The 56,189-nt window shown below is 52.1% G+C and carries 58 protein-coding genes and 4 tRNA genes (2 of these 62 only partly in view); 33 read left to right on the forward strand and 29 right to left on the reverse strand.

Going from position 1 to position 56,189, the window contains the following annotated elements; genetic code table 11:
• Window positions 1-1,360 carry the 3' end of a ribonuclease E gene (gene rne, locus ED901_RS09355; RefSeq protein WP_122095746.1) on the forward strand. The gene continues 1,997 nt to the left of window position 1, outside the view, so only the last 1,360 of its 3,357 coding nucleotides appear in the window; the start codon falls outside the window, past its left edge; its stop codon occupies window positions 1,358-1,360.
• A 109-nt stretch (window positions 1,361-1,469) separates the two neighbouring features.
• Here rne and ED901_RS09360 read toward each other — a convergent pair whose 3' ends face one another.
• On the reverse strand, window positions 1,470-1,757 hold the full coding sequence (locus tag ED901_RS09360; RefSeq protein ID WP_056778737.1) for a putative quinol monooxygenase: 288 nt from the start codon (window positions 1,755-1,757) through the stop codon (window positions 1,470-1,472).
• Window positions 1,758-1,980: 223 nt separating this feature from the next.
• Here ED901_RS09360 and pyrC point away from each other — a divergent pair, with 223 nt between their 5' ends.
• The 6 genes from pyrC (at window position 1,981) to ED901_RS09390 (ending at window position 6,772) form a co-directional block, all read left to right on the forward strand.
• Entirely contained in the window at window positions 1,981-3,030 is a 1,050-nt protein-coding gene (pyrC, locus tag ED901_RS09365; protein WP_122095747.1) for a dihydroorotase, read from the forward strand.
• A gap of 116 nt (window positions 3,031-3,146) precedes the next feature.
• Window positions 3,147-3,401 (forward strand): DNA damage-inducible protein I, encoded by a 255-nt coding sequence (dinI, locus tag ED901_RS09370; RefSeq protein ID WP_056778732.1) that lies wholly within the window; start codon window positions 3,147-3,149, stop codon window positions 3,399-3,401.
• Window positions 3,402-3,761: 360 nt separating this feature from the next.
• The gene (gene bssS / locus ED901_RS09375; protein WP_056778730.1) at window positions 3,762-4,016 is read left to right on the forward strand and encodes a biofilm formation regulator BssS; all 255 of its coding nucleotides are present in this window, start codon (window positions 3,762-3,764) and stop codon (window positions 4,014-4,016) included.
• A gap of 143 nt (window positions 4,017-4,159) precedes the next feature.
• Window positions 4,160-5,275, forward strand: a complete 1,116-nt coding sequence (gene solA, locus ED901_RS09380) for an N-methyl-L-tryptophan oxidase (protein WP_122095748.1) — start codon at window positions 4,160-4,162, stop codon at window positions 5,273-5,275.
• A gap of 203 nt (window positions 5,276-5,478) precedes the next feature.
• Entirely contained in the window at window positions 5,479-6,147 is a 669-nt protein-coding gene (locus ED901_RS09385) for a LuxR C-terminal-related transcriptional regulator (protein WP_056778725.1), read from the forward strand.
• Between the two features lie 160 nt (window positions 6,148-6,307).
• A complete protein-coding gene (locus tag ED901_RS09390) occupies window positions 6,308-6,772 on the forward strand; it encodes a MarR family winged helix-turn-helix transcriptional regulator (protein WP_240993903.1) in 465 nt (154 codons plus the stop codon).
• On the opposite strand, the gene ED901_RS09395 is transcribed toward ED901_RS09390, so the two are convergent.
• The 3 genes from ED901_RS09395 to ED901_RS09405 are packed head-to-tail and all read right to left on the reverse strand — an operon-like array spanning window position 6,769 to window position 12,044.
• Window positions 6,769-7,806, reverse strand: a complete 1,038-nt coding sequence (locus ED901_RS09395) for an AI-2E family transporter (RefSeq protein ID WP_056778719.1) — start codon at window positions 7,804-7,806, stop codon at window positions 6,769-6,771. The two genes, ED901_RS09390 and ED901_RS09395, sit on opposite strands and share 4 nt — an antisense overlap.
• Before the next feature lie 32 nt (window positions 7,807-7,838).
• Window positions 7,839-10,934, reverse strand: coding sequence for an efflux RND transporter permease subunit (locus ED901_RS09400; RefSeq protein ID WP_122095749.1), 3,096 nt, complete (start codon window positions 10,932-10,934; stop codon window positions 7,839-7,841).
• 9 nt (window positions 10,935-10,943) lie between these two features.
• A complete protein-coding gene (locus ED901_RS09405; protein ID WP_122096103.1) occupies window positions 10,944-12,044 on the reverse strand; it encodes an efflux RND transporter periplasmic adaptor subunit in 1,101 nt (366 codons plus the stop codon).
• A 627-nt stretch (window positions 12,045-12,671) separates the two neighbouring features.
• Here ED901_RS09405 and ED901_RS09410 point away from each other — a divergent pair.
• Window positions 12,672-13,217 carry a cytochrome b gene (locus ED901_RS09410; RefSeq protein ID WP_122095750.1) on the forward strand — a complete coding sequence of 182 codons (546 nt, stop codon included), beginning with the start codon at window positions 12,672-12,674 and terminating at the stop codon, window positions 13,215-13,217.
• 49 nt (window positions 13,218-13,266) lie between these two features.
• Complete coding sequence (locus tag ED901_RS09415) at window positions 13,267-13,842, forward strand: YceI family protein (protein WP_122096104.1); 576 nt, start codon at window positions 13,267-13,269, stop codon at window positions 13,840-13,842.
• Between the two features lie 69 nt (window positions 13,843-13,911).
• Here ED901_RS09415 and ED901_RS09420 read toward each other — a convergent pair whose 3' ends face one another.
• The gene (locus tag ED901_RS09420; RefSeq protein WP_056778700.1) at window positions 13,912-14,967 is read right to left on the reverse strand and encodes a rhodanese-related sulfurtransferase; all 1,056 of its coding nucleotides are present in this window, start codon (window positions 14,965-14,967) and stop codon (window positions 13,912-13,914) included.
• Between the two features lie 218 nt (window positions 14,968-15,185).
• On the opposite strand from ED901_RS09420, the gene ED901_RS09425 reads away from it, so the two are divergent.
• The 4 genes from ED901_RS09425 (at window position 15,186) to mdtG (ending at window position 19,703) form a co-directional block, all read left to right on the forward strand.
• Window positions 15,186-16,283: an NADH:flavin oxidoreductase/NADH oxidase gene (locus ED901_RS09425; RefSeq protein WP_122095751.1), complete on the forward strand. Its 1,098-nt coding sequence runs from the start codon at window positions 15,186-15,188 to the stop codon at window positions 16,281-16,283.
• 346 nt (window positions 16,284-16,629) lie between these two features.
• On the forward strand, window positions 16,630-17,565 hold the full coding sequence (locus ED901_RS09430) for a Kdo(2)-lipid IV(A) acyltransferase (RefSeq protein WP_122095752.1): 936 nt from the start codon (window positions 16,630-16,632) through the stop codon (window positions 17,563-17,565).
• 199 nt (window positions 17,566-17,764) lie between these two features.
• Window positions 17,765-18,199 (forward strand): DoxX family protein, encoded by a 435-nt coding sequence (locus ED901_RS09435; protein WP_056778690.1) that lies wholly within the window; start codon window positions 17,765-17,767, stop codon window positions 18,197-18,199.
• A 265-nt stretch (window positions 18,200-18,464) separates the two neighbouring features.
• The gene (mdtG, locus tag ED901_RS09440) at window positions 18,465-19,703 is read left to right on the forward strand and encodes a multidrug efflux MFS transporter MdtG (RefSeq protein ID WP_122095753.1); all 1,239 of its coding nucleotides are present in this window, start codon (window positions 18,465-18,467) and stop codon (window positions 19,701-19,703) included.
• A 29-nt stretch (window positions 19,704-19,732) separates the two neighbouring features.
• On the opposite strand, the gene ED901_RS09445 is transcribed toward mdtG, so the two are convergent.
• Entirely contained in the window at window positions 19,733-20,083 is a 351-nt protein-coding gene (locus ED901_RS09445) for a hypothetical protein (protein WP_122095754.1), read from the reverse strand.
• Between the two features lie 336 nt (window positions 20,084-20,419).
• On the opposite strand from ED901_RS09445, the gene ED901_RS09450 reads away from it, so the two are divergent.
• A complete protein-coding gene (locus tag ED901_RS09450) occupies window positions 20,420-20,827 on the forward strand; it encodes a MysB family protein (RefSeq protein WP_056778676.1) in 408 nt (135 codons plus the stop codon).
• A 3-nt stretch (window positions 20,828-20,830) separates the two neighbouring features.
• Here ED901_RS09450 and ED901_RS09455 read toward each other — a convergent pair whose 3' ends face one another.
• From ED901_RS09455 to ED901_RS09465, 3 genes are all read right to left on the reverse strand, one after another.
• Window positions 20,831-21,076, reverse strand: a complete 246-nt coding sequence (locus ED901_RS09455; RefSeq protein ID WP_122095755.1) for a YceK/YidQ family lipoprotein — start codon at window positions 21,074-21,076, stop codon at window positions 20,831-20,833.
• 214 nt (window positions 21,077-21,290) lie between these two features.
• Window positions 21,291-23,879: a glucans biosynthesis glucosyltransferase MdoH gene (gene mdoH / locus ED901_RS09460; protein WP_122095756.1), complete on the reverse strand. Its 2,589-nt coding sequence runs from the start codon at window positions 23,877-23,879 to the stop codon at window positions 21,291-21,293.
• Window positions 23,872-25,407, reverse strand: coding sequence for a glucan biosynthesis protein G (locus ED901_RS09465; protein WP_056779164.1), 1,536 nt, complete (start codon window positions 25,405-25,407; stop codon window positions 23,872-23,874). The genes mdoH and ED901_RS09465 overlap by 8 nt, the downstream gene beginning before the upstream one ends.
• 331 nt (window positions 25,408-25,738) lie before the next feature.
• Here ED901_RS09465 and mdoC point away from each other — a divergent pair, with 331 nt between their 5' ends.
• Window positions 25,739-26,923 (forward strand): glucans biosynthesis protein MdoC, encoded by a 1,185-nt coding sequence (gene mdoC / locus ED901_RS09470; RefSeq protein WP_056778670.1) that lies wholly within the window; start codon window positions 25,739-25,741, stop codon window positions 26,921-26,923.
• Window positions 26,924-27,017: 94 nt separating this feature from the next.
• Here mdoC and ED901_RS09475 read toward each other — a convergent pair whose 3' ends face one another.
• Together ED901_RS09475 and ED901_RS09480 are read right to left on the reverse strand one after the other, a co-directional pair.
• Entirely contained in the window at window positions 27,018-28,052 is a 1,035-nt protein-coding gene (locus ED901_RS09475; protein ID WP_122095757.1) for an HlyD family secretion protein, read from the reverse strand.
• Window positions 28,053-28,126: 74 nt separating this feature from the next.
• The gene (locus ED901_RS09480; protein ID WP_240993905.1) at window positions 28,127-29,740 is read right to left on the reverse strand and encodes an MFS transporter; all 1,614 of its coding nucleotides are present in this window, start codon (window positions 29,738-29,740) and stop codon (window positions 28,127-28,129) included.
• A 252-nt stretch (window positions 29,741-29,992) separates the two neighbouring features.
• Here ED901_RS09480 and ED901_RS09485 point away from each other — a divergent pair, with 252 nt between their 5' ends.
• Window positions 29,993-30,772 (forward strand): IclR family transcriptional regulator, encoded by a 780-nt coding sequence (locus ED901_RS09485; protein ID WP_122095758.1) that lies wholly within the window; start codon window positions 29,993-29,995, stop codon window positions 30,770-30,772.
• A 14-nt stretch (window positions 30,773-30,786) separates the two neighbouring features.
• Window positions 30,787-31,233 (forward strand): universal stress protein, encoded by a 447-nt coding sequence (locus tag ED901_RS09490; RefSeq protein WP_122095759.1) that lies wholly within the window; start codon window positions 30,787-30,789, stop codon window positions 31,231-31,233.
• A 65-nt stretch (window positions 31,234-31,298) separates the two neighbouring features.
• Here the strand turns inward: ED901_RS09490 and ED901_RS09495 are convergent, their stop codons facing one another.
• The 3 genes from ED901_RS09495 to ED901_RS25560 all read right to left on the reverse strand — a co-directional run bounded on the left by ED901_RS09495 (window position 31,299) and on the right by ED901_RS25560 (window position 32,716).
• A complete protein-coding gene (locus ED901_RS09495; RefSeq protein ID WP_056778659.1) occupies window positions 31,299-31,556 on the reverse strand; it encodes a hypothetical protein in 258 nt (85 codons plus the stop codon).
• 409 nt (window positions 31,557-31,965) lie between these two features.
• Entirely contained in the window at window positions 31,966-32,331 is a 366-nt protein-coding gene (locus ED901_RS09500) for a DUF2502 domain-containing protein (RefSeq protein WP_056778656.1), read from the reverse strand.
• A 253-nt stretch (window positions 32,332-32,584) separates the two neighbouring features.
• The gene (locus tag ED901_RS25560; protein WP_256370271.1) at window positions 32,585-32,716 is read right to left on the reverse strand and encodes a hypothetical protein; all 132 of its coding nucleotides are present in this window, start codon (window positions 32,714-32,716) and stop codon (window positions 32,585-32,587) included.
• Window positions 32,717-32,929: 213 nt separating this feature from the next.
• Here ED901_RS25560 and ED901_RS09510 point away from each other — a divergent pair, with 213 nt between their 5' ends.
• Complete coding sequence (locus ED901_RS09510) at window positions 32,930-33,142, forward strand: YccJ family protein (protein ID WP_056778653.1); 213 nt, start codon at window positions 32,930-32,932, stop codon at window positions 33,140-33,142.
• A 71-nt stretch (window positions 33,143-33,213) separates the two neighbouring features.
• On the opposite strand, the gene ED901_RS09515 is transcribed toward ED901_RS09510, so the two are convergent.
• The 3 genes from ED901_RS09515 to ED901_RS09525 all read right to left on the reverse strand — a co-directional run bounded on the left by ED901_RS09515 (window position 33,214) and on the right by ED901_RS09525 (window position 34,429).
• Entirely contained in the window at window positions 33,214-33,477 is a 264-nt protein-coding gene (locus ED901_RS09515; protein WP_235533458.1) for a hypothetical protein, read from the reverse strand.
• Between the two features lie 29 nt (window positions 33,478-33,506).
• A complete protein-coding gene (locus ED901_RS09520; protein ID WP_122095761.1) occupies window positions 33,507-33,782 on the reverse strand; it encodes a hypothetical protein in 276 nt (91 codons plus the stop codon).
• A 140-nt stretch (window positions 33,783-33,922) separates the two neighbouring features.
• A complete protein-coding gene (locus ED901_RS09525) occupies window positions 33,923-34,429 on the reverse strand; it encodes a YlaC family protein (RefSeq protein WP_056778642.1) in 507 nt (168 codons plus the stop codon).
• 184 nt (window positions 34,430-34,613) lie between these two features.
• On the opposite strand from ED901_RS09525, the gene ED901_RS09530 reads away from it, so the two are divergent.
• Window positions 34,614-35,090: a GyrI-like domain-containing protein gene (locus tag ED901_RS09530; protein ID WP_056778638.1), complete on the forward strand. Its 477-nt coding sequence runs from the start codon at window positions 34,614-34,616 to the stop codon at window positions 35,088-35,090.
• Window positions 35,091-35,095: 5 nt separating this feature from the next.
• Here the strand turns inward: ED901_RS09530 and deoR are convergent, their stop codons facing one another.
• Complete coding sequence (gene deoR, locus ED901_RS09535) at window positions 35,096-35,860, reverse strand: DNA-binding transcriptional repressor DeoR (RefSeq protein WP_122095762.1); 765 nt, start codon at window positions 35,858-35,860, stop codon at window positions 35,096-35,098.
• Window positions 35,861-36,127: 267 nt separating this feature from the next.
• On the opposite strand from deoR, the gene ED901_RS09540 reads away from it, so the two are divergent.
• Entirely contained in the window at window positions 36,128-36,394 is a 267-nt protein-coding gene (locus tag ED901_RS09540; protein WP_056778632.1) for a hypothetical protein, read from the forward strand.
• Between the two features lie 304 nt (window positions 36,395-36,698).
• Here the strand turns inward: ED901_RS09540 and ED901_RS09545 are convergent.
• The 6 genes from ED901_RS09545 to uvrY all read right to left on the reverse strand — a co-directional run bounded on the left by ED901_RS09545 (window position 36,699) and on the right by uvrY (window position 40,241).
• A tRNA-Leu gene (locus ED901_RS09545) sits at window positions 36,699-36,784 on the reverse strand.
• An 11-nt stretch (window positions 36,785-36,795) separates the two neighbouring features.
• Window positions 36,796-36,869, reverse strand: a tRNA-Cys gene (locus ED901_RS09550).
• Window positions 36,870-36,928: 59 nt separating this feature from the next.
• A tRNA-Gly gene (locus ED901_RS09555) sits at window positions 36,929-37,004 on the reverse strand.
• A 147-nt stretch (window positions 37,005-37,151) separates the two neighbouring features.
• On the reverse strand, window positions 37,152-37,700 hold the full coding sequence (gene pgsA, locus ED901_RS09560; RefSeq protein WP_056778604.1) for a CDP-diacylglycerol--glycerol-3-phosphate 3-phosphatidyltransferase: 549 nt from the start codon (window positions 37,698-37,700) through the stop codon (window positions 37,152-37,154).
• Between the two features lie 56 nt (window positions 37,701-37,756).
• Window positions 37,757-39,592, reverse strand: a complete 1,836-nt coding sequence (gene uvrC / locus ED901_RS09565; protein ID WP_072158130.1) for an excinuclease ABC subunit UvrC — start codon at window positions 39,590-39,592, stop codon at window positions 37,757-37,759.
• Complete coding sequence (gene uvrY / locus ED901_RS09570) at window positions 39,585-40,241, reverse strand: UvrY/SirA/GacA family response regulator transcription factor (RefSeq protein WP_013576296.1); 657 nt, start codon at window positions 40,239-40,241, stop codon at window positions 39,585-39,587. Before uvrY ends, uvrC begins: the two co-directional genes overlap by 8 nt.
• Before the next feature lie 791 nt (window positions 40,242-41,032).
• Here uvrY and ED901_RS09575 point away from each other — a divergent pair.
• The 3 genes from ED901_RS09575 to ED901_RS09580 all read left to right on the forward strand — a co-directional run bounded on the left by ED901_RS09575 (window position 41,033) and on the right by ED901_RS09580 (window position 42,313).
• Window positions 41,033-41,257 carry a DUF2594 family protein gene (locus ED901_RS09575; RefSeq protein WP_056778602.1) on the forward strand — a complete coding sequence of 75 codons (225 nt, stop codon included), beginning with the start codon at window positions 41,033-41,035 and terminating at the stop codon, window positions 41,255-41,257.
• A gap of 105 nt (window positions 41,258-41,362) precedes the next feature.
• Window positions 41,363-41,533 (forward strand): hypothetical protein, encoded by a 171-nt coding sequence (locus ED901_RS25090; protein ID WP_162997847.1) that lies wholly within the window; start codon window positions 41,363-41,365, stop codon window positions 41,531-41,533.
• Between the two features lie 3 nt (window positions 41,534-41,536).
• Window positions 41,537-42,313: a helix-turn-helix transcriptional regulator gene (locus ED901_RS09580; protein ID WP_122095764.1), complete on the forward strand. Its 777-nt coding sequence runs from the start codon at window positions 41,537-41,539 to the stop codon at window positions 42,311-42,313.
• On the opposite strand, the gene leuA is transcribed toward ED901_RS09580, so the two are convergent.
• A complete protein-coding gene (gene leuA / locus ED901_RS09585; protein ID WP_122095765.1) occupies window positions 42,282-43,952 on the reverse strand; it encodes a 2-isopropylmalate synthase in 1,671 nt (556 codons plus the stop codon). The genes ED901_RS09580 and leuA overlap by 32 nt on opposite strands.
• Before the next feature lie 192 nt (window positions 43,953-44,144).
• On the opposite strand from leuA, the gene ED901_RS09590 reads away from it, so the two are divergent.
• The gene (locus ED901_RS09590; RefSeq protein ID WP_122095766.1) at window positions 44,145-45,911 is read left to right on the forward strand and encodes a GGDEF domain-containing phosphodiesterase; all 1,767 of its coding nucleotides are present in this window, start codon (window positions 44,145-44,147) and stop codon (window positions 45,909-45,911) included.
• Between the two features lie 66 nt (window positions 45,912-45,977).
• Here the strand turns inward: ED901_RS09590 and ED901_RS09595 are convergent, their stop codons facing one another.
• A complete protein-coding gene (locus tag ED901_RS09595; RefSeq protein WP_056778592.1) occupies window positions 45,978-46,391 on the reverse strand; it encodes a hypothetical protein in 414 nt (137 codons plus the stop codon).
• Window positions 46,392-46,618: 227 nt separating this feature from the next.
• Between ED901_RS09595 and ED901_RS09600 the strand changes: the two genes are divergently transcribed.
• Window positions 46,619-46,867: a hypothetical protein gene (locus ED901_RS09600; protein WP_056778590.1), complete on the forward strand. Its 249-nt coding sequence runs from the start codon at window positions 46,619-46,621 to the stop codon at window positions 46,865-46,867.
• A gap of 271 nt (window positions 46,868-47,138) precedes the next feature.
• Here ED901_RS09600 and ED901_RS09605 read toward each other — a convergent pair.
• Window positions 47,139-47,214 (reverse strand) — tRNA-Lys (locus ED901_RS09605).
• A gap of 370 nt (window positions 47,215-47,584) precedes the next feature.
• On the opposite strand from ED901_RS09605, the gene cycA reads away from it, so the two are divergent.
• Window positions 47,585-48,979 (forward strand): D-serine/D-alanine/glycine transporter, encoded by a 1,395-nt coding sequence (gene cycA / locus ED901_RS09610; RefSeq protein ID WP_122095767.1) that lies wholly within the window; start codon window positions 47,585-47,587, stop codon window positions 48,977-48,979.
• A gap of 55 nt (window positions 48,980-49,034) precedes the next feature.
• On the opposite strand, the gene ED901_RS09615 is transcribed toward cycA, so the two are convergent.
• Together ED901_RS09615 and rutR are read right to left on the reverse strand one after the other, a co-directional pair.
• A complete protein-coding gene (locus ED901_RS09615) occupies window positions 49,035-50,024 on the reverse strand; it encodes a metal-dependent hydrolase (protein ID WP_122095768.1) in 990 nt (329 codons plus the stop codon).
• A 10-nt stretch (window positions 50,025-50,034) separates the two neighbouring features.
• Window positions 50,035-50,724 (reverse strand): HTH-type transcriptional regulator RutR, encoded by a 690-nt coding sequence (gene rutR / locus ED901_RS09620; RefSeq protein WP_122095769.1) that lies wholly within the window; start codon window positions 50,722-50,724, stop codon window positions 50,035-50,037.
• 411 nt (window positions 50,725-51,135) lie between these two features.
• Between rutR and rutA the strand changes: the two genes are divergently transcribed.
• The 7 genes in view from rutA to rutG are tightly spaced (at most 32 nt apart) and all read left to right on the forward strand, a layout consistent with a single transcriptional unit that may run on beyond the window.
• Window positions 51,136-52,227: a pyrimidine utilization protein A gene (rutA, locus tag ED901_RS09625; RefSeq protein ID WP_122095770.1), complete on the forward strand. Its 1,092-nt coding sequence runs from the start codon at window positions 51,136-51,138 to the stop codon at window positions 52,225-52,227.
• A complete protein-coding gene (rutB, locus tag ED901_RS09630) occupies window positions 52,224-52,976 on the forward strand; it encodes a pyrimidine utilization protein B (protein ID WP_200930309.1) in 753 nt (250 codons plus the stop codon). Before rutA ends, rutB begins: the two co-directional genes overlap by 4 nt.
• A gap of 26 nt (window positions 52,977-53,002) precedes the next feature.
• Window positions 53,003-53,389 (forward strand): pyrimidine utilization protein C, encoded by a 387-nt coding sequence (gene rutC / locus ED901_RS09635; protein WP_056778574.1) that lies wholly within the window; start codon window positions 53,003-53,005, stop codon window positions 53,387-53,389.
• A 32-nt stretch (window positions 53,390-53,421) separates the two neighbouring features.
• A complete protein-coding gene (rutD, locus tag ED901_RS09640) occupies window positions 53,422-54,261 on the forward strand; it encodes a pyrimidine utilization protein D (protein WP_122095771.1) in 840 nt (279 codons plus the stop codon).
• A complete protein-coding gene (locus ED901_RS09645) occupies window positions 54,246-54,836 on the forward strand; it encodes a malonic semialdehyde reductase (RefSeq protein WP_122095772.1) in 591 nt (196 codons plus the stop codon). The genes rutD and ED901_RS09645 overlap by 16 nt, the downstream gene beginning before the upstream one ends.
• A gap of 29 nt (window positions 54,837-54,865) precedes the next feature.
• Window positions 54,866-55,474, forward strand: a complete 609-nt coding sequence (gene rutF / locus ED901_RS09650; RefSeq protein ID WP_240993906.1) for an NADH-dependent FMN reductase RutF — start codon at window positions 54,866-54,868, stop codon at window positions 55,472-55,474.
• A gap of 25 nt (window positions 55,475-55,499) precedes the next feature.
• Window positions 55,500-56,189: the 5' portion of a pyrimidine utilization transport protein G gene (rutG, locus tag ED901_RS09655; RefSeq protein WP_122095773.1), read on the forward strand. 660 nt of this gene lie beyond the right edge of the window; 690 of the gene's 1,350 nt are visible here — the first part of the coding sequence; the start codon lies at window positions 55,500-55,502; its stop codon lies off the right edge, out of view.

Below are 56,189 nucleotides of genomic sequence, written 5' to 3' on the forward strand. Positions count from 1 at the left end.
CGAAAACACCCGTGAACCTCGCGAACCTCGTGAAGACCAGCGCCGTAACCGTCGCAATCAGGAACCTGTTGTTACTGAAACACGCAACGAAGAAGTGGAAACTGTCGCTCGTGAAGAGCAGCAACAACCTCGTCGTGAGCGCTCGCGTCGCCGTTCTGATGATAAACGCAGAACACAGCCGGAAGAGAAAGTTCAGGACGTTGTGGTTCAGGAAGTGGAAGCTCCGGTAGTTCCTGCTCCAGTGCAGGATGATGCTGAGCAGGAAGATCGCCAGCCAACGCATCGTCGTCAGCGTCGTCAGTTGACTCAGAAAGTGCGTTTCGAGTCAGAAGAAGTGGACTCCGAAGCTGAAGCTGCTGCTCAACTGCTGATTACGGGCAGCCGCCCTGCTGAACCTGCATTCACTTCACATGAAGAAGCGGGTGCAGAAACGACTCACGCGTCTGATAACGATGAAAACCTGAATGACAACGCCCGTGAAAACGGTATGCCACGTCGTTCACGTCGTTCGCCGCGCCATCTTCGCGTCAGCGGACAACGTCGTCGCCGCTACCGTGATGAGCGTTACCCGACTCAGTCACCAATGCCAATGGCGGGTGCATTCGTTTCTCCGGAAATGGCTTCAGGTAAAGTGTGGATCACCTACCCGGTGGCTCAGGCATCTGAGCAAGGTCAGCGATTTGAAGAGCACACTGCAGAAACAGAAGCGCCAGAAGTGTTAACTCAGCAAGTTGAAATCGCACAGGAAAACACCCCTGTTCTGAATGAAACCATTGACGTTACACCTCAGCAGCCAACCGTTGAAGCGACTCGCGTTGAAACGCCAGACGTTGAGCAGGTACATGTTGCTGATACTGCACAGCAAGTTACGCAATCCGAAACTGCTGCAGTAGCTGAACAGCCTGTTGCCGATGAACCTGTTCTGGTTGAGCCAGAGACAGCAGAGCCGGTAGAAGAAACACCAGTGGTCGCGATTTCGCCTCAGGCGCAAGAACCTGCTGTTGTTGAACCGGTAGCTGTCATCGCTGAACCAGAAGTTCAGATTCAGGCTCCGGTAGCTGCACCCGCGGTTGAAGTTAGCCCTGCGCCAGCTCCGGAAGTGAAACCTGTTGTTGAAGCGGCACCTGTCGCGGAAACTCCGGTAGTCAGTCAGGCTGCGGCTGTTGCACCACGCTTTAAGCATCATGCAACGTCACCGATGACTAAAGCACCGGCGCCAAGCTATGTGCCAGAGCCTTCCCGTCAAAGTGACTGGGTTCGCCCTGAGTTTAACTTTGAAGGTAAAGGTTCTGCTGGGGGTCATTCAGCAGTAAGTACGGCGACTGCCCCAGCGACTAAACCTGAAATGCCGACAAAGTAATGCTCTGACTCACTGGTAACTGGTTCACTGGTACAAAAAAACCCGCTTCGGCGGGTTTTTTTACATCTCAGACTCTGTGAGTTGTTTTCAACTCATTGGAATCAAATGTTCAGGCCAGAGTTTTCAAACGTCGAATGGTGAGTTCATCGAGTTTACCTTCCAGACTCGCGGCGAAGTGCTGGAAGTGAGAGGTGTTATTATGCTGATTCAGGGCTTCTTCTGATTTCCAGCGCTCATAAAATACGAACGTTCCTTCTTTATCCAGATCCCGATGAAGCTCATATTGCAGGCAACCCACTTCCTGGCGACTGGGCTCAATAACTTCGAGCAAAGCTTCCGTTACCTGAGCCTTAAATTCCGGTTTAGCAACAATAGTGGCAACAACTCTGATTTCCATAGTAGTTCTCCTGTTATTTTGTCCTGCTTCCGGGTGATCCCGTGAAGCCCGGCGAGTAAAATCTGTGACTACTATGACCCCTTCTCTGCATTGATTTCAATACGAAGTTTATTTAACAGATGCAAGCCAGCGGTTTTGCGCTTATTCTTGTTCCCCGCCGCTAATGCTCCCATTACCGCACCTGATCCCAACATCTTGTCTCTCAATGCCGGAGTTTTGCCTCATGACCGCAACACCGCAAGTTTTAAGAATCCGCCGCCCAGATGACTGGCACATTCACCTACGTGACGATGATATGCTCAGTACTGTGTTACCTTTCACCAGTGAAGTATTTGGCCGTGCGATTGTCATGCCAAACCTGACACCCCCTGTCACCACTGTGGAAGCTGCTCTGGCCTACCGCAGCCGCATTCTCAACGCAGTGCCCGAAGGCCATAATTTCACACCGCTGCTGACCTGTTATCTGACCGATTCAGTAGATCCTGACGAAATTGCCCGCGGATTCGAGCAAGGTGTTTTCACCGCTGCAAAACTGTATCCGGCAAATGCCACCACAAACTCCCAGCATGGTGTGTCTGATGTGAAAACCATTTATCCGGTGCTGGAGCGTATGCAGAAAATCGGCATGCCGCTGCTGATCCACGGTGAAGTGACTCACAGCCATGTCGATATTTTCGACCGGGAAGCGCATTTCATTGATGAAGTGATGGATCCGGTTCGTCGTCAGTTCCCTGAACTGAAAATTGTGTTCGAACACATCACTACCAAAGATGCTGCTCAGTATGTTCTGGAAGGCAATCAGTATCTGGGCGCAACGATTACGCCGCAGCATCTGATGTTTAACCGCAACCACATGCTGGTGGGCGGCGTTCGTCCTCACCTGTTCTGCCTGCCAATTCTCAAACGCAATATCCATCAGGAAGCACTGCGTAATGTGATAGCCAGCGGCGCCGAGCGCTTCTTCCTTGGCACTGACTCCGCGCCTCACACCAAAGGGCGCAAAGAGTCGAGCTGCGGCTGCGCGGGGTGTTTCAATGCTCCTTTGGCAATGCCCGCGTACGCCACTGTGTTCGAAGAGATGAACGCGCTGCAGCATTTGGAAGCCTTTAGCTCACTGAACGGTCCGCGCTTCTACGGCCTGCCGGTTAATGAAGAGTTTATCGAACTGACCCGTACGCCGGTGACACAGCCGGAGGAAATCGCCCTGGGTGATGAGTGCGTTGTGCCATTTCTGGCGGGGCAGACCCTGAACTGGAAAGTGACGGCCTGCTAAATACCCGTCAGACAAAATCGTAAGTAACTGCACTGTGCGATTTTCTCTTCATCTCCTTATTGCGTAACCCGCAGATTGACTGTATAAATATACAGTCAATCTATTCAGGAGGTCCTATGCGTGTTGAAATCACTATCGATAAAACCAAACCTCTGCCTGTCGGTGCGCTTGATGCGTTATCAGGCGAATTGAGTAAAAGAATCAACAAACAGTTTTCCGACCGTGAAAATAATATTCAGGTCCGTTATGCCGGCGCTAATAGCTTGTCCGTTCTCGGTGGTGCAAAAACTGACCGTGATCTGATCGAGGAAATTCTTCAGGAAACCTGGGAAAGTGCCGATGACTGGTTTTCAAATCAGAATGATGAGTAACGCGATGAAACGCCTGAAAATCAATCTTACTGACCCATCTTATTTATAATAATCAGGTTTTTTACAAACCACGCCGCAAGGCTATTTCAGTATTTTACCGGGCGTCGCAGTCCGGTTTTTTATTGCTCTTTTCTGCTTAACATTGACTCACCGCTAAAAATCGAACAAGCGTAAATCCCCAGATAATTCTTACTCCACAGTTTTTCACTCACTAACAAATACAATTTTTTTACAATTAAATTCAATCAAACACTCCTCAAAGCGATTTAACTGTTTATACTGAAATAGCTCACATGATAATGAGCCGCATTGATCCTCAGATAGTCACTCACGTTAGTCACTACAAGATAAGGGGTCTATATGGACAGAAATGATGAAGTTATTCAGACACACCCGCTTGTGGGTTGGGATATCAGTACCGTCGACTCTTATGACGCGATGATGATACGTCTACATTACCTGTCTTCTAAAGACCAGACTCCCGAAAATGCTCAGGTAGACAGAACACTTTGGTTGACTACCGACGTTGCACGGCAACTGATTCACATTCTCGAAGCCGGTATTGAAAAGATTGAATCGAATGAGTACGAATACAGTGATCACCGAAAACACTAATCTTTATCTGCCAGTCTGAGGCACCAGCGATTTCCATCCTGGTGCCTTTTTCTTTGCTGCCGCCCCGCTTGCCTTCGCTGCTGTAAACTCTCTATCATGCCCCTAACCATTTGTTAAATTTTTGTCAGAGGAGTCTGAGTAACATGGATTATGACCTCATCATTGTCGGCAGCGGCTCAGTAGGCTCTGCGGCAGGCTTCTACGCCACCCGCGCCGGATTGAAAGTCCTGATGATCGACAGCGCGATGCCACCGCATCAGACCGGCAGCCATCACGGTGAAACCCGCCTTATCCGCCATGCTTATGGCGAAGGTGCGCGTTACGTGCCGATGCTGTTAAGGGCGCAGACGTTGTGGGATGAACTGGCTGAAGTCAGTGAAGAAAAGGTCTTCCACCGCAGCGGTGTGCTGAACATCGGCCCGGAAAACTCAGATTTTATCGGAAATGTAAAAAACAGCGCCGAAACCTATGACCTGATAACACAGGATATGAGTGCAGAAGAAATCCGCACCAGATGGCCGCTCTTCACGCTGCCCGACGGCTACTGCGGCGTATTTGAGCCTGACTCCGGGTACCTGCAAAGTGAAATCGCCATCAGCGCTTACATACGACTGGCCCGTGAAGCGGGCTGTGCGCAGTTGTTTAACTGCCCGGTCGACAGCATCCGCTGGCTGGAAAATGGTGTGGAAGTATCTACGGCAGATGGTGTGTACAGTAGCGCAAAACTGGCAGTCACCGCCGGAACCTGGGTGACAAAAATTCTGCCTGAACTTCCGGTTAAACCGTTACGAAAGGTATTTGCCTGGTTCCACGCCGACGGACGTTACAGTGAAGAAAATCACTTCCCCGCGTTTACGCTCGAAACCCAGCAGGGCGATCAATATTACGGTTTTCCTTCGGTAAAAGACGCTCTCAAGCTCGGTAAGCACAACGGCGGGCAGTGGATCAATTCGCCGGAAGAACGTAAGCCTTATGGCGGATTCAGTCAGGACGGTACAGAGTCATTTAACTTTTTCCGTCACTTCCTGCCGGGTGTGGGGGTTAACCTGCGTGGTGCATCCTGCACGTATGACATGACGGAAGATGAAGATTTCATCATCGACACGCTGCCTGACCGTGATAACACGCTGGTCATCTCGGGTCTGAGCGGTCACGGTTTCAAATTTGCCAGTGTATTAGGTGAAATAGTAACGCAATTCGCTAACAATCATCCTATCCCCTTTGATTTAAAGCCTTTTTCACTTTCGCGTTTCAAATAACGGAATGAAAGAGAACCGTCATTTATATTCTGCTGACCGTTCTCTTTTATTCTTTACACTTTATCGGTGGGTTTCACTTTGAACCAGATCAATAGACTGGTATTTCCGAATTGACAGCATTATAGAAAAAAACCTATGCTAGCCCGAGAAATCACAGGAGTGGTTTCCAACGCGTAAATCATACGCTTACACAAGGATGTAATATGAAACTCTCCGTTATTGAACCCTGTGGTTTCACCCGCTTAGGTGTTTTCTCTTATCTGATCGAGAATAATGATCTCGATATTATTGATTCGGTGAATATCTCGCAGGCACTCAAATCTTTCAATGAATTCCAGCCTGATTTGATTCTCGTTAACATGACGCAATATTGTCATAGCGCAGAGTTATCTGAAGAATTGAAAGCATTTTTTGAATTCCGCCATGGTGCCCGGATTTACTGCTATATCGACGCAAACTACCCGGAATGTGACGATCCGATCCCGATTACCCGCGATGTTTTTATCCTCAATAAACAATCACTGACAACACTTTTGAAACAGATTGCTTCAGATCCTGATGCTTACGTGCAGGGGAATAATGTTGGATTACCGCGCATGTTGTTCAGCGATCAGGAAATTCTGGTGATGAACTACTGGATGTCGGAGATGCCGAACTACCGCATTGCCAGAAAATTGAATATCAGCAGCCGCACCGTTTATGTCCATAAACGTCATCTGGCGCAGAAAATAAAAGTCCGCAACCGCTTAGAGTTCTGTTTCATATACAATTTGATTAAATATTTGTTCTGGCCGATTGATGACATATCGGCCAGTCCCATCAGCCGCCAGATCAAAGACGATTTGTTAATGATCTATAAAGCTCACAGCTAAAAACAATCGCCCCGGCCCGCCGGGGCATTTTTTTGTCCTCTCCGCCAATCTCATCGCAATATTCAGACACGTTTTCCCTTCCCATCACGCGGTTGCAGTTTTAATGCATAGGCCTACAATCGGTTCAGATTACCCGCCTCATTTTGAGGAGCCTCACAAAATGGCCGAATTAAACATGGTGAACGCGACTCCCGCCGAGATCACAGAAACATTACTTTCCGTTATTCGTCTGATGCGTAAACAGGTGGATGCGGCAATGTCCGCTCAGGGGCTTTCACTTGCCCGTGGAAAACTGTTAACCGCCATTGCACATGAAGGCACCTGCCGTCCGGGCGAACTGGCGCACGCGCTTCAACAATCACCGCGAACGATCACAGACGCGATCGATGCAATGGACAGAGACGGTTTGTTAGTGAGAAAGCCGCATCCCACCGATCGCCGTTCACAGTTGCTTGAGCTCACCGACGCCGGGAAGCAGGCGCTGGAACAGGTGAAGCAGCCAAAACAGGCCGCCATTGACCGCCTGTTTGAAGGTCTCGATCCCCTTGCCCGTCAGCAGTTGCTGATTTCCCTGCGAAGTATCGAATCGCATGCGCAAGATATTGAGGAGCAAAACAAGGTCTAGCGGTTTGGTGCGCCATCGCCCAACAGGACAGCAATTTTATGTCCTGCGGCGGTGGGCTCCAGGGCGATTTTCATTACAATCGTCAACGGCACAGACAACAGCATCCCCACAGGCCCCATCAGCCAGCCCCAAAAAATCAGCGAAACGAAGACCACCAGCGTGGACAGCCCAAGCCCGCGTCCGAGGATCCTGGGATCAATAATGCTGCCAAAAATCACGTTAATCAGGATGTAACCCGCCGTCACCATCAGCCCGTCGCTCACGCCGTTGAACAGAAACGTCTGAATAATTGGCGGGATGGCCGCCAGGAAGGATCCGATATTCGGAATATAGTTCAGGGCAAAAGCCAGCATTCCCCACAGAAAGGCAAACCTGACGCCGATGAAGGCCAGTAATCCCCAGACCGCCAGACCAGTGACGACGCTAATCAGCGTTTTAATCACCAGATACCGCGTCACACTGTCCAGTGCGCGCTGGATATTTGCCCTGCCCTTGCCGGGATCGTCTGAGAGTTGTTCCAGTTTGTAGGGCAACTGCGGGACTTCGAGCAGCATAAAGGCGACGGTCATCAGCAATAAGAACAGGCCGGCCATGGCGTTCGACAGATAGCTGATGAGCTTACTCACCAGATTCAGCGTGGCAGCCGGATCAATGTAGCCTGCAAGCTGTTCCGGTGTGAACGTCAGTTCGCCCTGAGGAAAATAGGCATCGTACTGGCGCAGTTTCTCGGCAATGATCCCGCGGTATTGCGGCAAGGTGCGTGCGAAATCATTGAGCGTGACCAGCAACGTCGTTGTCAAAAACACCATCACACAAATCACCACCGTCGCCACCAGCATTACCGCGAGCGCTCGCGGCACCCGCGCTTTCTCCAGCAAAACAATCAGCGGATTGAGGACGAAAGCCAGAAACAGCGCCAGAATCAATGGGACGATAATATCTGCGGCGGATTTAATGCCGGCAAAAATCACCACCAGCATCGCCATCATCATGACAATTTTCAGCCCCTGATCCGTCACTATTGTCTTTCGCATGGCTTTCTCCTGTTCATGGCCTGTGCAGCAGATTAACGCGATTTCGTCCATTCACGGAAACGTTGAATATGGACATACAGTGCCGGGATAAACAAGATCCCCGCCGTCGTTGACAGCAACATGCCACTGAATACCGTGACACCAATAATGTGTCGGCTCATCGCGCCGGCACCGGAAGCCAGTACCAGCGGCAAGACACCGAGAATGAAGGAAATTGCCGTCATCATGACTGCACGAAAACGCTGTTTCGCCCCGTCCTGTGCCGCCTCCCGTACGGACGCCCCTTCTTCACGGCGTGCTTTCGAGAATTCCACAATAAGAATAGCATTCTTGGCCGCCAGCCCTATCAGCAGCACCATACCAATCTGCGCATACACATCATTGCTCAGCCCGGCCAGATGTAATCCCGCGATAGCGCCAAACACCGCGAAGATGACTGAAATCATCACCACCAGCGGGATACTCCAGCTTTCATACTGCGCCACCAGGAACAGGTACGCGAATAACAGTGCCGCGGCGTAAATCAGAATCGCCTGCCCGCCAGCCTGAATTTCCTGTAATGACATTCCCGTCCATTCATATCCGTAACCGGCAGGAAGCTTTTCACTGAGAATATGTTCCATTTGCGCCATGGCTTCACCGGAACTCACGCCCTGCGCCGCCGAACCGCTGATGGCCAGTGACGGGAACTGGTTGTATTGCGTGATAAATGGCGCGCCGAGTGATGGCGTCAGATCAACCAGTTTGCCCATGCTGACCAGCGAACCGTTATCGCTACGTACGCTCAGCGTGGAAATCTGGTCGGCGCGCTGGCGGTCCTCCATTTCATTTTGCATCTGCACATTGAACAGACGGTTATTGATAATGAAATCGCTGACATTCACGCCACCCAGAGAGGTTTGTAGTGTGCCGAAAATCCGGCTGACCGGCACCTGCAACTGCGCGGCACGATCACGGTCAACGCTCAGGGCGATTTCAGGTACCGAGGCGCTGAAGGTGGTGAACACGCGGCTGAGCTGCGGATCCTGATTTGCCGCCATGATCAGCGCCTGACCGGTCGCTGCCAGTTCCTGCGGCGACTGCCCCTGCAATGCCTGCAGGCGAAGATCCAGACCCGATGCGGTTCCCAGGCCGGAAATGGCAGGCGGGTTAATCGCCATGATCATCGCCGACGGGATGCCGGCCATCGCGGGTTGCAGGCGGCCTATCACCTGATCCACGCTGCTGCGTTCGCCCCAGGGTTTCAGCAAGACAATCCCGAACGCCGAATTTGGCGCACTGCCGCCGCTGAGCAGGCTGAAACCGCTGATGGCGATGACATCGTCAACGGCCGGGTCGTTTTCCAGCAGCGTCTGCATTTGTCCCAGTACCGCATCGGTTCGCCCGAGCGATGCGCCATCCGGCAACTGTACGTTGACGAAGAAATAGCCCTGATCTTCATCCGGCAGGAAGGATTTTGGCAACGTGGAATAACCCCACACGCACGCTACAAGAATCACCATCACGGTGAGGGCACTGGTCAGCACATGTTTACTGAGCCCGCCGGTCGCCGTGACATAAACATCCCGCACCATGTCCAGCCCCCGGTTGAAAGCGCCAAACAGGCGTGCCGGCTTTTCAGGGCGGGGTTTGAGCAAGGTCGCACAAAGAGCGGGTGTCAGGGTTAATGCATTGATACTTGAAAGAATCACCGCAGCCGACAGCGTTACCGCAAACTGACGATACAGCGCGCCCGTGATGCCGGGTAACACGGCGATCGGCACAAATACCGCCATTAACACCACCGTTGTGGCGATGATTGGCCCGGCGATCTGTTTCAGCGCTTTACGGGTGGCTGCCACCCGGCCCAGCGAGGGATCTTCCGTCATCAGGCGTTCGACATTCTCAACCACCACAATGGCGTCATCCACCACCACCGTCAGCGCAAGAATAATGGCAAATAAGCTCAGCGTATTGGCGGAATAGCCAAACGCGTAGAGCACGGCAAAGGTGCCCAGCAAAGAGACGGGAATGGTCAGCGCGACAATAAAAGTAGCGCGTGCACTTTGCAAAAACAGAAAGACAATCGTCAGGACGACCAGAAATGTCAGGACGAGAGAGACGGCGATTTCATCCAGCGTGGCACTGACAAACTGGGTCGAGTCGAATTTAATTTCGTAGTTGAGATCGTCCGGGAAATAACGCGCCTGTCGGGTCATCTCCTCACGCACCGCATTTGCCACGTTCAGCGCATTGGCACCGGGCGCAGGATAGACCGAAAGGAAAGCCGAAGGCATCTGATTCAGCGTCGCGTTCACCTGATAATCCTGCGCACCCAGCTCAATGCGCGCCACGTCGCGCAACCGCACCGCTCCGCCCTGTTCATTCTTACGCACGATAATATTGGCGAACTCTTCCGGTGAGCTGAGACGCCCGGCACCGCTGATCGTCAGGGTTTGCTGCTGTAACGAAGGACTCGGCGATGCGCCAATCTGACCGGCCGCAGCCTGGACGTTCTGGCTCTGGATCGCGGCGCTGATTTCTGTACTGCTGACGTTCAGCGCCTCCATCTTGCGCGGATCCAGCCAGATACGCATGCTGTAATCACGCGATCCGAAAACCTGTACGTCGCCCACACCATCGATTCGCGCCAGAGCGTCCCGCAACTGAATGCTGGCGAAGTTGCTGATAAACAACATGTCATGGGTATTGTTGGGTGAAAGCAGGCTGATACCCATTAAAATATTTGAAGCCTGTTTACGAACCGACACGCCCGTGTTCAGCACTTCGGCGGGCAATTTTGCGCTCACCTGAGAAATCCGGTTCTGCACTTCAACCGCCGCCGTATCCGGATCGGTACCGCTGGCAAAGGTGATATTCAGTGAGTAGCTGCCGTTATTGCCGCTGTTTGACGACATGTACAGCATATTGCTGACGCCGTTAACCTGCGCTTCAATAGGCGCGGCCACAGATTCAGCCACGTCCCGCGCACTCGCTCCCGGATAGATGGCGCTGACAGACACAACGGGAGGCGTGATATCCGGATATTGCTCAACCGGGATCACCTTGAGCGCCACCGCCCCAATCAGGGCGGTGACCAGCGCGATGACCATCGCAAAACGGGGTCGCTTGATAAATTGCTGAAGCATCGTCGTTCCTTAACGTTGAGTCGTCTGAGCCGTTGAAACATCCTGAGCATCCCGCGTTGAGACGTTCATCCCCGGCTGGATCCATTGCAGACCTTCGGTTACCACCTTGTCTCCGCCCTGCAAACCGTCCAGCACGAAATAGCCCTGAGGATTTTGAGCCCCAAGACGCACCGATCGCGCTTCAATTTGCTGTTGCGCATTGACCAGCAGGACAAAATGACCGGCCTGATTTTGCTGCAATGCATTGGCTGGCACGACGGGCAGACGGGCATCAGATTGCGGTTCCGCCAGCACGTTTACCGTACCGCCCGGCAGCAAACGATGCTGCGGATTCGCCACCACCAGCCTGACGGCGACGGTGCCCGTTTGCGCATCAATGCGGTTGCCCAGTGATTCAAAGGTCGGTGCGGCCATGTACGGGGAACCATCCGACAGACGCAGCGACAGTGCCATATTCTCCCCGGACATCGCCTGTTCAAGCGAACCGGTATTCTGGCTGGCGCTGAGAAAATCTCGTTCATTTACGGAAATCACCACCCGCACCGGATCAAGCTGAACGATTTCCGTCAGTGTCCCGCTGGCCGGGTTCACCAGGCTGCCGGTATGAAAATGGCTGACGCCGATACGCCCGGAAATGGGCGCAGTAATGCGCGTATAACTCAGCTGTAATTCCTGCGTTTTTAGCGCGGCCTGTGCTTGTGCAACCGCTGCCCGCGCGGTATCACGCGCCGCCACTGCAGCATCCACATCAGACTGGCTGACAGTGCGGGCATCTCCCAGACGCTGAATACGGTTAAGGTGAGTTTGCGCGTGGCGCGCGGTGGCATTGGCGCTGTCGAGCTGCGCTTTGGCCTGGGCGACGGCAGATTTATGCAATGCGGGTTCAATCTCATACAACAGATCACCCGCGTTAACGAATTGCCCTTCCTCAAAGACACGGCGGGCAATAAAACCTTCTGTACGGCTGGCAACGTTGACTGATTGCACCGCTTCCAGGCGACCAAGATAGGTGCGGTTCACGCCCTCGGTCTGAGTGGCGATGGTCACGATGCCGACAACCGGGAGTGGCTGCGCGCTCACTGCGCCGCAATGGAGCAGGAAAAAAGCCATGACCGCCGTGATAGCAGAAATACGTGTACCTGTGGTCAGGCGGCGAATTGCAGGAAATACCATAGCGTCACTCTCCATGTGATGTCTCAGGCCTGCGCTGTCAAAAATGTACCAACAAGCATCAGCAGACATCAGATATAAGGAATATAAGAAAATTCCTAAGCAAAATTTTCGGTAAGTATAATTTCGGAAATATTTCGCAACCTGATCTCGATCACTTACGTTGTCACCCTTATATTTCTTTACGTTCTATTTAAGAAATATTTAAACTTTAGGACTATGTACAAGGAATTATAGGGAAATATTCCACCCTCATATTTAGAGCTTCAGCGGAATACATCAGAAATTATTAATCACGGGAGAAATTAGGTTTTTTACTCAAATTTTTAGAAGTGGAATAATCTTTACCTTGCATGACAAAACCTGACAATCCCCCGCCAGTACGGGCTTCCCTCTAATTTACGGCATGCCTCGCTAACAAAACCGAAACCATTGAACAAGCAGTGGTCATTAGCATCAAAAATAATGAACAAATGAAATTAATCTACACTTTTGATAATTAAATATTGCCAAGATGTTTCAATATGTTTAGCTTTCGAAAATATCATATTGAACGAGAAGCTTTATATGCAGTGGAGAAATACGCCTGTCCGCTTTGGCCATATTTCCGTGTTGACTCATTGGGGCGTTGCTCTTGCCGTTTACGGATTATTTGCCCTGGGTTTATGGATGGTGGGGCTGGGTTATTACGATACCTGGTATCACCGCGCGCCCGAAATACATAAAAGCATTGGCGTATTAATTTTCGTCGCGATGGTATTCCGATTGGCGTGGCGGTTTATTTCCCCTCCGCCAAAAGCCCTGAGCACCTACAGCGCTAAAACCCGCCTCGGCGCCTGGCTGGCACATGTGCTTCTGTTTGCCGGTCTGTTTGCCATCCTGATCAGCGGTTACCTGATTTCCACGGCAGAGGGTCAGGCTGTCAGCGTGTTCGGCTGGTTTGAAATCCCCGCGACGCTTTTCGGGCTGAACCAGCAGGCAGATCTCGCCGGGACGATCCATTTATGGCTGGCGTGGGGAATTGTGATTGTTTCTGCATTCCATGCGCTCGCGGCACTTAAGCACCATTTCATTGACCGGGACAGCACCCTGACACGCATGCTCGGACGCTGACCCGTTTCACTTTCTGCTCTTCACATATGGACAATGGAGAATCACCATGTTGAAAAAGACGACCCTGGGACTGACGCTGGCATCGCTGTTACTGGCAGCCGGTTCAGCAACGGCCGCAAATTACAAAATCGACAAAGAAGGCCAGCACGCCTTTATTGAATTCCGTATCAAACACTTAGGCTACAGCTGGTTGTACGGCAGCTTTAATGATTTCGACGGCGGTTTTACTTTTGATGAAAAAGATCCGTCAGCCGATAAAGTTGACGTCACCATCAACACCACCAGCGTTTTCACCAATCACGCTGAACGCGATAAACACCTGCGCAGTGCTGAGTTCCTGAACGTCGGCAAACATCCGCAGGCAACGTTCAAATCAACGTCGGTGAAGAAAGAAGGTGAAAACCTGGCCGTAACCGGTGATTTCACGCTGAACGGCGTGACGAAACCGCTGACGTTGCAGGCTAAATTACTGGGTCAGGGTAAAGATCCGTGGGGTGGTTACCGCGCAGGCTTTGAGGCGGCTGGCACTATCGCCCTGAAAGACTACGGTATCACCACCGATCTGGGCCCGGCCTCTCAGAATGTTGAGCTGATCATCTCTGTTGAAGGCGTTCAGGAGAAATAATTCCTGCCTCATAAAAAAGGCCCTGCATGGCATTGCCAGTCAGGGCCTTTTTACGTTCGGGAAAACGTATCAGTCGTTTTCAGGCGCAGGAATGTGCATGGTGGTTTGCAACAACCCTTTGGACTTATTGAAAATCTTGATCCCGTTCTCACGTCCTGCACGCAGGGAACGCTGTTCTTCCACCGGCAGTTTCAGTTCTGTCATGCAGATTTCACTGCAACAACCGTCAAACTTCGCCGCACAGGTCGGGCACTGAATAAACAGCAAATGACAGCCGTCATTTTTGCAATTGGTGTGGTTATCGCAGGCCGTGCCGCACTGGTGACAGTGGGCGATCACGTCGTCTGAAATACGTTCACCCATGCGTTCATCAAAGACGAAATTTTTGCCTTTGAATTTCACCGGTAAGCCCTGCTCTTTCGCCCGGCGTGCATATTCAATAATGCCGCCTTCCACGTGATACACATTTTTAAAACCCTTGTGCAGCATGTAGGCGCTGGCCTTTTCACAGCGAATACCGCCGGTGCAGTACATGACGATCTTCTTGTCTTTGTCTTCTTTCAGCATATCGACGGCCATCGGCAGTTGATCGCGGAAAGTATCCGAAGGGACTTCAATCGCCTTGTCGAAATGCCCCACTTCGTATTCGTAATGGTTACGCATATCCACAAACAAGGTGTCCGGATCGTCGATCATCGCATTGACCTGTTCGGCTTTCAGGTATTCACCGATCTTTGACGGGTCAAAACTTTCGTCGTCGATACCGTCCGCCACAATGCGGTCACGCACTTTCAGGCGCAAAACCCAGAAGGACTTGCCGTCATCTTCCAGCGCGATGTTCAGACGGATCTGATCCAGCGCCGGATGGCTGGTAAACAGCTCGGTTTTGAAGGCCTCAAACTGACTTTGCGGAACGCTTATCTGAGCGTTAATCCCTTCTTTTGCCACGTAAATACGGCCAAATACATTCAGGCGCGTCAGGCTGATATAGAGGGCGTCGCGGAAGGCCTTCGGATCGTCGAGCTGGAAATACTTATAAAAAGAAACAGTGGTGCGCGGCTCAGTTTCAGCCAACATACGCGCCCTCAGTTCCTCATTAGAAATACGGTTATGTAACACTGGCATGGTGTACGTTCCTGTCTTTCGGGGAATTTAAAGATTGGTCACTTTTAAGCGGCAAGATTATACATTAAAGCAACATTGAGGACATCTCCCGTTGCAAATTCCTCAACAGAAAAACACCCGCTGCACCTTGCCGCCGGGATAATTACGATAATCTATGCTTAGGTGTTATCCATTTTCGGGATTTAACGACGATTCAACTTTTCGCAGGAGCAGGAAACATGAGCAAGCTTTTTGAACCGATTACGCTGGGCAAGCTGACACTCCCAAACCGCATTGTGATCGCGCCAATGTGCCAGTATTCCTCGGATAACGGCAAAGCCACATCCTGGCATCATGCCCATCTTGGTCAGTTATCTTTTTCCGGGGCAGGTTTACTGATCCTCGAGGCGACCGCCGTGGAAGCCGTCGGGCGCATTTCTGCCGAGGATTTGGGGCTATGGGATGACGAAACCGAGGCTGCACTGAAGGACCTTATCACGGGCTTGCGCGAAAACAGCGATATGCCCCTTGGCCTGCAGCTCGGCCATGCAGGGCGTAAAGCATCCTGTGCCGCACCCTGGAAAGGAGGCGCACAAATTCCTCAGTCCGCCGGAGGCTGGCAAACCGTTGCCCCTTCTGCCGCAGCCTTTGCTGAAGGCACTGAAGCCCCGGAAGCGATGTCGCTGGAACGCATTGCACAACTGAAACAGGCGTATGTCGACAGCGTCCGCCGCGCCGATCGTCTGGGGTTTGATTTACTCGAACTGCACGGAGCGCACGGCTACCTGCTGCATCAGTTCCTGTCACCGCTGTCGAACCAGCGCACCGACCAGTACGGCGGCTCACTGGAAAACCGTATGCGGCTGCTGCTTGAGATCTTCCAGGACATCCGCGAAGCATTTCCGGCCGACAAACCGGTGGGCGTGAGAATTTCCGCAACTGACTGGGTGGAAGGTGGCTGGGATCTGGAGCAGTCTATTGCGCTGGCAAAAGCGCTGGATGCGCTGGGTTGCAGTTATATTCACGTCTCCAGCGGTGGCCTGAGCACTCAGCAGAAAATTGCCGTTGGCCCGAACTACCAGGTGCCTTTCGCGGACGGTATTAAACGTTACGTCAAAATGCCGGTGATTGCCGTTGGCCTGATCACCGAGCCGGAGCAGGCAGAAGCAATTATCGGTACCGGTCAGGCCGATATGATCGCGCTGGCACGCGGTATTTTATATAACCCGCGCTGGCCGTGGCATGCTGCTGCCAAACTGGGCGCGAAGGTAGCCGCACCGAAACAGTACTGGCGCAGCGAACCGCACAGCGTGAAAGGTTTATTCCAGCCGGATTAATCCTCCTTTGTAAATTTCTCCGCGGGCAGCCAAATTGGCTGCCCGTTTATTTGACAAAAACCGGTTCTCTGCTGATATTCAGTCGGAAAGAAGCGCGTTTACTTCACGGCGGCTTATAAATAGAGCAGATTGCTTTCCATTCAGGCAGTGAATACCAAAAAATGAGGTATTAGTGCCGACGCCTTTCACCTCGCACCAAAAAAGTGCCACAATATGTCACTTTGCTACAAATAATTAACGCATAACACGCACTCCATACGGGGAGTGAACGTACTTATGTAGCGGGCTGCTGCACCAGACAGAGCTTATATATTTTCTACTTCGATTATTATGACGCAGAGATTTTATGACTCAGGTTCCAACTTTTACTCTTTCATTACTGCATCCGCGTTACTGGATGACCTGGTTAGGTCTCGGATTACTTTACGCGCTGGTGTTACTGCCTTATCCGGTTATTTATCGTATTGGTACAGGCTTAGGCCGCTTTTCAATGCGCTTTCTGAAACGCCGCTACAAAATCGCGTCGCGTAACATCGAACTTTGTTTCCCTGATATGCACCCTGACCAGCGGGAAGATATGGTGGTGAAAAACTTCGAATCCGTCGGCATGGGGTTGTTTGAAACGGGCATGGCGTGGTTCTGGCCTGACAAGCGTATCGAACGCTGGTTCAGCGTCAGCGGTCTTGAACACATTCAACGTGCACGCGACAACCAGCAAGGCGTGTTGTTAATCGGTGTCCACTTCCTCACCCTCGAGCTTGGTGCGCGTATCTTTGGTATCCATAATCCGGGTGTCGGCGTCTACCGTCCGCATGATAATAAGCTGATGGATTGGATCCAGACCAAAGGCCGTATGCGTTCTAACAAAGGCATGCTGGACCGCAAAGACCTTAAAGGCATGATCCGCAGTCTGAAGCAGGGCGATATCATCTGGTACGCACCGGATCACGACTACGGCCCGCGTGCCAGCGTATTCGTGCCGTTCTTTGCGGTGGATAAAGCCGCGACCACGACGGGAACTTACCTGCTGGCGCGAATGGGCAAACCGGCGATCATTCCTTTCACCCCGCGTCGTCTTGAAGGCGGGAAAGGCTATGAGATGATCATTCATCCTCAGGTCGCCGATTTCCCACTGGATGATGAAGTCGTTGCCGCTGCATACATGAATAAAGTGGTCGAAAATGAAATTCGTCAGGCACCGGAGCAATATATGTGGCTGCATCGCCGTTTTAAAACGCGTCCGCAGGGCGAATCTTCACTCTATAAAAAGTTGAGAGACTGATGTGAGGGCCGGTTCAGGTTCACTGCACCGGTTCTTATTTTTGATTTGCTTAAACAGTTTTTTTGACAGACTTCTTCAAAGTTATCAGATTTTATCTCATGGCGTTTAGGCCAATACTCTCAGCATAATTTCCCCACGTGATTACCCCGGAACGTTAGGGGCCGCGTGATCAACGAGTCTCTCCCGAAAGGAAACTGTTATGCTGGCTAAACTGAACACTGCTTTTACCCGCGCCACCGATCATCCTGATTTTGGTAAGCTTCTGTTACGTCTCACTTTCGGTATCCTGATCCTGTTTCACGGCGTGGCTAAAATCGAGAACGGCGTCGGCTGGATCGCCAACATGTTAGTCGCCGCTGGCCTGCCTGGCTTTATCGCTTACGGCGCGTATATCGGTGAAGTGATTGCCCCGGTACTGATCATTCTGGGCATCTTCACCCGCCCTGCCGCACTGGTGATGGCATTCAATATTCTTGTTGCCGTTTTCCTGGTTGTCGCCGGTAAATTCTTTACGGTCACCGACGTCGGCGCATGGGGTCTGGAAGGCGAAGCGCTTTATTTCTTCGGCGGTCTGGTGATCATGTTCCTTGGCAGTGGCCGTTATTCCGTGATGAAAAACCCGGCCCTGCGTTAATTACGTTTTATTTTGGTTTTTGTGTCTGTCGCGGCCAGCCTCATCACTGGCCGTTTTTTTTTGCTTTTTACCAAATTATTGATCTCCTTCAGTCCGCCAAATTTTTTAAACCTGTATTTTACTCCGCTTGTTACAGTTCATTAACATCATTGAAGTGGATGATAATTAGGCGCATAATTATCCATCTGACTGATTGTTACTTGTGCTCTGCCTTGTTTCTTTCTGCCATCACAGAGCGAACCTGACCTCTTTTTTCCGGTAATTTATGACCTCGGCTCCTGAACCTGAACTCGCCCCAGAACCCATTAACTGGAAACGTAATCTGTTTGTTGCCTGGATTGGCTGCTTTCTTACCGGTGCCGCATTCAGCCTGATCATGCCCTTTCTGCCGTTATACGTAGAAACGCTGGGCGTAACGGGCCATGAATCCCTGAACATGTGGTCCGGTCTGGTCTTCAGTATCACCTTTCTGTTTTCCGCCATTGCTTCACCATTCTGGGGCGGCCTCGCCGACCGTAAGGGCCGTAAGATCATGCTGCTGCGTTCCGCGCTCGGTATGTCGATTGTCATGGTGCTGATGGGATTCGCGCAAAATATCTGGCAGTTTCTGGTGCTCCGCGCCCTGCTCGGTTTACTCGGCGGCTTTGTTCCCAACGCCAATGCACTGATTGCTACGCAGATCCCGCGCAATAAAAGCGGCTGGGCGCTGGGTACGCTTTCTACCGGCGGCGTCAGCGGCGCGCTGCTCGGGCCACTGGCAGGCGGGTTGCTCGCTGACAGCTACGGACTGCGTCCTGTCTTCTTCATTACTGCTGCCGTACTTTTCCTGTGCTTCGTGATGACGCTGTATTGCATTCGTGAGCAGTTCGTTCCCGTCAATAAAAAGGACATGCTCAATCGCAAACAGGTATTCGCTTCCCTTAAAAATCCAAAACTGGTGCTGTGCCTGTTTGTCACGACGATGATTATTCAGGTAGCGACAGGCTCTATCGCGCCCATCCTCACGCTGTACGTGCGGGAACTGGCGGGGAATACGCAGAATCTTGCGTTTATCAGCGGGATGATAGCCTCCGTACCGGGTGTGGCCGCGCTGATGAGTGCGCCGAGGCTGGGCAAACTGGGAGACAGGATCGGGCCGGAGCGTATTCTGGTGGCGATGATGGGGATTTCAGTGTTGCTGCTGATCCCGATGGCTTTCGTGCAAACGCCGCTGCAACTGGGGATTTTACGTTTCCTGCTTGGCGCAACGGATGGCGCATTGTTGCCCGCCGTTCAGACCCTGCTGATTTATAACTGCACCAATCAGGTGGCCGGTCGGGTATTCAGTTACAACCAGTCGTTCCGTGACGTCGGTAATGTCACCGGCCCGCTGCTCGGTGCAGCGGTGTCAGCAAGTTATGGCTTCAGGACAGTATTTTGTGTCACGGCGCTGGTGGTGTTGTTTAACGCATTTTATTCCTACTGGTGTCTGCAACGGCGGCCACGTCAGGCGATGACCGATTAAATGCGGCCGCCCTGCCAGACTGACGCGCTTTAAGGTGCTTTGTCAGGTTGCGGCGGCACCGGCATATCCTCGGGCACTTCAACAACCACCAGACGCACTTCGTAATGCTTGCCGGCCATCGTGGCAGGCAGCACAGACGTCAGTTTTTGAATGGTGGCTGTCGGGTTATCACTGGCCACGCTGGCACAAAACAATTGCCCCGGATGGCAGAACCCCATCATCATCATCGGTGGCGGCGGCGGCGGCAGCGGCAAACCTTCTCCATGGAACATGTTCACAGGAGGTTGCGGATGCGTATTTTCACTGGCCTGACTGGAAACGCTGAATAGCACACCAAGCGCACACAGCGGCAGGAGTAAAGCGCGGGAAAGAGTCTTCATAAAAGTCACCTTAATCTTGAAAGTTCAGGGTCACTGTAGCCCTCAATTTCACGCCCCGCCGGGGGTTTGCTAAACCTTTACCCCTCCCCTTCAGAGCCTTTGCAAATCAGGGAAAGTGCTGACAGTTGTGTCTGTGCGATTCCTTTTTCCCGCCAGCTTTCCCAAAAAACATCAATGGTCAGACTGTTTTTCTCTGAAAACTTGCATCCTGTCATTTATCGACAACACTCATTGAATCAGCATTTTTACTGACGAGTGGTTGTTACCTGTTCATTCATAACACTATTTACACCACACGCTTTTTAGCTACACACCATTTCAACTCAGGAGACAACAATGAGCATGTACGTAACGCTTGAAGAAGCTATTGATGCCGCCCGCGAAGAATTTCTCGAAGCCGCGCAGGACAGGATCCAGGGCGATGAAGAGCCGCTTCCCGATCAGTTCAATTTGCAGAAATACATCATGCAGGATGGCGACATCATGTGGCAGGCAGAATTTCTCAGCGCCGAAGGGGAATCCATTGATGCGCTGACCTTCCGCAGCGGTGCCGCTGCACAGGCCATTTTCGATGAGGATTACGACGTCATCGAACTCGAAGAAGAGTGGCTGGAAGAGGCGACGCTGTACGAATGGGATGAAGGGGAATTCCAGCACGAACCGCAGACCGACACCGAAGAAGGTGCGGCAGCAGCAGAAGAGTGGGATGACGAAGACGATTATCCGGGCCGTGACATCGACTGACGTTTAATTGTAAGGGCCGTGGCGGGCGTCAACTGGCAGCATGAAGGTGTCGACAATCATCGACAGCGGAACGTCGATCACAGTGACATAACGCCACGGACTGTCCCGAAGGTCCCATTGCACGCCAGGATAATACTGATTGCCATGCCCCTGCCCCGGCACCGTGCGGCTGATGATACTTCCACATCCCGAGAGCGTGACGGCCAGCAAGGCCAGAACAGATCCGCGAAAAATACCCCGATTAATCACTCACACAACCTGTCAAATTGAATCAAATGAAGCACTCCGTTGAGCGCTGAATAGCGCTGTCAGCTTAGCATGCGCGTGAAGACCGGCCATGTTAAGACAAAGTAAAATTTTATACGCTGCGGGTTAAAGAGTCACTGAACTTCACACCATAAAAAAACGGACAGTATGCAAATGACATACTGTCCGTTTATCTTTACTGCCCCTTTACGTCAACTCAGGCGGGTTTAACTTCCAGCGTTTGAGTTTCAGGGAAGGCCTGCGCATTACGCGGCAACTTAGTGTAATACTCGCCCCACGCTTGCTGATCGGGTTGCGTCCAGACCGCAGAGTGTAAACGCGCCATCAGCACCGGATCACTCAGAAGAATCAGGCGATCGGCTTTGCCCAAATCTTTCGGCCCGGTTTTCAGCGCCTGCTCAAGATGAGCGCGACGTCCGTTTTCAACCGCATCGCGCAGCAGGTGGCGTGATGTGGCCATGGCGGAGGCCAGTGCGTTGAATGCCGGATCAAACACTGCGTGCATAAAGCCGTTTTGCAGTTTACGTTCACGGTTCAGCTTGAGGTATTCCTCGGTGGCGACCAGTTCGCGCGGAGGATCGTATTCTTCCGGGATCAGGAACAGTTTGGCTCGCTTACTCTTAATCCCAAGCGTTGCACGGCTCGACAAGACTGAGACGATTGGCGAGAGGATCAGAGAGAAGACGATTGGCGCCAGCCACCACAGGAAACGCAAGTCCAGCCAGGCCATACCGGCCGCCCAGACAGCACCCAGCAACAGCTGAGATCCGTGACGTTTAAAGGCTTCGCCCCACGGCGTGTCATCATCGTCACGCTGCGGTGAATTCCAGACCACTTCCCAGCCCAGGAACGCACTGACCACGAAGACTGTGTGGAACAGCATACGCACAGGGGCCAGAAGAACCGAGAACAGCATTTCCAGCAGCATGGACATCAGCAGGCGGAAACCGCCACCAAACTGTTTCGCACCCTTCGCCCAGATCAGGACGATACTCAGCAGTTTTGGCAGGAACAGCAGCACCATGGTGGTCGAGAACAAGGCGATTGCCAGTTCAGGACGCCATTGCGGCCACACCGGGAACAGCTGACGAGGTTGCAGGAAGTACTGCGGTTCCATCAGCGTATGCACCACCTGCAAGGCGGTAGACAAGGCCAGGAACGTAAACCACAACGGTGCGGAAAGATACGACATGACACCGGTCAGGAACACCGCACGGTGAACCGGGTGCATCCCTTTCACCAGGAACAGGCGGAAGTTCATCAGGTTACCATGGCACCAGCGGCGGTCGCGTTTCAGCTCATCCAACAGGTTTGGCGGTAACTCTTCATAACTGCCCGGCAGATCGTAGGCGATCCAGACACCCCAGCCCGCACGACGCATCAGTGCCGCTTCCACAAAGTCATGCGACATGATGGAGCCCGCAAATGAACCTTCACCCGGCAACGGTGCGAGGGCACAGTGCTCGATGAAAGGTTTCACGCGGATAATGGCGTTGTGCCCCCAGTAGTGGGATTCACCCAACTGCCAGAAGTGCAGACCCGCGGTAAACAGCGGGCCGTAGACGCGGGTAGCAAACTGCTGACAACGCGCATACAACGTATCCATTCCGGACGCTTTCGGCGAAGACTGGATAATACCGGCGTTCGGGTTAGCATCCATCAGACGAGCCAGACCGGTCAGACATTCGCCACTCATCACGCTGTCGGCATCGAGGATCACCATATAGGCATATTCCCCACCCCAGCGACGGCACCAGTCATCAATGTTTCCGCTTTTGCGTTTCACACGGCGACGGCGGCGGCGATAGAAGATACGGCCATGGCCGTCTACGTCGCGGCAGACTTCCATCCAGGCTTTCTGTTCAGCCACGCAGATATCCGGGTCATAGCTGTCGCTCAGGACATAGATATCAAACTGATCCAAATCACCGGTCGCTTTCACGGATTCGTACGTTGCACGAAGACCCGCGAATACGCGCTCTACGTCTTCGTTACAAATCGGCATGATAAGCGCGGTACGGTTATTCGGGTTCAGCGGCTCGTCGCCTTTGGTGGACGCCGTGATGCTGTATTTATCGCGGCCAATGAGCAGTTGTAAAAAGCCCATCAGTGCAGTCCAGAAACCGGCCGATACCCAACAGAACAAAATGGCAAACAGCACCAGAATACCGGTCTGCAACACATAAGGCAGCAGTTGCAGCACAGACTGTTGCCAGTCCTGATTCAACATATCTGCGGGGTCGATCAGCGCCCAGCCCTGATAAGGCAGGATGGTTTTCATGTACCAGGTGGCGATCGCCGTTTGCACCAGCATCAGAGCCAGCAAGATATAACGGCGAACGGAACCGGCATGACGCCAGCGTTTTTCGGATTCAGGCATTTCGGAGGCGCGGTGACGGGAAGCCGCGCTGCGCCCCATCAGATTGTCCCAGAAACGGCCTACCGGGTTGGTGCGCCAGACATCAGGGAACATGCTGGAACGCTTAACCGGTGGCATAGCGCTGGCGATGGTGCGGCCTTCGTTATCCACTTCATCCAGCGAGCCCTTTTCCAGAGCGTAAGGCCAGCTGCCGCCTACGCGCGCTTTCACCGAGGCCAGAGGCGCATCGATGTCAGCCGCAGCGGCAACCGCTGAAGCCGTATCATCGGCGCCTAAGCGCCGGTGCACGGTGGCAAAAGCTTCCCCTTCAGCAGCCGGAAGCTGCTGGAGGAGCGCCGCTTTCTGTTCTTCAGTAAGCGGCAAAGCTTCTACGTAATCATGTGTAGAGTGCGTTGACTTATTCATTTGCAGGCAGCTGATAGCTCCAGGTTTCACTCAGTGTTTTATCGCCATTGGCCAGAGAAGCGCGCATTTCAATCGCTTTCTTCGGATCTTTCACTTTCAGGCGCAGCGTCAGACGCCAGCCTTTGGTTACCGGATTATAGCGGACAGTGTTTTCAACCAGATCGCCGTTGTCGCCTACGCTGACCTGAGACGCCACCGGCGTATCACTTTTCAGGGCTTTGAGGTTTGGACCGACAAAATCAACCAGGAAGGCAACGCTGCCATCTGGTTCACGGATCAGATTTGACTGCTTAACATCACCGGTTGAGCGCATGGTACGTTCGACCCACGCCAGATCGGGTGCATGCAATTTGTCTTCTTCAATGGTGAAGTGCAGACGGTAGTCCATGTTCAGCGGTTTACCCGCATCAGGTAACTGATCCGGCGTCCAGAAGGCAACGATGTTGTCATTGGTTTCATCGGCGGTAGGAATTTCTACCAGCTCAACTTTCCCTTTACCCCAGTCGCCTTTGGTTTCAACCCAACCGCTCGGACGCAGATCGTAACGGTCGTCCAAATCTTCAAAGTTGGAGAAGCTGCGGCCGCGTTGCAGCAAGCCGAACCCTTTCGGGTTTTCCATGGAGAACTGGCTGACGGCCAGATGTTTTGGATTGTTCAGCGGACGCCAGATCCATTCACCGTTACCGGCGTGGATGGACAGACCGTTGGAATCATGCAGCGCCGGACGATAGTTCATCACCGGAGACGGCTGATTTGCACCGAACAGGAACATGCTGGTCAGGGGAGCGACGCCCAGTTTGCCCACTTTATCGCGCAGATAAACTTTAGACTGCACGTCTACGGTCGCTTCTTTACCTGGATACACATCCATGCGGTAAGCACCGGTCGCACGCGGCGAATCCAGCAAGGCATAAATGACTAAATGCTTTTCATCAGGATTAGGACGTTCGATCCAGAATTCACGGAAACGCGGGAACTCTTCGCCCGATGCCAGTGCGGTATCGATAGCCAGACCACGGGCAGACAAGCCATACACCTGGCCTTTACCGATGACGCGGAAGTAGCTGGCACCCAGCACACTCATTATTTCATCATCTTTGTCTGCTTTATTGATCGGATAAAGCACTTTGAAACCGGCAAAGCCGAGGTTTTTCACTGAGTCAGCGTCATGTTTGACGTTGCCAAAGTTGAAGTAGTCCGGGCTGTACTTAATTTCTTTGACTGCGTTAGCCGTCACTTCATTGATTTTCACCGGAGTGTCGAAGTACATCCCCTGGTGGTAGAACTCAAGCTTGAAAGGCGTGTTCTGGTCTTTCCAGTACGCTTTGTCATGATTGAATTGAATTTGTTGGTAGTCTGCGAATTTGAGATCGCGGAACTGGGACGGTAAATTGCTTTTAGGCGCTTCGTAGCCTTTATCGGCTAATGCTTTCGCTTGTTTTGCAACATCGTCAATAGAAAAAGCCCAGGCAGATGAGGTGAACATGGCCATCAACACTGCGGCACTTAGCAAACGGACTTTGATCATACGTGACCCTATGGAAAAATTTTTATCCGACACCTTGTCTCCTTTAAGCGCGCTTAAGGCAATTGCTGTCACTGTTTCATGAGAAGTGTCAGGTTTCCGACAACCTGAGCTGTCGATGGTTCATTCATTGAAGAACCGTTTAAGCGCAACAGGGTACAAGGATATCAATTCGTTGAAACACAGGCTATGGAAACTTGTCCTATAAGAAAGCCTGATTGAGGTTCGGAGTAATACTATTGTCAGTCACGTTCATTTCTGGTTACCTGAGAAAATAAACCTAAAGACAAATTACGCTCTAAAATTAGGATGAGCTGCATACAACGGATACGTGATGAAACCACAAAAACCACAACGTGAGTTCTTTTTAGACTCCATCCGCGCATATTTGATGCTGCTGGGTATTCCGTTCCATATATCATTGATTTACTCCAGTCATATCTGGGCGGTAAACAGTGCAATACCCTCGCACGGCCTGACGATCTTCAATGACGTGATCCACGCCTTCCGCATGCAGGTGTTCTTCGTTATCTCAGGCTACTTCTCATATATGCTCTACGAGCGGTATGACTCGCACCAGTGGCTTAAGGTGCGTCTTGAACGGGTCGCCATCCCGCTGGCTGCCGCATTCCCGTTGATTACCCTGCCGCAACTCTATTTCCTGATGAAGTACACCAGCAAATTTTCCGACTGGAGCACAATGGGGCTCTATCAGAAAATTAACATCACCGTCTGGGAATTAGTGTCCCATTTATGGTTCCTGTTAACGCTGGTTATTCTCACCAGCATTTGTTTTTACCTGTTTAAATTCATAAAAGAAATTAAGACTAATCGCATTCAATTAATTAAAAGCCGAACAAACAGTTTAGGAAAGCTCTCAATCTTATTTTTATTTATCGGCTTAATTTATGCGACCTTTAACCGTGCATTGTATCTTTTCGCGCCGGATTTACTTTCCAACGGTGCCTTTAACTTTATCGTGATGCAGACGTTGTTTTATCTGCCATTTTTCATTATTGGCGCTTTTGCTTATAAGTTCTCATGGTTAAAGGAACTGTTCATCAAGCCATCGGCTACCGCCGGGGTAGTGAGCCTTCTGCTGTTTGCGGTTTACATGTTCAATCAGCACGTGAACACCCCGCAGCTGTACTCGATGGAGATTGACGCCATTGTCACCACCTTGCTGGGTATCCTGATGGTGAATGTGGTGTTCTCCTTCAGCCACTATCTGTTGAACTTCCAGGCGCCGTGGATCACTTACCTGGTGAACTCCTCATTGTTCATCTACCTGATTCACCACCCGTTAACGCTGATTTATGGTGCGTTTATTACTCCAAAAATTCACAGTGACTGGATGGGATTCTGGCTGGGTCTGGTGTTCGTGTTCGGTATCGCCTTTGTGCTTTACGAGGTGCATAAACGTATTCCACTCCTGCGTTTCCTGTTCTCAGGCAAACCGCAGCATGTGGCTAAAAAGAATGAAACCGGCCCTACCCCGCCGCAAAATCAGGCTTCATGATCGTTTTATAATGCCGGACGGAAGATCAAAAAAGGCGGCCCCGCACTTACGCAGGGCCGCCTTTTTTATTCTGTTGTGATGACCGGCGACTGAATTATCGTTCGGCGGTAATGATCGTCGGAATCACTGACATGCCCACTTTAAGACGATTCGCATCGGCCTGATTGGGTTCCAGCACAATTTTTACTGCCAGACGTTGCACCACCTTGGTGTAATTCCCGGTGGCATTGTCCGGCGATATGGGAGAAAAGGTCACGCCGGTCGCCGGAGAAATACTGTCCACTTTTCCCTTCAGCACCAGGCCCGGCAGTGCATCAACTTTTATGTCTGCAGCCTGACCGGCTCTGACATCCCCTAACTGTGTCTCAAGATAATTCGCCACAATGTAGGCCTCGTGAAGCGGAACGACGGCCAGAACGCGGGAGCCCGCACTGACATAACCGCCGATGCGCAGGGAACGCTGCCCGACAATACCGTCAACCGGTGCTGTGATTTCTGTGTAAGAGAGATTCAATTTCGCTTGGGCCAGCGCCGTTGCGGCTGAATCGATTGCCGCCTGAGCTTCCGCCTGTCCGGCTTTAAGGACGTCAATTTGTTTTATCGCCGCCTGCGCCGCCGCCATATCACTTTGCTGAGCGGCCAGTTTTGATCGCAAATTCGCATCTGATTCATCCCGCGCGTCGGCGGTGCCTGAACCATTTTGCAGCAGGCGTTTATAGCGGTCAGCACTCTGGCGCGCATAGGCAATCCCGGCGCTGTCGGCGTTCACCTGCGCCTGTGCCTGCAAAATAGTTTGCTGTTGTTTTGCTAACTGGGCGGTCAGGCTGAGCATTTTGGCATTCGCCGTTTCAAGGCTGGCGGCCGCCGTCAGCACCGCATTCCGATAATCCCGATCATCAATGCGCGCCATCACTTCCCCGGCTTTCACCGCCTGATTATCCCGCACATACACCTGAGTGAGGGTGCCGGAAATCCTTGGCGCGACCAGCGTGGAGTCAGCAGAAACAAAGGCATCATCCGTGTCAGGGTTGCTTTCACCGGTCAATATCCAGAAGGCCATCCCAGCCAGCAATATCACGACGAGGGCGGCGACCAGCCAGCCCAGGCGAACGGGTAATTTTTTTATCATGATTCTTTTCTCTCATTTTTTCTTATAAAGAAATGCACATATTTTGGTGATGACGGGTTCAGGTCACTGATGGTTCAGGAACGATTGACCAGCGACTGCGGCGGATAGGTACGCTTTGGCAAAATGGCCGCCAGCAGGATCAACAACAGCGCCAGCCCGATGATCACCAGATAGGTGTCTGCCAGCCCCAGCACCAGCGCCTGCTTTTTCACCAGCCGGGAAAACTGGGTGATCACTTCGGTCGAGATCGCCGTTCCGTCGCCGTTGAGCGGTGCAAGGAAACTGCTTTCGCCGCCGTAAGGCTGTGAAAGGAGATAGCTCACGCTACCGGCGTGGTTAAGCAATACGTTGGAATGAAACTGTTCCCGGTGGCTGACAAAAACGCCCAACATCGCACCGCCCATCACGCTGCCCAGACCGCGCGTGGTGTTGAACATCGCCGAAGCAAAAGGTCCTTCCTGCGGCTGAACGACACTGGTCGCACTCATCAGAATGGGCAAAACGGCCATCGGCTGGCCGAACGCCTGCATCATCTGAATCAGATAGAAATTATCCCGCGCCCAGGCGCTGGTCATGTACGTGCCCAGATAGCAGGAAACACCGATCAGCCCCAGCCCGCAGGCCAGCACCCAGCGGCTGTCCACACGGCGGATGGTGAGAACAAACGCCACCAGCGGCGCGAGTAAGAGTTGCGGCAGCCCGATGGTCAGCGCCAGCGGCCCCACCTGAACGGCGCGGAATCCGCCGACCTGTTCCATGTAACTGGACGGCAGCGCAGAGCCCGATAAAAACAGGAACATCAGCGCAAACAACGTGATCAACCCGTGGGCTAGATTGTGGCGTTTGAGCATTTGTAATTTGAAGAGAGGCAACGGATGGTGCCATTCATTAACCAGAAAAATCGTCAGCAGCGCCAGCGCGGCAAAAAACATCAGCGTGATCAGCGGAGAGTTGAACCAGTCCAGACGCTCTCCCTGTTGCAATGACAGCACCAGAAGGGAAATGCCGCTGCACCCTGTCAGCATGCCCACCTTATCCATCTGTTTAAAACGCTCGAAGCGCAGAGGATCCTGTGGAATGCCATAACCGACCATGATGATTGCCAGAAGACAAGGCGGGATCACCTGCCAGAAAACCCATTCCCAGCCCACATAGTCTGTCCAGAGGGCGGCTAAAGAAGTGGCCATATTTGGACCAAATGTCGCAGTCAGGGCATAGGCGCTCAGCCCGTATAACTTGTAATGAGGCGGCATAAAGCGCAGGGCAGCCGTCATCAGCAACGGCGGCAACGCCCCGCCGAATATGCCCTGCACGGTACGCAAGGCAATGAATACCGGCAAATCAGGCGCGAAAGGCAGTAACGCAGCCAGCAGCAAAAAACCGAAGGTGACAAACAGCGTAAATCGACGCAGCGAAAAGGTCATGGCAAACCAGGGAGCAAGCATCATCGCCGCCACTTCGGCAGCCTGATACACACCAATCAGCCAGGAACCTTGATCGCTGCTGATACTCAACGCGCCACGTACATCGGCCAGCGCGATATCAGTGACACGATCGTTAAGGCCCGAGCACAGCGAGGCAATTAATACGCCGAGTAAACCGATCACCAGCCTCAGAGTAAAGGCCGGCGGAACGGGCTGCGCGGCACCGCCGGGGGCAGATGCAGGGGTGTCTGATGGGTTCATCATTTCGCTCATTAACATCGACGCATAATCATTGATACGCCGACCGTGGAAAGGCAGGTGTGGGGCAACACAGAGGGGAATGCGATCGCTATCACTTTAATTTCGATGCATTGCACCACAATGCGGTACATGCTTAAATACTATAATACGGTGCACTGTATTGCAATGTGATTAAAATTGTTTTCAGAGCGCCCAGCCATTACATTGGCAGTACAGCTTTGGTAAGGATCACCCGACGGTGACAAAGGAGAATTGATGGCACAGGACATAGCAGGAGATGAAGAACGCAGCGGCGGGATCCAGGTGATTTCACGCGCGGCAACCATTCTTAATGCGCTGGGGAAACATCCACACGGGATGAGCCTTGGCGCGATTGCGAATGATGTCGATTTGCCCCGCTCCACTGTACAACGCATCGTCGCAGCACTCGCCGAGGAAGGGCTGGTGCGATCCGAGGGCAGCGGCGGCGTCAGGCTCGGGCCAACGCTGCTTAAGCTGGTGTCGACGGTGCATACCGATGTCATCGCCATTGCCTCACCGTTTCTTCGTCAGCTCAGCGAAATGACCGATGAAACCGTCTCACTGGGGCGCGCCAGTGGCCGCCAGATAGCCAACATTCACAGCATTGTCGCTGAGCGGGAATTACGCGTGGTGCCAAGAGTGGGTCTGAACCTGCCGATTTACAGTACCTCCGGCGGACGGGCACTTTTGTCACTCAAAACAGATGAAGAGATCCGCGCGCTGGTCGGGGATGTGCTGGAACCGGCCACCGAACATACCGTGCGCACTCTCGATTCTCTGCTGGAAAAAATTGCAGACGTGCGTGAAAGCGGGATCTCGATGGAAAACGGTGAAACCGTAGACGGCGTTTCGACGCTGGCTGTGGCCATCGACACCATCTTAGGTCGCTACTCAGTTTCGGTGCTTTTTCCAACCCCGCGCCGTGAAGCAAAAGAAGCGCAAATCCGCGAAGCCCTGCTTGATTGCAAAAACGCATTGATTGGCGAAATTGGTAAGCTGAGCCAAAACAACTAAACCCAGGAGTGACCGTGTTTGATGTTATTTTGCTGGCCGTAGATGGCTCTAAACAATCCGCCGTTGTCGTCGATCTTGCCCGTCAGCTGGCAAGCAGCCATCAGGCAACGGTATATGTCACCTGCTGTATCGATGAATCCTATGCACTTGAAGATAATGGCGATATTCCCGGTGAAATCATCGATTATCCTCCCGCAGAAGAAGAACAAAATACTGCACGCGCTGTGGTGGGTAATGCGCTGAAAACGCTGGAGCTGGCTGGGGTTAAGGCTAAAGGGAATCTGATTGTCGGTGACGCAGGGGAAGCGCTGGTCTGCGAAGCCAAAAGAATTCATGCATCGGTGATCGTCATCGGTCACCGTCAGCTCACTGCATTTGGTCGTATAATGAAAGGCTCCGTCAGCGCTGACGTTATCGCCCATGCGCCCTGCCCTGTTTTGGTCGAAGTTCGCGGAAATTAATCCCCGGCGATAAAATGCAAAAAGCGCCGCTCTGGCGCTTTTTTTATCTCTGAGCAATCCACCTGTTAACTATTCATCAGGCCCATGGACATCGCCCAGTCATTAATGTTGTTGCGATAGAAAAACATGATATCGCTGTCCAGAGGATTCTGTTTTGATGGTGTCACCATGCCGAGGCAAGGATATTCCTGCGGGCGGGAGTCAAAAAGAAAATCTTCCATCTCTTCTTCGGTCAGAAGGGTATCACCGTAGATATTATCCTGGCGGAAATAGGCTTCAAGCATCCAGGAACGGTATTCAAAATCATTTTTAATCAAGTGCATAAGAGGAGCTCACAGTAAAATAAGTCTGACGCACCTGATGAAAAGCTTCCTTAAAATACTGAATATGAGATCAGGCACGCGTTGCGTTCGGGCCATCCATTGCTGATTTCACATAACAGAAAATTAACATATTAATTGCAGTTAGCAAGCTGCAATCCATCCTAAATGCCTGTTTACGGGCTTCATTGATTAATTATTTTAAAATGGACGTCATTTTCATAAATATTATTAATGTGTTTTTGTATTCACATATTTTTAATCAATTAATTACCAAAGTAACAATCGGCTTTTGACGTAATAAAAACGTAAAAGGAACAGAACTGACGTTAGGGATGCATTTGCATCACCACCGCCAACCCTGTTCCCAAAATTTGTTTAATTCTGTGTAGTCTGTTATGTCGCTCTTGCTTTACCAGCGACCGGGAGGTGGCCCTTCACGCCAGTGTCCCGGTGGCCCATCGCGCCAGTGCCCAGGAGGGCCGTCACGCCAGTAACCGGGTGGCGGACCTTCATGCCAGTGTTCATGGTGCCAGTAGCGGGGCGGCGGTGGCGGAGCGGGTTCGTAATACACCCAGTGTCCACGCCCCTCATCACGATAATGTTCATCCCACCAGCCCGGCGGACGCCAGTCTCCGCCATCCCAATAATATCCGCGCGGGTCGCGGTCACCGATATGCAGTGACAGCCCCGGCATGTTCACCCCCAGCTCGACGTTTGCATGCGCGAGAGCCGGCAAAGTCAGCAAAACGGCGAGAACAAGAATCAGTTTTTTCATTATAAACCTCACGACCTGCTTATCAGGTGGTGACAAATTACCTCCCGCTATCTTCCTGTTCTATAGGAATTTATCCCAAAAAAAATGTCCTTTCGCTATCCTTACATTTGCGTCAAAAAGGGCTGAGGGGAATGACTGCGCAACGCTATGTCAGTAAAGGAGATTCGGTGAAAAAAACGTGAACGCCCATAAATGCCAGACACAAAAAAACCGCCGAAGCGGTTTCTTGTTTTACTGTACTTCGGGGCAAAATTTAGATTTTGCAGCCTTCACAGTCACTTTCATCCTGAACAGCCTCAGGCACTGCTGCTGCTTTCTCAGCCGCTTTTTCTTCCGCGGACACCAGTGCAGCATCAATGTCAAAATCAAAAATATCGTCGCTCATGTTCATCACCTTAAATGTTCAAATCGCCCTCATTATAAACGACACTGGCACACATCTGACGCCTTTTTTGTGCCCTGATGACGCTTTTATTGCCCTCGCTCAGAGCACAAAAAATCACCGGAGTTTGCAAAAGTGGTTCACGGAAACCATAGTTATAGTGATTATTCTGGTGTCCCGAAGACACTATTTGCGAACTCTTACGAGGAGAACCTGATGACAACGTCAAACATCAAAGCCTGGGCCAACACCCGTGAAACCTCTCACGAAATCGCCGAAGCTATTTTTGAGCTTGCCAAGAATGATGAAACGCTGGCGCAGAAAATTTGGGAAGAAGGGAACGATGAAGTGTTACCGATCGCCTTCGCCAAAACGAAGGAAGACCATCTGTTCTGGGGTGAAGAAAAGATCGACAGGAAAAATGTCTGAGGGCTAACGACTGTCGGAGTTTGATTGGGCCCTGAGCCATGCTCAGGGCTGGCAGGAAATTTACGTCGGAGTTAGCTGTCGAATCCAAAACCCATCTGATGTGCCCACTCAAAAATCTGCTCTTTGTAGACAAACCGCGGTTCGCAAACGCCCGGCTCTCCCGGTGTCTGGATCATCACCGCGACACAAGGGTATGACAGCGGCCTGGCATCGAAAATAAAATCATCGACTTCCTGATCGGCAAACTCAGAGGTTTCACTTACCGCGCTCGCCTGGAAAATTTCATCCATTATCCACTTACGGTATTCCACTTCGTTGTTGATAAACTTCATCATTCACCTCAGCTTTTGCTCTCTCTGTATTCTCAACCGTGAAGCTCGTCGCCACCACAGCACGGACAGACTTCTGCACGGGAAACCGACATTTCAGCGAATCCGTCGCACTCCCACTCCACGCGTAACGGTTTCCCGCTGTGATCATCAGCCTTGATATAGCGATTATAGTGGAGAGCCTGCCCGGTCATGGTTTCAGTCAGCAGCAAATGTTCGCCAGCATAAATGCGTGCGACAGCCTGCGCATCCTGTTTTTCACCCGAAACGATTTTGTGAAGATGATGAATAGTCAGTTTAATTCGTTCCATGGCAGCTCCGGTAACGGCTCAACATACAGTGTGTTTCGTCCTGTGCATCGACGATTCATTCAAAAAATGTATATCCAGCCGCTATTTTATCAGAGCTGACGGGGTGACGTCATGGGTGGAAGCCATGTGAATGGGGGCAATTAGTGCGCTAGCTGAACGCTGTTCAGTGTTGAGGGCTGCTGATGCTCGAGGCGCGCCAGATCATATACATCGTAAAAATCGACAAAACCTTTGTTTTTCACGATCGACTCAATGCGGTTTTTAACTCCGGCACTCACGCTCTCAGCGCTGAGAATTTGCCGTACTGCATCTTCAGATAATTCGCGGCTGAAATACCACTCCCCGTTGTAGCAGACACGCAAATCCAGCACGCCGATATCTTCATAGCGGTAAACCGGTTTGATTTCCAGCAGCAACATAGCGGACATGAAAACCAGAAAAGCCGTGAATCCGATAAACCAGCCGATACCCATATAAGGTGAAACATACATCACAATACCGACCGCAATATACCCCACCAGCATCGCGAGACACAGCCAGGGATGTTTCACAAAAAACTCAACGTTGACGCGCGCCCTGCCGTCACGACCTTCCTGACGGTTGATACGGTCAATTTCACTATTTAATACATTTTTGATCACGTCCATTTCATAACCTCGTTGCAGTCACGACTATAATGCAATCTGATAATGTTATTTTATCATGACAACTGTTATAGCGCGTAGAGCAGTTACCGGACTCAAAACGGGAAACTGTTATAGCTGGCATTTGCGTCACTGATATTTTCATCATGGAATTCTCTCTGTTCATGTCAGATAAAAGGAGAACATCGTGGCACTATTAATCGTAGAAAGACCGGCTAAAAAACTGGTGAGTTACCGGGTGGTCGGGCCATACAAGGAGTCAATCCACAGCGGTTTTCAGCAGCTGACGAAATGGGTCGCACGACACCATCAGCCACACACAGAATGGCTGACATGGTTTCACGATAACCCCGATACCACGCCAGCCGAGGCATTGCGGGCGGATCCTTCCGTGTGTGTGGCTGATAATTTCATACTGGATGATGCTGACGGGCTGGCACTGCAAACCTTACCCGGTGGCACCTATGCGGCCTATCACACCACTATCACGGACGGGAATTTTGAACACGCCTGGCGGGAATTTTATAGCCAGTTGTTGGCCAGCAATCACTACCGGCCGGATGGCAAAGCCTGTTTTGAACATTACCTGAGTGATGGCACTAAAACCGGCATCTGGGAAGTGGTGTTTTATCAGTCGGTCGAGAAGATCCCGGCCATTCGCTGAAAGGTTCAGACATTGAGTGTGATGTCTGCCTGCTGGCAAAAATCAAGGTAAGCCTGCGGCGGTCTGGCATCGCTGACCAGCGTATTGAAACGGGCTAAAGGTGCGATCGCCGCCGGTCGCACCTGATCAAACTTACTGCTGTCGGCGACTAAAATACTCTGCGCAGACCTCTCCATCGCCTGATGTTTCATCAGCAGTTCATCAAAATTAAAACAGGTCACCCCGTGTTCGATGCTCACACCGGCGGCTGAGATAAACGCCTTCGTTGGCCGGATAAAATCGAGCTCACTGCTGCGACCAATTGGCGTAAAAATACTGTTGCTGGATTTAAACGCGCCGCCGCATAAAATCACATCGCAGTGAGGTTTTTCCTGCAGCGCCAGAAAAGTATTCAGCGAATAACAGATCGCGGTAAATACCCTCGCCTCGGGGATACTCTCGATGACATACGGCATGGTGGTTCCGCAGTCGAAAAATACCGTGTCATTATCAAGTATCAAACTGGCTGCGTTTTCGGCCAGGCGACGCTTTTCCGCCACCTGGCGCATTTTCTGTTCACTGATAAAATAATGCGTCGCCGGGTTATTTTTCGGATCCATCACGATATAACCGCCGAGCAGGATAACCGGCGCAGGGTCGCTGCTTAAATCACGCCGGATAGTCATTTCGGAAACATTGAGCAGTAAAGACGCTTCTTTCAGGTGAATTTTGTCGGTCTTTTTTAGTGCCAGCAACAGACGCTGGATCCTGTCTTCACGCTTATTTTCCATGATGTTATCTCAGCTTTCCGGTTCGCAGCCCGCCACTATACCTTCGCAGCCATCTGGCCGCAAACCGGTGCGTTGTGTGAATCAAAGAGATAATAATGAACAATAAATTACCCATGCACACCTTGAGGTTTTTCCCATTTCTTCAAATGGTTGAACGCTCCCTACACCTTGTCGCGGCTGAAATCCACTGATAATTTATTTATCGTTAAGTAACTGCCGCCTTTTTGTGCTAGACTACTGGCCGCTCTAAGTAAAACCGGAGGTTTTATGAGTTCTACCGTTGTAAACGCTCAAGACGAGTGTCCGTTGTGTCAAAACACGAATAAGACGTCGGTGAATATGTCGGCGAAAATTGTTACTGTGACCTGCACATCATGTGGCCGTTACAGTATCTTCCGCAAAACCATGGAAGAGATTTCGATAGACCGGAAGAAACGCGTCGCGCTTCAGGCGTTTTTCACCAGCCAACCGAACTACCACCTGCCTTTATCTATCCGGGCACTGAGTAATACAGAAGCACCGGGTGAATTTTAGCCCTAAAAACGCCCTTCGGGGCTGTTTTAATCTGCATTTCCTACATCTCACACTAACGATCAGCGCAAACCTCACCGGATACTCACGGAGGGAATGATTTCGTCTCAGGGCTGATAAGATGTCGTGTTGCTGTAAAAACATAAAGGCCACTCTTAGAAGTGGCCTTTATTATATTTAGACATATCGTTATCACACGCGTGTTTCTCACGATGCCTGACTGAATTTCAGACATAAAAAAACCACCCGAAGGTGGCTATAACGACATTACTACTTTATTGCTTTTGATTATTCAGCTAATTTTCCATGGTACCCGGGACGAGACTTGAACTCGTACAGCCTAAGGCCGAGGGATTTTAAATCCCTTGTGTCTACCGATTCCACCACCCGGGCTCCGGGAAAATTGGAGGCGCGTTCCGGAGTCGAACCGGACTAGGCGGATTTGCAATCCGCTACATAACCGCTTTGTTAACGCGCCTTAAATCTTACTACTTGTCTTGCACTTAAACCAATCACGAGGATCAGTTTAATAGAATTTGGAGCGGGAAACGAGACTCGAACTCGCGACCCCGACCTTGGCAAGGTCGTGCTCTACCAACTGAGCTATTCCCGCTTTAATCAGAACGTACTGATTTTTTTAACTATCTTCTGGCTCATTGCTGTCTGCCTTCCGATGCGTTGCATTCTACTGACCTGAGAGAATGAGTCAATAAAATTATCTGCATCCTTCGCTCGTTTGACGTTTTTTACGTCAGTTTGATCAGGGTTCCAGCAAATCGTGACGTGCAGCGTTCAAATACTGGAACATTGACCAGAATGTCAGCACCGCCGCGATATAAAGTGCGACCACACCGACACCTACGACGATGTTGTCCGGACGCCATAACAAGGCTACCAGCGATAGCATCTGCGCAGTTGTCTTCACTTTGCCAATCCAGGAAACCGCCACACTGCTTCGCTTACCAATTTCAGCCATCCACTCGCGCAGCGCCGAAATGATAATTTCACGGGCAATCATGGTGGCAGCCGGTAACGTTATCCACCAGGAATGGAAATACTCCGCCACCAGCACCAGCGCAATCGCCACCATCACCTTATCGGCAACCGGGTCGAGGAACGCACCGAACCGCGTGGTTTGTTTCAGGCGGCGCGCCAGATAGCCGTCAAGCCAGTCTGTCATGGCAGCAAAAACAAAAATGAGCGCGCAGGCCATCGGTGCCCATGGATATGGCAGATAGAAGGCGAGCACGAAGAAAGGTATCAGCGCAACGCGGAACAGGGTGAGGCACGTCGGTATATTAAATTGCATAGCGAAGGTAACTGTTTGTCCAGTTTAGATATTATGAGTATGTTGCTACAACGGCTTTAGTGTTTCAACGCATTATGAATCTTTTCTGCTAATGCGGTAGAAATACCGGGTACCTGTGCAATTTCCTCGACGCTGGCATTCAGTAATGGCTGGATGCCTCCCATATACTTCAATAATACCTGACGTCGTTTCGGCCCGACGCCTTCAATCTCTTCAAGTGCGCTGGTAGTCCGCACCTTGGCACGTCGCTGACGGTGCCCGGTAATGGCATGATTATGAGAATCGTCACGGATATGCTGAATAACGTGTAAGGCTGGCGAATCTGACGGTAAGGCAATCCCCTCACCTTCAGGCACAAAGAATAACGTTTCCAGACCTGCTTTACGATCGGCACCTTTCGCAATACCAATCAGTAAAGGTTTCGATTTATCCCACGTCACATCCAGCGAATGAAACACATCCAGCGCCATTCCTAACTGCCCTTTCCCGCCGTCGATAAAAATTACGTCGGGAATTTTTTTCTCATCCAGCGATTTACTGTAGCGGCGGGTCAGCACCTGACTCATCGCGGCATAATCATCGCCCGGCGTAATGCCGGTAATGTTGTAACGACGATATTCAGAGCGAACCGGGCCGTTGTTATCAAATACCACGCAGGAAGCGACCGTTTGTTCGCCCATAGTATGGCTGATATCGAAGCATTCCATGCGGTTAATTTCCGCAAGATTAAGGGTTTTCGCCAGTTCAGCCATGCGCTGATGGATTGTTGACTGCTGTGCCAGCTTGGTGGTCAGCGCCGTGGAGGCGTTAGTGCGCGCCAGTTTCAGATAACGGGCGCGGTCACCGCGCGGTTTACTCTGAATCAGGACTTTACGACCCGCTATCTGGCTCAGGGATTCAGCCAATAACTCTTTCTCTGGCAGACTGAAATCCAGCAGGATTTCGCCGGGTAGCGTTCGCATCTGGCTGCCCTGGAGATAAAACTGACCGACGAAGGTTTGCACCACTTCGCCCAGGTCGGTGCCACCAGGGACTTTCGGATAGTAGCTGCGGCTGCCAAGAACTTTACCCTGACGAATAAACAGAACGTGAAGACAGGCCATGCCGGATTCGAACGCCACACCGATAACATCAAGATCTTCGCTGTTGCCCGAGACGAACTGACGCTCAGTCACCCGGCGCACTGCCTGAATCTGATCGCGGATACGCCCGGCATCCTCGAAGCGTAAATCTTGACTGGCTTCTTCCATGCGATTAACCAGTTGCGTAACAACCTGCTGATCTTTCCCCTCGAGGAACAGACGCACGTAATCAACCTGGTCTTTATAATCCTGATCGCTGACCAAACCTTTCACGCAAGGCCCGAGACACCGACCAATCTGATATTGCAGACAAGGGCGGGAACGGTTGCTGTAAACGCTGTTTTCGCACTGACGGATCGGAAAAAGTTTCTGTAACAGCGCCAGCGTTTCACGCACCGCATAGGAGTTGGGGAACGGTCCAAAATACTCGCCTTTTGCGTGCTTGGCACCGCGATGCACGGTAATGCGTGGATGGTTATCGGCGCTGAGAAAAATCAGCGGATAGGATTTGTCATCACGCAACAGTACGTTATAGCGCGGCTGATACAGCTTGATGTAGTTGTGTTCGAGGAGAAGCGCCTCGGTTTCCGTATGGGTCACGGTGACATCGATTTGCGCAATATTTTTGACCAGAGTTTCCGTTTTACGGCTGGAAACCTGAACACGAAAATAGCTGGAAAGACGCTTTTTAAGGTCTTTAGCTTTACCTACATAGATTACGGTGCCGCTGGCGTCATACATCCTGTAGACGCCCGGTTGGCTGGTGACCGTTTTCAGAAAGGCTTTAGGGTCGAAACGCTCATCATTCACTGCCTGATAAAGTCTCCGTATTGAACAAACCGTGTCGAATAGCCAGATGGGTCAACTCAACATCGCCGCTGATATTTAATTTACTAAACATCCGATAACGATAACTGTTAACTGTCTTAGGACTCAAGTTAAGTTGTTCTGAAATTTCATTCACTTTTTGCCCTTTGGTAATCATCAGCATGATTTGTAACTCACGCTCTGATAACGAATCGAAAGGCGTTTCAGACTGCGGTTCAATCTGACTGAGTGCCATTTGTTGCGCGATATCAGACGCAATGTAGCGCTGACCCGAGTCAACCAGGCGGATAGCATTGACCACTTCCTGTGGTGCTGCACCTTTACTCAGATAACCGGAAGCCCCCGCCTGCATCACTTTTGCGGGCAACGGGTTTTCAGTGTAAATCGTTAACATGATGATCTTGATATCCGGCGAGAAACGGACGATTTTCTTCGTCGCTTCCAGCCCGCCAATACCCGGCATGTTCATATCCATCAGGACAATATCAACGTCATTGGTACGGCACCATTTCACGGCGTCTTCGCCGCATTGTGCTTCCCCGACAACTTTGATGCCTTTGATATCTTCGAGAATGCGTCGGATCCCTGCGCGCACCAATTCGTGGTCATCAACAAGAAGAACGCTAATCAAAGAGAATTCTCCAAAAAATAAGGGCGACACACCATCAGGTTCTTCCGCTGGCCTTTACACAATAAGAGGCATTAAACATTAATATGTACAGACAGCGTAGAGAAGAGAAGGTGGCAATAAGAAGCCAACATCAACTCAGTTACCCCACTAGCGCACAGCGATAGTGTTTTTAAATCAGGCATTCAGGTTATTTATTATAGCCCGCGCATTTTACTCTATCTCGCCGGCTTCACCAACAAATGTCTGCAAAAAACTAGTTTGCTGAATGTAAATGAGAACTGCCATCACCTGTATTAATGATACAGAAAAAAAGCATTTTGAATCAAACAATAAGGTCTGTATCAAGCTACATCTTTTTTCCTGTAAAAAATAATGTATTCACCATTCCTTGGGTTCAAATAACGTGTTTTAAAGAAAGGTGATTAAATCAGCAAAGCATCAATTTCATATATCTATGATATACCCAATGATTATTTGCAATAGCACGAAATGTCGCGGTTTTTATAAGAATAAACTTAGCTTTTTACATGCGAAACGTCCTGTTCCAAATATGTTTAGTATTCTGTACTGACTTCCGGGAAATGGATTTATCTCACGTTATTCGTTTCGCTAAATGTTGCATCGCCCCCTCCTTTTAACCCGCGCCTGCCCTGTCAGTGCCCTAAAACCTGCGACTATGCTAAAATGCTGTCACTTTGCACCCCGCCCTTTCGGGTCAACCTGTTAATACCCCCTTCTTTTTACTGTATAAAGTCGGGAGCGCTGCCTTGCAGCCTGCCTGAGGAGAAATAATGAGTAACTGCGATTTTACCACTGAAGCAAACGTTGAAACCCTGGCGACAGAAGTTGCCTGCCTGAAAGCCACTCTGACCCTGATTTTGAAAGCTATCGGTCAGGCTGATGCCGGTAAGGTCATGTTGAACATGGAAAAATACGCTGCGCAGATGGAAGATGAACAACAGGCAGAAATCTTCAGAAACTCCCTGCAACAAATCAAATTCGCTTACCGCCAGTAATGTTTTTCCGGAGTCTGTCGCCCGACGGACTCCGCCTTTCCAGCGCGTCCCCGCACGAAATCTGCTATAATTACGCCCTCTTATCATTTCATCAGGACAACGGTTATGAGCGAAAATAATAAAGAAAACAAAAGTAAAGCTGACGACGTTCACGTTAGTGACGGCCTTGCAGAACTGATTGAAGTTTCAGAACAACTGACTGAAGAAGAAATTCAACAGGCGGCAGAAGAAGCAAAACAGGCTGTTGAAGACGCTAAGAACCAGAAACATCACTGATTCATGCATTATAACGTTCTCGCCCCGTATCAGGCCATTGTGCCGCTGGCCATTGATTATCAGCATGGCGACAGCGAACCTGCGCACAGCCATAACTGCTCGCAACTGATCCATACGTTGTGTGGCGTTGTTGAAGTGCATACCGCGCTCGGCACCTGGATGGTTCCGCCGGGGCGCGGCGTTTGGTTACCCGCGCACGTTGAACACAGTCTGCGTTTTATCGGGGGCGTAAAAGCCCGCACTCTCTTCGTCGATCCGCTGGCACGCGCCGATTTACCGGCTCAGTGTCAGGTGGTGCAGATTTCTCCGCTACTGCGTGAACTCATTCTCGTCTCGCTGACGCTTCCTTCAGACTACCTGCCCGGTGGCCGTGATGAACGCATCATGGAATTACTGCTTGATGAACTGCGTCTCTTGCCGACGCTGCCGCTGCATTTACCCGAACCGCAAGAGCCGGAACTGCTGGCGCTGAGCCAGCATATTTGCAGTGATCTGAGTGCATCATGGGAGCTGGAGGATGTCGCGCAACGCCTCAACATCAGCAGCCGCACGCTTTCCCGCCGTTTTCAGCGCGAAACCGGTCTGCGTTTCAGTGACTGGGTGCGTCAGGCTAAATTGCTTGAGGCGCTTCAGCAATTAGCGGCAGGAAATTCAGTGATTGATGTGGCGCTGGCGCTCGGCTATGACAGCCCGAGCGCCTTCAGTGCAATGTTTCGTCGTTCACTGGGCGTTTCGCCGAGTGAGTATTTTAGTCAGCCAGAATCCCGCCCGCCGCATTAAACAGCGCCTGCAAAGAGGCGCTGGACACATCACTGTCGATGCCCACGCCGTAGCACGTTTCCCCATGCTTACCCTGACAACTCACATAAGCCACGGCCCGGCTGTGGCTCTGATGCCCTAACGTATGCTCGTGATAATCACCAATCTCGAGCTGAATGTCGTAACTACGGCGTAACGCATCCACTGCGCCGGACAACAACCCGTTGCCGCTGCCGGTAATATTCTGCTCTTCATTACGGTAACGGATACGTGCGTTGAAATGACAAACGTTCTGCTCATCGCTGCGGATGTCATAACTCAGCAGTTTCACCACCGGTTGCTCGGTCAGGCCGTAACGCTGACGGAACAGCCGCCAGATATCGCTGGTGCTCATTTCCTTGCCGTGCGTATCCGTATCCCTCTGTACGGCTTTACTGAAATCAATTTGCAGGCCGCGCGGTAGTTTCAGGCCATGATTCTGCTCGAGTAACCATGCCGCACCGCTTTTCCCAGACTGACTGTTTACGCGGATCACCGCTTCATAACTGCAACCGACATCCGCGGGATCAAGCGGCAGATAAGGCACGCGCCACACCGCATTTTCTGCGGTTTTCTGCGCAGCAAAGCCTTTTTTGATGGCGTCCTGATGCGATCCGGAAAACGCGGTAAACACCAGCTCACCGGCATAAGGGTGGCGCGGGTGAACCGGCAACTGATTACACTCTTCCACCGCCTCGACAATCGCCTGTAAATTGCTGAAATCCAGCTGCGGCGCGACGCCCTGCGTATAGAGATTCAGCGCCAGCGTCACGATATCCACATTCCCGGTGCGCTCGCCATTGCCAAACAGACAGCCTTCGACGCGATCGGCACCCGCCAGCATTGCCAGCTCGGCACAGGCGACGCCGGTTCCCCGATCATTATGCGGATGCACGCTGATGGAAACCTGCCCGCGACGGCTGAAATGACGGCAGAACCATTCAATCTGATCGGCATAAATATTCGGAGTGCTGACTTCGACGGTGGCCGGCAAATTAATGATCATTGGCCGTGACGTGCCCGGTTCCCAGACATCGGCTACCGCTTCGCACACTTCCAGCGCAAACTCCAGTTCGGTAAAACAGAAGGTTTCCGGGGAATATTCAAACGTCCAATTGGTCTGTGAATATTGCTCACAAAGCTGACGGATTTGCTGCGCGCCGCGAACGGCCAGATCCCGCGTTGCTGCCTGATCCTGATTGAAAACCACTTCGCGAAACACCGGCGCAGTGGCGTTATATAAATGCACGATTGCGCGCGGTACGTCCTTCAGCGCTTCAAAAGTACGGGCAATCAGATCTGGCCGCGAAGGTGTCAGCACCTGAATCACCACGTCATCCGGAATTAATTTGTCTTCAATCAGCCCGCGAACAAAATCGAAATCGGTTTGCGAAGCCGAAGGAAACGCCACCTCAATCTGCTTAAAACCACATTTCACCAGCAAATCAAAAAACTGACGTTTACGCGCATTATCCATCGGTTCTGCGAGTGCCTGATTGCCGTCACGCAGATCGCTTGAACACCATTGCGGAGCCTTGTCGAGTACCTTTCCCGGCCACTGGCGGTCGGGTAAATTCACCTGCGGGAAGGGGCGATATTTTTGCGACGGGTCGTTTAACATACGATTCTCCTTTTATCATGTGGGCAGCGTTAATCTTGTGTTAAATCCATAGTACGCAAACGCTATCTTTCTGCGCCTGACTAACTGACAGCAACCCTCGCAAAACGGACAAAAGAAAATGATAAATGAATGAGACTCACGCTATAGTGCATAACTAAACGCGTCCAGGTTGGCGATCAGAGGTCGTACAGAATGAAAAGGGTTCTGAATCTAAACGAAAAAAAACGGCTCTCGGCGCTGCAAAACCTCAATATTGCGGACAGCAATCCGGATGAAGTGCTTGATCTGATTACCCGCCTTACCCAACAGATTTTTGATATCCCGATGTGCCTGATTACCCTGGTGGACGAACATCGCCAGTGGTTCAAATCAAAGACCAATATGGCCATCAGCCAGACGGCGCGTGATATCGCCTTTTGCGATCACACCATTCGCTCTGCCTCCGTGATGGTGGTGAACGATGCGGAACAAGATCCGCGTTTCAGTGACAATCCGCTGGTCACCGCCGAAAAAGGTATGCGTTTTTACGCCGGTGCGCCGCTGATTACCCGCAAAGGGTTTGCCATCGGCAGCCTGTGCCTGATTGATAATCAGCCGCGCGATTTCACCGTGCAGGAGATCGAGATGTTGTCCGATCTCGCGGCCATCGTCATCGATATTATTGAATCACGCAGCTCCGTCGGTTTTACGGATATCGTGACCCGTCTGCCCAATCGCCAGCGATTGATGGAAGACATCGCAACGCTTATCAAAGCCTCTGATCACACGCCTTATTTGCTGATTCTGATCGACACGCTCGACACCTTGTATGCCTACGATATCGGCCGTGCGATCGGCATTCCGAAAGTCGAAAATATTCTGAAAGATGTCGGATCATTTTTGCGCACGGAGCTCAATGAGAACGACAAAGTCTACAGCCTGATGCTCGGGCGTTTCGCCCTTATTAAACGGCTGGATGAACAGGAAGAAACGTTCAGACAACTGGAAATCGCCGCGACCAAAATTCAGCAAAGCATTACCAGCGACATCCCGATTAACGTGCGCCTCCACGCCGGTTACACGGTATTTTCGTCCACCGCTGAGTGCGCCGAAACCATCATGCGACAAGGCATGTCTTCGCTGCATGAGGCGATAAGCCACAACCGCTTGGTGATGCCGTACCAGCACGAATCTGATGTGATTCAGTTGCGTGCGTTTAATCTGCTCAATGATTTGATGGCGACGGTGTCTTCCTGTGAGGATTTCCATCTGCTCTATCAGCCAAAAATCCGGCTGGCGGATAAAAAATTCCACGGCGTCGAAGCGTTAATCCGCTGGCATCATCCGACGCTCGGCATCATATCTCCCTCAGAATTTATTCCTCTGGCAGAAAAAACGCCGCTTATCACTCCGCTGACGAACTGGGTGATTACGCAGGCGGTGAGGCAGATTGCCGAGTGGCAAAAGCGCGGTGCACAAATTCAGGTATCGATTAATCTGACCGCCAATAACCTGGTGGAACAGGATTTGGTTCAGCGCATTCATACCGCGTTGATCCTGAATCAGGTTTCGCCCTCCATGCTGGAAATTGAGTGTCTGGAAACCCAGACACTGATGAATAATCCTCACGCCGTTGCCTCCCTCGACGCCCTGCGTCACATGGGCATCAGCATCGCGCTGGATGATTTCGGCTCTGGCTACAGCAACCTGAATTACCTGCAAAAAATACCGGCGGATACCCTCAAACTGGATCAGTCGCTGATTCAGGGCATCAGCCGCGACAGTAAAAGCAAAGTCATCGTGAAATCGATGATTGATATGGCGCACGCGCTCAGCTATCACGTGGTCGCCGAAGGCGTGGAAGACAATGACACGCTGCGTTGTCTGGAAGAGCTGCAATGTGATTCCGTGCAAGGGTTTTACTATTCGCGTCCGCTGCAACACGATCAGATTCTGGAATGGTCGAAACCTTATATTTGATTGTGCCCTTCGCCTCAGAAACAAAAAAACCGCCGCGGCGGTTTTTTTATATCCTCTGCTGAGCGGTTACTGCCCGCTTTTAAGACGAATATTGTAGGTGCCAAAAATGCTGCGGTCAGTTTCAAGATCAACGCTCTGCCCCTTCGCATCCACTGTGATGGCACCGGTGGTTTTGGTCAGCGCGCAGGCAAGACGGACTTCAACCTTGCGCATCCCATTCGGCACATTCAGGTCCACGAACTGATTGAAATGCAGCGAAGCCACGGTCTGACCATCGAGAATAACAATCAGCGGGCAGGTTTTTTCAAACGGGATCATTGACCACTGATCGATGCGATGCAATCTGATGTGCGTTTGCCCTTCCGGTGCCTTGGTGCTGGCATTGGCGAAAGAGGATTTGACCTGAAGGGTCGGTTCATAAGGATTGCTTGCGCACCCGGCTAAGAGTAAAGCAGCCAAGGCCACCAGTGTTTTTTTCATCGTTATCTCCCTGAGTTTATGCACGAATGATAGCAGCGTGCGCGGCGCGGGCAACAAAAACCGGTGGGAGTTCGGCAGGCAGGAATGAGAAGCCTGAAAACCGGGACAAATCTGTGATGTTCGTACGAAAATCAGCCACCCGAATTGCTAATCACCGCCCACTCGTATTTGATACTCTAATTAAGAGTTATCCGACCCGACGTTCACTTCAGATTCAGGAAACACCTATGTACAGCTACACACTTATCGCACCCGCCGGGATCGTAAAGACGTATGAAGACGAGTTCCGCGAAAAAGGCATTGAGCTGCTGGTGGCCAAACAAAACCGTTCAGAAATGGTGGTTTTCCGCAGCAGCAAGTTTACCGAAGAACGTGCTTTTATCACTCACGTTCACCTGCTGATTTTCAGCCTGTGCATGCGGGTACAAAAACAACTTAAAAATGGTAATAAGCCTAATACGACAATTATGTATTAATTTTTTCTATCCGAAAGAGAATGTTCCGGCCTCAGACATTGAGGCCTGACGCACCGCTCCCCGTTATTTCCCCCTCTGTATTTCGCGTCAACACGACAAATAATCTTATTCCACGATTTACAATTAACGTTCACGCTCAGCGCTTATTTATACGTGATAAAGACGGCATGATTTTTTTCAGGCATTGCCTGCTGAAAGGGTGAAGAAAAAATGCAGAGGGATAAAAATTAAAACTCGGAGGGGAAAACTATCACGTTGATTTACTGAATGTTGGTGGGTCGTGCTGGGTTCGAACCAGCGACCAATTGATTAAGAGTCAACGGCTCTACCAACTGAGCTAACGACCCAACGGGACGGATTATTCGCCTCTTGAGCGGTGATGTCAAACGCTTATCCTTACTTTCTTTGCCGTTATTCTCGCGTAAATTTGTGAAGCCCATCACACCTAAAAGCGTTATTATTCCCCCGCAGTCACGCTCATCTGATTATTTAACACGCGGTTATCCTCGATGTAAAAATTACGATACATTTCTTCGATTGGCATTTTTCATGCCCGTTATAATAAATGCGCGCTTAACATTACTATTACATCGTCAGCCCGTCGCTGTCGTTCCAGCGCCGGTCAAATTAACAACGGTTTAAAACATAATTTGTTGAAATAAAGGCGATATGGCGGAGTTCATACGCAAAAAGCAAAAAAACAGGAATCAATACAACATGCAAGAAGAGTCAAAAATCCTCGCTAAGCCGGAGGAAGAGAACGCGGAAGGTCTGCGTCGCAATCTCTCCAACCGGCATATTCAGCTGATTGCCATCGGTGGCGCCATTGGTACGGGTCTGTTTATGGGCTCCGGAAAAACCATCAGCCTGGCTGGTCCGTCTATCATCTTCGTCTACATGATCATCGGCTTTATGCTGTTTTTCGTGATGCGCGCGATGGGCGAACTGCTGCTGTCCAACCTCGAATACAAATCCTTCAGCGATTTTGCCGCCGATCTGCTTGGCCCATGGGCCGGGTATTTCACCGGCTGGACCTACTGGTTCTGCTGGGTGGTGACCGGCATTGCGGACGTGGTGGCGATCACCGCCTACGCACAATTCTGGTTCCCCGGACTTTCCCAGTGGATAGCCTCGCTGTTATGCGTTTTGCTGTTACTCAGCCTGAATCTCGCTACCGTAAAAATGTTTGGCGAGATGGAGTTCTGGTTCGCGATGATCAAAATCGTCGCCATTGTCGGGCTGATTATTGCCGGGCTGGTGATGGTACTGACCCACTTCCAGACGCCCGCAGGCACCGTCGCCTCTTTCAGCAATCTGTGGAATGACGGCGGCTTCTTCCCGAAAGGCGTCAGCGGCTTCTTCGCCGGTTTCCAGATAGCCGTGTTCGCGTTTGTTGGTATCGAACTGGTCGGCACCACCGCGGCCGAAACCAAAGATCCGCAGAAATCACTGCCACGCGCCATCAACGCCATCCCGCTGCGCATCATCATGTTCTACGTGTTCTCGCTGATCATGATTATGTCTGTCACGCCGTGGAGCCACGTGGTTGCCGATAAAAGTCCGTTTGTTGAACTGTTCGTGCTGGCCGGTCTTCCGGCGGCGGCGAGCATCATCAACTTTGTGGTGCTGACGTCGGCGGCGTCGTCCGCTAACAGCGGCGTGTTCTCCACCAGCCGCATGTTGTTCGGCCTGGCACAGGAAGGCAATGCGCCGAAGGCGTTTGGCAAACTGTCATCTCGCGCGGTGCCGTCAAACGGCCTGACCTTCTCCTGTATCTGCCTGCTTGGCGGCGTGGTGCTGATTTATCTGATCCCAAACGTGATGACCGTCTTTACGCTGGTGACCACCGTTTCGGCGATTCTGTTTATGTTCGTCTGGACCATCATCCTCTGCTCTTATCTGGTCTACCGCCGTAAACGTCCGCAACTGCACGAAGCGTCAATCTACAAAATGCCGCTGGGTAAAGTGATGTGCTGGGTCTGTATGGCGTTCTTTGCCTGCGTGCTGGTGCTGCTGACCCTGCAGGATGACACCCGTCAGGCGCTGATCGTCACGCCATTGTGGTTTGTCATTTTGGGTATCGGATATTGGTTGCGCTGCCGGAAAGCCTGAACAATGTCCTGATGTAACAAAGGAGCCTTTTGGCTCCTTTGTTTTGTAGTGCGGATCACTCAACGTCCAGCGCCTGCCTGAACTGTTGCCACATTTTTGTGGCCGAGGGTCTGGCTGAGGCCACTTTCACCGGCAGCTCGGGCGGTGCACCGGCTTTTATGTCACCGAGATCGAACACAAAGCTGTAATCCGGCTCCTGTCCCATGCGTAAGTCGCTGACCAGAATATGCCCGCCCTGCTCTTTTACGCTGAAGAACCCGTGGCTGAACCAGGCGACGCGGGCCATAAATGCGTTATCTTTATGCGCTTCATACAGGGCTTCACCGCGTGGATAAAAGCGGAAACGGATCGGCGAATCCGGGTGCAGCAGCGAGGTAAAACCTTCGCCGTAACTGTCTTTATTCATCACCACAACCCGCCATACCAGCGTATTGAGCGGTGTCGGCGTCACCAGTACCTGCGTGCTTTCAATGTTCTGACGTTGCAGTTCCTCGCCCACGTGGCGCGTCACCTGATGCTGCTCGACCACGGTGCAGGCCAGATATAAACAACTGACGCCCAGCAGTACGTTATTCCACATGATCCCGCGTTGCTGCTCGCGGTACAGCGCCAGCCCGACGCCGATGATCAACGGCAGCGTATAGAGCGGGTCGATGATAAAAATGCTGCCGACCGCAAAAGGATAATTCGTGAACGGCAGGCCGAGCTGGGTACCGTACACAGTCATCAGATCCAGCAGCGGATGGGTGATCAATGCCAGCCAGACCGCGCCCCACCAGTGCCTGAAATGCTGCCCGGCGCTGAACAGTTTTGCCATCAGCCAGGCCAGCAGCGGCGAAATCAGCGTCAGATAAAACAGCGCATGGCTTTCCGTGCGGTGCATTGTCATATTGCTGATGGCGTCACCGTGATCGTAAAACACATCGAGATCGGGCAAGGTGCCGCACACCGCGCCTGCCAGCGCCGCTTTCCACACCGGCGTGCGTTTGCCCATCACCGCGATACCAACCGCCGCGCCCAATACTAATTGTGATACCGAATCCATCCTGACCTCTTTAAGCCCGAAGCTGTATGCCTTCGGTAATAATGCGCTGCACGTTACTCACGGTCTGCTCGAAAAAGTCAGGATCGTTGAGCGTTTTGCCGGTAATGGCTTCCACCTGCACCCCGAAATCAGCGTAATGCTGCGTGGTTGCCCACAGCATAAATATCAGTTGCATCGGGTCAACCGGCGCGATCAATTCGGCTTTTATCCAGCCGCGGATCACGTCTGATTTATCTTCGACCAGCGTTTTCAGGCTGCCGCCCAGTTCCTGTTTCAGCAGCGGCGCACCTTGCACCATCTCCAGACAAAACAACTTTGACGCCTGCGGGTGATCGCGCGAAACACACAGCTTAAGGCGGATATATTCCCGGATGGCTTCCAGCGGATGCTGATCCGACTGCAAGGCTTTCAGCGGCGCCAGCCAGATATCCAGCAGCCCTTTCAGCACCGCGATATACAAATCTTCTTTCGACGGGAAGTAATAGAGCAGATTGGTTTTGGACACGTCGGCGCGTTCTGCCACCTGATCCAGACTGGTGCCATGAATACCGTACAACGAAAAAAATTCCAGCGCGGCGGCCATGATATTGCCCCGTTTGGCGGCGACGGCACGCGAGCGGCGGGTGGGGGCTTTCGCCGTGGCTTTACGGGATTTACTTTCCCCGACGGCTGACAGCGGATGTTCATCCATTGGCTTCACAATGTCTCCCTGAGACAAACGGCAAGGCAGAAATCATAACAAATGGGGATACCAGCGACTATCGCTATGCATCGGGATGATGAAAGCAACAAACCATCTAATATCAGATAACCACAAAGGGTTATAAATTTAACAAATTTGCACCATTTCCGCACATTCCTGCCTGATTTATGTGCAGTTTGTTTTGACCAAATGGTCTGAAACAGACCATTTGCTCCACCTGCCTGTATGCATCCTTTTTAACCCACTGAAAATAATAAGAATTAAAAAACTGGCATCCCCTTTGCAATAGTTCTCCCGTCAGGAGATTTCAGCACGGTGCAATTCGGAACCCGCAGGACGCACTCAAGCCGCGCAGAGATTTTCGCAAGCCCTTGTTTTGGTACTTATTATTTTCAATCGAGGTGAGCTATGAAAATCGGTGTCTTTATTCCTATCGGCAACAACGGCTGGTTAATTTCAGAAACTGCGCCGCAGTACAAACCAACCTTCGAACTGAACAAAACCATCGTGCAGAAAGCGGAGCACTATCATTTTGATTTCGCGCTTTCGATGATCAAACTGCGCGGCTTCGGCGGTAAAACCGAATTCTGGGAACACAACATGGAGTCGTTCACGCTGATGGCCGGTCTTGCCGCCGTGACGTCGCGCATTCAGCTTTACGCCACCGCCGCCACGCTGGTGATGCCACCGGCGATCGTCGCGCGCATGGCCGCCACCATTGATTCCATCTCCAATGGCCGTTTCGGTGTGAACGTCGTCACCGGCTGGCAGAAACCGGAATACGAGCAAATGGGCATGTGGCCGGGCGATGACTATTTCACCCGCCGCTATGACTACCTGACCGAATACGTCAGCGTGCTGCGCGACCTGTGGGGCACCGGCCACTGCACGCTGGACGGCGAATTCTTCAAAATGGACGACTGCCGCGTCAGCCCGCGTCCGCAGAGCGAAATGAAAGTCATCTGCGCCGGACAAAGCGATGCCGGTATGGCCTTCTCCGCCAAACATGCCGATTTCAACTTCTGCTTCGGCAAAGGCGTCAATACCCCGACCGCCTTTGCGCCGACCGCCGCGCGCATGAAAACGGCGGCCGAAACTGAAAACCGCGACGTCTCCTCTTACGTGCTGTTTATGGTGATTGCCGACGAAACCGACGCCGCCGCCCGCGCCAAGTGGGAGTTGTATAAATCCGGTGCCGACGCGGATGCCCTGGCGTGGCTCACCGATCAGAGCAGCAAAGACACCAAATCCGGAGCCGATACCAACGTTCGCCAGATGGCTGACCCGACTTCGGCAGTCAACATCAACATGGGCACGCTGGTCGGTTCTTACGCCAGCGTCGCCAGAATGCTCGACGAAATCGACACCGTCCCCGGCGCCGGTGGCGTGCTGCTGACCTTTGACGATTTCGTGGAAGGCATTGAAAAATTTGGCCGTTATATTCAGCCATTAATGAAAACCCGCCAGCACATCGGCATCGGGCATAAAGAGGTCGCATGATGAACGTTGTTGAGAATCAAACCGTGGTCCGCCGCGAACCCCAAAATACCGGCGAGGAAACGATCCTCACAGCACGCCCTGAAGCCATTGCGTTTACGCCGCAGCAAACGGCGCTGATTGTGGTGGATATGCAAAACGCCTACGCCTCACAGGGCGGTTATCTGGATCTGGCCGGTTTTGACGTCTCCGCCACCGCGCCGGTGATTGCCAATATCAAAGTGGCGATTGCTGCCGCCCGCGCCGCCGGGATCAAAGTGATTTTCTTCCAGAACGGCTGGGACAATCAGTACGTCGAAGCCGGAGGCGCCGGTTCGCCGAACTTCCACAAATCCAATGCGCTGAAAACCATGCGTAAACGGCCTGAACTGATGGGCAAACTGCTGGCGAAAGGCGACTGGGATTATGACCTGGTGGATGAACTGCAGCCGCAGCCGGGCGACATTGTGCTGCCCAAACCGCGTTACAGCGGCTTCTTTAATACCCAGCTCGACAGCCTGCTGCGCAGTTACGGCATTCATCATCTGGTGTTCACCGGCATTGCCACCAACGTGTGCGTCGAATCCACCCTGCGCGACGGGTTCTTCCTCGAATATTTCGGCGTGGTGCTGGAAGACGCGACCCATCAGGCCGGGCCGGAATTCGCCCAGAAAGCGGCGATTTATAACATTGAAACCTTCTTTGGCTGGGTGTCCAGCGTACGCAATTTCTGCGACGCGGTGGGCTATAACACTGAACAAAACGCGGCCTGACCGCTTTCTGAAAAGGATGAGTAACCATGCCTAAAAGCGCCATTATTCCGGCTGGCAGCGGCGTTCCGCTGGCACCTTTTGTTCCGGGCACCCTCGCCGATGGCGTGGTGTACGTTTCCGGTACATTGCCGTTTGATAAAGACAATAACGTGGTGCATATCGGCGACGCTGCCGCGCAAACCCGCCATGTATTGGAGATCATCAAAAGCGTGATCGAAACCGCGGGCGGCACGATGGATGACGTCACCATGAACTCGATTTTCATCACCGACTGGGCGAACTACGGCGCAGTGAATCAGGTTTACGCCGAATACTTTCCGGGCGAAAAACCGGCGCGGTTCTGCATTCAGTGCGGGCTGGTAAAACCGGATGCGCTGATCGAAATCGCCTCGATAGCACATATCGGCAAATGATCCGCCACGTCCTGAAACCCTGAGGAAACAGCATGTATTACAAGGTATTGGGTAAGAAAGAGGCGAATGCAGAAACCGTCGTGCTCTCCTCGGGGCTGGGCGGTTCCGGCGGCTTCTGGCAGCCACAACTGGCGATGCTGGCAGAGCATTTTCGCGTGGTGGTGTACGACCAGCACGGCACCGGCGTCAGTCAGGGCGCGGTGCCCGCCGGTTACCGGATGGAAGACATGGCCGACGAACTGGCGGGCATGCTCAATGAACTGGACATCAGCCGCTGCCATTTAGTCGGGCACGCGCTCGGCGGCATTATCGGCCTGCATCTTGCCCTGCGTTATCCGGCGCTGTTGCAAAGCCTGGTGGTGATTAACGGCTGGACGAAGCTCGACAGCCAGACCCGCCGCTGCTTTGAAGTGCGGCAGAATTTGCTGCTCAACAGCGGCGTCGATGCCTACGTGCAGGCGCAGCCGCTGTTTCTGTATCCGGGCGACTGGCTTTCTGAAAATGAAGCCTTACTGCAGGAAGAGCGCCAGCATCAGGTGGCGCATTTTCAGGGAATGGAAAACCTGCTGCACCGCCTGCAGGCGCTGATGGCTTCCGACCTGACGGAATCGCTCGGGCAGGTGATCGCCCCGACGCTGGCGTTCAGCTGTAAAGATGATTTGCTGGTGCCGTGGTCGCAATCTGCCGATCTCGCCTCCCGCCTGCCTCACGGCGAGCACATCCACATGCTTTACGGCGGCCACGCAATGAGCGTGACCGACCCGGAAACCTTTAACCCGATTTTACTGGACTGGCTGAGGCGGCATTCATCGCAAAACCCTGCCACGCCGTCCGGCCACCTGCCCACGGAGACATCATGGCCGAAGCATTAACCGCCAGCGCACTGGCAACGTTATTCACCGAAGCCCGCACCCACAACGGCTGGCTGGATCAACCCGTCACCGGCGAACAGCTGAAAACGCTGTATGAACTGGCACGCATGGGGCCGACCTCGGCAAACTGCAGCCCGGTGCGCATCGTATTTATTCAGAGTCAGGAAGCCAAAGCTAAACTGGCTCCGGCGCTTTCCAGCGGCAATCTGAAAAAAACCATGAGTGCGCCAGTGACGGCGATCATTGCCTGGGATCCGGCGTTCTACGAACTGCTGCCCGAGCTCTACCCGTCCGGCGATGCCCGTTCGTGGTTCACCTCCAGCCCGCAACTGGCGCACGACACCGCATTTCGCAACAGCAGTTTGCAGGCCGCGTATCTGATCATGGCCTGTCGCTCGCTCGGGCTGGACACCGGCGCGATGTCCGGTTTTGACAACACGAAGGTCGATGAAACCTTTCTGGCGCAGGAAGGCTGGAAATCCAATTTCCTGATCAACATCGGTTACGGCGACAGCAGCAAAGTCTATCCGCGCGCGCCGCGCCTTGATTTCGACCGCGCCTGTCGCGTGCTGTAAGCACACTGATTCATTCTGAGGAGCAGACCATGCCATCAACCCTGAACGCCACATTGTCAGCAACCGATACGCCTGTTGCTGAAAAATTCGCTGCCGTTGATAAAAACGCCGCTATTGAGAAACAAGCCGCCGTTGAAAAACAAGCCGCTGTTGAAAAGCAAGAGTATCGCGATGCGATGGCGCGCCTCGGCTCCGCCGTCAACATTATCACCACCGACGGCCCCGGCGGGCGGGCGGGCTTTACCGCCTCTGCCGTGTGCAGCGTCACCGATACGCCGCCGACATTGCTGGTGTGCCTGAACCGCTCGGCGTCGGTGCACGCGGCATTTACCCAGAATCAGGTGCTGTGCGTCAACACGCTGGCAGACTGCCATGAGTCGCTGTCCAATTTATTCGGCGGCAAAACACCGATGGAGCAACGCTTTGAGGCCGCCGAATGGGCGCGTCTCGCCACCGGCTCCCCGATCCTCACCGATGCGCTGGTGTCGTTTGACTGCAAGGTCACGCAAATTACCAGCGTCGGTACGCACGACATTTTATTTTGTGAAGCCGTTGCATTACGACGTAACGACGACAGCCACGGACTGGTGTATTTCGACCGGCGCTATCACCCGCTGATGCGTCAGACAGCCTGTTAACTCAACCTGATTAGGGACTTACAGCATGGCAAATACCTCCTGGTTTCCACAATGGCGTAAAAGAGAAGGTAATCTGGATGGCGCGGTGATCGCGCCGGATGAAAGGCTGCCGTTTGGATCGACGGTGATCATGGGGCTGCAACATACGGTGGCGATGTTTGGTGCCACCGTTTTAATGCCATTGCTCATGGGTTTTGACGCCAATATGGCGATTTTGATGTCAGGCATCGGCACCCTGTTGTTCTTCCTTGTTGTTGGCGGGCGTGTGCCCAGTTATCTCGGTTCCAGCGCCGCGTTTGTCGGGCTGGTGATTGCGGTGACCGGCTACAGCGGCCACGGCGCAAACCCGAATATCGGCGTGGCACTGGGCGGGATTATTGCCTGCGGCGTAGTCTACACGCTGATCGGCTTTGTGGTGATGGCGGTCGGCACGCGCTGGATCGAACGCCTGATGCCGCCAGTGGTGACCGGTGCGGTGGTGATGGCGATTGGCCTGAATCTGGCGCCGATTGCCATTAACAGCGTGTCGGCATCGTCTTTTGACAGCTGGATGGCGGTGATGACCATACTCTGTATCGGCTCGGTGGCGGTCTTCACCAGGGGTCTGGTGCAGCGCCTGTTGCTGTTGCTCGGGCTGGTAGCGGCGTACCTGATTTATATGGTGATCACCAACGGCCTCGGGCTGGGCGCGCCGGTGGATTTCAGCGCCGTGGCA

It is taken from the genome of Rahnella sp. Larv3_ips (genome assembly GCF_003697865.1).
Lineage (GTDB): Bacteria > Pseudomonadota > Gammaproteobacteria > Enterobacterales > Enterobacteriaceae > Rahnella > Rahnella rivi.

Excerpts from the sequence above, each read along its gene's own strand:
- ED901_RS09580 (WP_122095764.1), top strand. The coding sequence starts at position 41,537 with ATGCATTATAACGTTCTCGCCCCGTATCAGGCCATTGTGCCGCTGGCC.
- ED901_RS09425 (WP_122095751.1), top strand. The coding sequence starts at position 15,186 with ATGAGCAAGCTTTTTGAACCGATTACGCTGGGCAAGCTGACACTCCCA.
- ED901_RS09645 (WP_122095772.1), top strand. The coding sequence starts at position 54,246 with ATGGCCGAAGCATTAACCGCCAGCGCACTGGCAACGTTATTCACCGAA.
- ED901_RS09390 (WP_240993903.1), top strand. The coding sequence starts at position 6,308 with ATGGCCGAATTAAACATGGTGAACGCGACTCCCGCCGAGATCACAGAA.
- ED901_RS09510 (WP_056778653.1), top strand. The coding sequence starts at position 32,930 with ATGACAACGTCAAACATCAAAGCCTGGGCCAACACCCGTGAAACCTCT.
- solA (WP_122095748.1), top strand. The coding sequence starts at position 4,160 with ATGGATTATGACCTCATCATTGTCGGCAGCGGCTCAGTAGGCTCTGCG.
- ED901_RS09420 (WP_056778700.1), bottom strand. The coding sequence starts at position 14,967 with ATGCCAGTGTTACATAACCGTATTTCTAATGAGGAACTGAGGGCGCGT.
- ED901_RS09575 (WP_056778602.1), top strand. The coding sequence starts at position 41,033 with ATGAGTAACTGCGATTTTACCACTGAAGCAAACGTTGAAACCCTGGCG.
- ED901_RS09525 (WP_056778642.1), bottom strand. The coding sequence starts at position 34,429 with ATGGACGTGATCAAAAATGTATTAAATAGTGAAATTGACCGTATCAAC.
- mdoC (WP_056778670.1), top strand. The coding sequence starts at position 25,739 with ATGAAACCACAAAAACCACAACGTGAGTTCTTTTTAGACTCCATCCGC.
- dinI (WP_056778732.1), top strand. The coding sequence starts at position 3,147 with ATGCGTGTTGAAATCACTATCGATAAAACCAAACCTCTGCCTGTCGGT.
- ED901_RS09405 (WP_122096103.1), bottom strand. The coding sequence starts at position 12,044 with ATGGCTTTTTTCCTGCTCCATTGCGGCGCAGTGAGCGCGCAGCCACTC.
- ED901_RS25560 (WP_256370271.1), bottom strand. The coding sequence starts at position 32,716 with ATGAGCGACGATATTTTTGATTTTGACATTGATGCTGCACTGGTGTCC.
- rutD (WP_122095771.1), top strand. The coding sequence starts at position 53,422 with ATGTATTACAAGGTATTGGGTAAGAAAGAGGCGAATGCAGAAACCGTC.
- ED901_RS09615 (WP_122095768.1), bottom strand. The coding sequence starts at position 50,024 with ATGGATTCGGTATCACAATTAGTATTGGGCGCGGCGGTTGGTATCGCG.
- ED901_RS09485 (WP_122095758.1), top strand. The coding sequence starts at position 29,993 with ATGGCACAGGACATAGCAGGAGATGAAGAACGCAGCGGCGGGATCCAG.
- ED901_RS09360 (WP_056778737.1), bottom strand. The coding sequence starts at position 1,757 with ATGGAAATCAGAGTTGTTGCCACTATTGTTGCTAAACCGGAATTTAAG.
- rutF (WP_240993906.1), top strand. The coding sequence starts at position 54,866 with ATGCCATCAACCCTGAACGCCACATTGTCAGCAACCGATACGCCTGTT.
- deoR (WP_122095762.1), bottom strand. The coding sequence starts at position 35,860 with ATGGAAAATAAGCGTGAAGACAGGATCCAGCGTCTGTTGCTGGCACTA.
- ED901_RS09465 (WP_056779164.1), bottom strand. The coding sequence starts at position 25,407 with ATGATCAAAGTCCGTTTGCTAAGTGCCGCAGTGTTGATGGCCATGTTC.
- rutC (WP_056778574.1), top strand. The coding sequence starts at position 53,003 with ATGCCTAAAAGCGCCATTATTCCGGCTGGCAGCGGCGTTCCGCTGGCA.
- ED901_RS25090 (WP_162997847.1), top strand. The coding sequence starts at position 41,363 with ATGAGCGAAAATAATAAAGAAAACAAAAGTAAAGCTGACGACGTTCAC.
- ED901_RS09430 (WP_122095752.1), top strand. The coding sequence starts at position 16,630 with ATGACTCAGGTTCCAACTTTTACTCTTTCATTACTGCATCCGCGTTAC.
- ED901_RS09400 (WP_122095749.1), bottom strand. The coding sequence starts at position 10,934 with ATGCTTCAGCAATTTATCAAGCGACCCCGTTTTGCGATGGTCATCGCG.
- leuA (WP_122095765.1), bottom strand. The coding sequence starts at position 43,952 with ATGTTAAACGACCCGTCGCAAAAATATCGCCCCTTCCCGCAGGTGAAT.
- ED901_RS09480 (WP_240993905.1), bottom strand. The coding sequence starts at position 29,740 with ATGATGAACCCATCAGACACCCCTGCATCTGCCCCCGGCGGTGCCGCG.
- ED901_RS09445 (WP_122095754.1), bottom strand. The coding sequence starts at position 20,083 with ATGAAGACTCTTTCCCGCGCTTTACTCCTGCCGCTGTGTGCGCTTGGT.
- ED901_RS09450 (WP_056778676.1), top strand. The coding sequence starts at position 20,420 with ATGAGCATGTACGTAACGCTTGAAGAAGCTATTGATGCCGCCCGCGAA.
- ED901_RS09520 (WP_122095761.1), bottom strand. The coding sequence starts at position 33,782 with ATGGAACGAATTAAACTGACTATTCATCATCTTCACAAAATCGTTTCG.
- pyrC (WP_122095747.1), top strand. The coding sequence starts at position 1,981 with ATGACCGCAACACCGCAAGTTTTAAGAATCCGCCGCCCAGATGACTGG.
- rutB (WP_200930309.1), top strand. The coding sequence starts at position 52,224 with ATGATGAACGTTGTTGAGAATCAAACCGTGGTCCGCCGCGAACCCCAA.
- mdoH (WP_122095756.1), bottom strand. The coding sequence starts at position 23,879 with ATGAATAAGTCAACGCACTCTACACATGATTACGTAGAAGCTTTGCCG.
- cycA (WP_122095767.1), top strand. The coding sequence starts at position 47,585 with ATGCAAGAAGAGTCAAAAATCCTCGCTAAGCCGGAGGAAGAGAACGCG.
- ED901_RS09495 (WP_056778659.1), bottom strand. The coding sequence starts at position 31,556 with ATGCACTTGATTAAAAATGATTTTGAATACCGTTCCTGGATGCTTGAA.
- ED901_RS09410 (WP_122095750.1), top strand. The coding sequence starts at position 12,672 with ATGCAGTGGAGAAATACGCCTGTCCGCTTTGGCCATATTTCCGTGTTG.
- ED901_RS09540 (WP_056778632.1), top strand. The coding sequence starts at position 36,128 with ATGAGTTCTACCGTTGTAAACGCTCAAGACGAGTGTCCGTTGTGTCAA.
- ED901_RS09475 (WP_122095757.1), bottom strand. The coding sequence starts at position 28,052 with ATGATAAAAAAATTACCCGTTCGCCTGGGCTGGCTGGTCGCCGCCCTC.
- mdtG (WP_122095753.1), top strand. The coding sequence starts at position 18,465 with ATGACCTCGGCTCCTGAACCTGAACTCGCCCCAGAACCCATTAACTGG.
- ED901_RS09395 (WP_056778719.1), bottom strand. The coding sequence starts at position 7,806 with ATGCGAAAGACAATAGTGACGGATCAGGGGCTGAAAATTGTCATGATG.
- ED901_RS09595 (WP_056778592.1), bottom strand. The coding sequence starts at position 46,391 with ATGAAAAAAACACTGGTGGCCTTGGCTGCTTTACTCTTAGCCGGGTGC.
- ED901_RS09385 (WP_056778725.1), top strand. The coding sequence starts at position 5,479 with ATGAAACTCTCCGTTATTGAACCCTGTGGTTTCACCCGCTTAGGTGTT.
- ED901_RS09590 (WP_122095766.1), top strand. The coding sequence starts at position 44,145 with ATGAAAAGGGTTCTGAATCTAAACGAAAAAAAACGGCTCTCGGCGCTG.
- ED901_RS09600 (WP_056778590.1), top strand. The coding sequence starts at position 46,619 with ATGTACAGCTACACACTTATCGCACCCGCCGGGATCGTAAAGACGTAT.
- rutA (WP_122095770.1), top strand. The coding sequence starts at position 51,136 with ATGAAAATCGGTGTCTTTATTCCTATCGGCAACAACGGCTGGTTAATT.
- pgsA (WP_056778604.1), bottom strand. The coding sequence starts at position 37,700 with ATGCAATTTAATATACCGACGTGCCTCACCCTGTTCCGCGTTGCGCTG.
- ED901_RS09435 (WP_056778690.1), top strand. The coding sequence starts at position 17,765 with ATGCTGGCTAAACTGAACACTGCTTTTACCCGCGCCACCGATCATCCT.
- ED901_RS09500 (WP_056778656.1), bottom strand. The coding sequence starts at position 32,331 with ATGAAAAAACTGATTCTTGTTCTCGCCGTTTTGCTGACTTTGCCGGCT.
- ED901_RS09515 (WP_235533458.1), bottom strand. The coding sequence starts at position 33,477 with ATGATGAAGTTTATCAACAACGAAGTGGAATACCGTAAGTGGATAATG.
- bssS (WP_056778730.1), top strand. The coding sequence starts at position 3,762 with ATGGACAGAAATGATGAAGTTATTCAGACACACCCGCTTGTGGGTTGG.